Source organism: Legionella drozanskii LLAP-1 (assembly GCF_001467585.1).
GTDB lineage: Bacteria > Pseudomonadota > Gammaproteobacteria > Legionellales > Legionellaceae > Tatlockia > Tatlockia drozanskii.
Genome location: NZ_LNXY01000028.1, coordinates 22,655 through 80,325, shown reverse-complemented (window position 1 = coordinate 80,325; position 57,671 = coordinate 22,655). Strand labels below are relative to the sequence as shown.

The following is a 57,671-nucleotide window of genomic DNA, read 5'->3' as shown; positions in this document are numbered from 1 at the left end:
TAATGTCCAATTTAGGAAACAATTCAGCAGTAGCAACTCCTATTTCAGCGCAAGCTGAATGGAGTGTAGCCTCCGCAGCACGAATATCAGGACGCTGGCGAATAAGGAGAGACGGTACACTTACCGGCAGAATGACAGGTAATTTTAATTTATCGAGATCAATTTTTGGTAGAGGTTCATCGGGAAACGAACCAGCGAGCACCGATAAGGCGTGTTCATTTTGCGCCAAGCTTTTTTCCAAAGGAGGCAAAGTCGCTTTTGTCTGCTCTAATAATGTTTGTTGCGTCAACACATTGGCTTTTGAAATACCACCTAACTCAAATTGTTTATTCAGAATGTTGAGTAAGGTTTGTTGTTCTCGAATTAACTCACGAGTTACCTTAATCTGTTCTTGGAAAGAGCCGACATTAATCGCGGTAGTGACTATATTTGAGGTGAGTGTGAGATAGGCCGCTATCACTGCGAACTGTTGATTATCAACGGTCGCTCGTAATGACTCAATTTTTCGTCTAGAACCACCAAAAACATCCACGTTGTAGGATAAATTCAAAGTGGTACTGAAGAGATTAAAAGTAAAGGCCTTAGCACCACCTACATTACCGATATTCGTTGTAGAATAACGTTGTCTTTGCGCAAAACTTTGAGAATCCACTGCTGGCCAAAGTGTATTACCAATTTCAACATTCAAATTTTCTTTTGCCTGGCGTAAAGCAGCCATCGCAGACGATAAATTAGGACTGTTTGCTAAGCCTTTACGGATTAGCGAATTAATCGCCGGAGAACGGAATAATTCCCACCACAACTCAGGTAGATCCTTACCGCTAATAAATTGTTGTGATTGCCCACCAAGTGATGGAGCACTAGCCGTTTTTTTGGGGAGTGGTTTTTCTGTATAACGTTTAACCCTAAATCCGCTAGGCGTACGAAAATTAGGCCCAACCATACAAGCAGATAAAAACAATGACAGTAAAATAACCCCAATGATGGTTCTTGTTATGGGCCTAGACACTAAGTACATTCCTTTGCAGGCTACTACCAATTACTACTAATCTATCATGATCTTAGATAAGTTGTTAACAAAACTTGGGTTAAATGAATCTTTGTCTATATCAACCGAGAAGACCACATCAAGGTGAATTGGGCTCCATTGATAATTGATAAGAATTTAAATCTGTCTCCCCATAAAAAAGATCAGAGATTGCATAACCAATTACCGCTGCGAATTGTCTATTGACATACAGCAAAGGAATGCTATCCCGTTGCCAGGGAGGAATATGCCATTCTTGAAATAATTTCTTCAAATGCTTAGTTTGCCCATGCCAATGAAATAACTCGCCTCCCTGGCGAAATCGAATTTCAATTTGCGCTGAGTCAGGCAGTACTAAACCTTTATTCGTTTTTTTTACTTGAAGCCTAATTAAACCATTTATTATTAAAGTTTGAGGAAAAGAAATCCAACGCTGCGACTGAAAAAAAACCGGTGGTTCATTGTTTGATAGATAAAGAACCTGCCGATAACGTCTAACACAACCTTCTTTCCACACCACTTGCGGCTTGGCATCCTCTTTTGCTTCTATTACTTCACTAATGACTCGATTGAAAATCAAGGTATTTGGTAATTTAATTTTATTAACCTTCAACCAAACGCGTAATACATTGCTAAGTCGAGCATGGCTTAAACTCTTTAACTGGCTAAGCGGTAGCATCATTGAACATTGATTCAATACAGGACAATCTATTTTTGCTAAATCATCTAAATTAGCTTGTGCTTGTTGGCAATGGTGGGTAGTACGTACTAAATTATTTATCACTGCCGGCCAACGTTGCTCTAATAGAGGTAAAACCTGATGACGAAGATAATTTCTGGAAAAATCCGTATTGAGATTAGATTCATCATCAATCCATTTTAATTGCTGATCGAGAGCATAATCTTCCAAGATTTTGCGAGAATACTGCAAAAAAGGCCTGAGCAAATCTCCCTGAGCAAATGTTTTTATAGCTTGCATCGCAGCCAAACCATCTATACCAGCACCGCGACAAAGTTGTAAAAGCAAAGTCTCGGCTTGATCATCTAAATGATGACCTAGAAGCAAGCAATCTTCTCTAGTTAACAAATTGGCAAAAGCCTGATATCTCGCCTTTCTTGCTTGATCTTCAATATTTGCATGACGTTCAAATTCGACTTGTTGGGTGATAAATGGAATTTTATATTCCTTGCAGAATTGTTGACATTGTTGTTGCCAGGCAACGGCATTAGGACTAATACCATGATGAATATGTACCGCAGTTAGTTGATTATGCAAAGAAGGATGAATTGCCAAACTATGAAGCAAAACGGTGGAATCAAGTCCACCGCTAAAGCCAACAAATATTTTTTTATAGAGAGTTAGTTTCCTTAACCAATCAGCATCTAGCAATGATTTAGTCACAAGCGCCCATAGCCATAAATTTGTCGTATCGTTGTTTTAATAACTCATCGGTAGAAAGATTTTTTAACACACGTAATTCGCTGATTAAAATTTCTTTCAGACGAAAAGTCATATCAGCAACGTTTCGATGAGCTCCACCTAAGGGTTCTTCCACGACATCATCAACTAGACCCAACTCAAGAATTTTGTGAGCGGTAATTCCCATGGCGCGTGCAGCTTCACTTGCTTTTGCTGCATCCTTCCAAAGTATAGATGCGCATCCTTCTGGCGAAATAACCGCATAAATTCCATATTGCAGCATCAATACCCTATCCCCTACCCCAATGGCTAAAGCACCGCCTGAGCCAGCTTCACCAGTGATGGTACAAATTACAGGTGTTCTTAGCTTAGCCATTTCTAGCAAATTTCTTGCAATAGCTTCAGATTGGTTACGTTCCTCAGCACCGATACCTGGATAGGCTCCAGCGGTATCAATGAAAGTAAAAATAGGTAACTTAAATTTCTCTGCCATTTTCATTAAACGTAGAGCTTTGCGATATTCTTCGGGACGAGCCATACCAAAGTTACGATAAACCTTTTCTTTGGTTCGCTTGCCTTTCTGATGACCTAAAATCATCACAGGTTCGCCATTCAATCGAGCTAGTCCGCCAATGATTGCAGGCGCACTCGAATAATGCCTATCACCATGTAGTTCTTGAAAATCTGTAAAAATGTTTTCGATATAATCGGTAGTCTGAGGACGTAGAGGATGTCTAGCCATCTGCGCAACTTGCCAAGGTTCTAAATTGGAAAAAATATTGGCAGTCAACTCTTGGCATTTGGTTTCCAAGCGTGTTATTTCTTCGGTCAAATTAACTTCGTTATCACTGCCTACCATTCGCAGTGCTTGAATTTTTTGATTCAACTCCTCAATGGGTTGTTCAAAATCCAAAAATTGTCGGCTCATTCACTTACTCGTTTGGCGAATTAATTTTCATGCGCTATGATACCTGTAACTGCTTTTTGACGCCACCGTTCCGCACCTTCTATGTCAATAAACATTCAATTTACTGCTGCTCATGACTGTCATTTAGAAAAAACTCGCATTGATATTTGGGAGTTTCCTCTGGATAAGCCCTTTCGCCAAGCAAAGTCATTGCTGAATGAGACAGAATTAGCTCGAGCTAATCGCTACCATTTTGAACGTCATCGCCGCCGCTTTACTATAGCGCGGGCGACTTTGCGGCTTATTTTAGGCCGTTATCTTCAACAGGACGGCGGTCAATTGAGCTTTCAATATAATTCACATGGGAAGCCTGGGATTAGGAATTCACAGGGCTTGGAGTTTAATCTCAGCCATTCAGGAGAGCTTGCGTTATTAGCTGTAGGATGCCAGTTCCCTCTTGGTGTTGATTTGGAGTTTTTTTCAGCAAGACCTTATGATGGCATTGCAAAGAATTTATTTTCACAACAGGAGTTAGAGTTTTTTTTAACACTACCCAACCATTTAAAAACTCATGTTTTTTTCCAAATCTGGGCACAAAAAGAAGCGTTTATCAAGGCAAGTGGCTTAGGACTCAGTTATCCCACTAAACTGTTTACTGTGCCAATTTTTTCTACAACTGCGGAACGCATCACGGATACTGTGCATCATTGCGAATGGCTAATGAATTCGTTTATGCCCCAAGTCGCTTGCAGCGCTGCTCTCTGCCATCATCCAGAAGTAAAAAAACTTCGATATGCTCGCTTAGATAATCCTGCTGTACTCTTTTAAACAAACTCGATTGTAACTTTCCATGGCCAGCTATATACTCAAATTGGACATGGATGTTAATAAGGATATTGTATGGCAAAGACAAAGAATGACTTAGCGGTCGAGGCAACTGAATTACGACATAGTTGGGGTTGGTTATTAGCCTTAGGTATTTTATTTGTCATTTTAGGTTGCATTGGTTTAGGAATGGTTGTGGGACTTACTTTAGCGAGCATGCTTTTTTTAGGTGTCTTGCTTATCATTGCAGGCTGCTCGCAGTTTGTTGATGTTTTTAAAGCCAAATACTGGAAGGCTGTAGCTTGGCACGCACTTATTGCAGCCTTATACATCATAGGTGGCTGCATCGTTATTTATGATCCTTTCTTAGCCTCAACCTTAATTACCGCTTTATTAGGTAGTGTGTTAATTATTATTGGGCTAACACGTTTCGTCATGGCTTTAAAACTTAAGGGTTCTCCTGGATGGGTTTGGTTATTGTTCGCAGGACTCACTGCTCTTATCTTAGGTATCCTGATCTTAATAAAATGGCCTATAAGCGGTTTATGGGTTATTGGGCTATTTATTGCGATTGAAATGATTGTCGATGGCTGGACTTACATATTTCTTGCTCTTGGAATCCGCCGCAGCTTATAACGAACTCCTTGCAAAAGCCTATGTTGGGCCTTGGCCCAACATACCTCTCAAATGCGAATAAATTAATGAATTTGTGGGCCAAAACCCAACCTACCATTAAAATTAAAAAATCTGATATACTCCAATCATTTAGACAGATTGCACCCCAAATAGGCAGGTCTGAAACCCTCCGATCAATAGAGTCATGTCTTGGATATCATGATGAAACAATTTAGTAAGATCCAATTAGAGTTACTTCATCAACTTTCTGATGGGAATTGTCACAGCGGTAAAATGCTTGGAGAGCGATTTGGCGTCTCACGTACAGCCATTTGGAAACACATTAGCCAATTAGCTGAACTTGGCCTTTCCATCCAACGAATCCCACAACATGGGTATCAATTGACCAAACCAGTCATTCCTCTTGATGAATCTTTGATTCGTCTGCATTTAAAAGATAGGCATTTTAATAAGAATCCAGACATTCATCTTTTTGCAACGATCGATTCGACCAACCGTTTTTTGAAAGACTTAGCAACTACTTCTTCAATTAGTGTTTGCTGTGCTGAGAAACAAACGCATGGAAAGGGTCGTTTTGGCCGCCAATGGTATTCCCCTTTTGGCGAAAATATTTATTTTTCCAGTCGTTGGGAATTAAATTGTTGCTTATCTCGTTTATCAGGCTTAAGTCTTGTTGTCGGTTTAGCGATCTTGACTAGTTTGCAAGATTTCCAAGTTCAACAGGGCATTCGCCTAAAATGGCCCAATGATGTGCTGTGGAATAACAAAAAATTATGTGGAATTCTCATTGAAGTTATTGCCGAAACCAATAGTTGTGCGCAGGTGATTATCGGTATTGGCATGAATGTAAATACAGCAACTCAAGAACAATCTCTTCCTGATAAACCTTGGTGTTCTCTCTATGAAATCACTGGAAAACATTTTGATCGCAATGTGCTTTTAGCCAATCTTATCCATCAATTAGATCAGTATTTAAATAAATTTTTAGCAACAGGATTTGCTACTTTCGCGACTGATTGGCAAGAGGTCGATTATTTGCAAGGGCAATTTATTAAAGTGTCGCAACCCACTGGTATAATAAGTGGCTATGCTTGTGGTGTGAATGAATTAGGTCAATTGTGCCTTCAGGATAGCGACGGAAAACTACACCATCTTTCTTCGGGTGATACTTCATTGAAAACGGATTAGAATCGGTGGCTTATTGGGGGAAGAGAGTGTCCCGAGCATTGGACCTCCTGTCGACTCGGGACTGGATGACTGCGGATAAAATCCGATTATACTGCTTCTTCTTCTGTATCTGGCGTTTCTTTTTCTTGCTGTATGCGCAAATAAATTTCTTCACGGTGTACTGAAACATCTTTTGGTGCATTAATACCTAAGCGCACCTGATTTCCTTTCACCCCTAAAACAGTGATATTTACATCATCACCGATAATCAATGTTTCGCCGATGCGACGAGTTAAAATCAACATAACACAATCTCCCTTCTACATAACAGCTACCTTTAAAATTCCATAGATATCTTCCATGGCACTCTCGGCAACTACACTTTGTATAAAATAAAATCAAAATATAGCTCTCGATTGTTATTTTACACAACCATTCTTAACGTAATATTAAGTTTAATTGAATTTTGAATTCTTAATGTTTAAAAATGCAAAATCACTCTTTTTTTCCTGCTTTAAACTTCAAAGCGAGGATAGCAAGCGGTAGGTATGCAATCAGCAAACCTAAACCACTATTGATAAAACCAAGCCCAACTGCTATCGCCATAGGCAGCAGCCATAGTAGATTTATGGCTAAGGTCCCCAAGGTTACTGGTAAGTGTTTACCATAATAGCGTGAGGCATGTTGATAGGCGTGACTACGGTGTGCTTCGAAGATAACTTCACCTCGCATTCCACGACCTAATAATGTTACCGTAGCATCGACAATAAAAACACCCAAAAGTATCATCCAACCCCAAAAAAAAGTTGAATTTATTTTCGCAGATTGGATTGACAAAATTCCTAAAATAAGACCTAAAAAACCGCTACCAGCATCTCCCATAAAAATTCTTGCTGGTGGAAAATTCCAGAATAAAAAACCCGCCACTGCAAAAGCCAAGCAAATGGGCAAATACATTGCATTAACATCGCTCTGCAAGTAATACAGAACTATTCCTCCGAAGCAAACTGAGACCGCTTCTATTGCCGCAATACCATCTATTCCGTCCATAAAATTGTATAAATTTAACAACCAGACCAGATAAAAAACAGCAAAAATATTTGCAATTATTCCAGCCGATAAGGTCCATGCTAAAAAAGGAATTGTTGGCATGCCTCCTAGAGCATATAAAGCAAAAAAACTTGCAACAAAATGTCCAAGTAAACGCCATTTTGCGGGGATGTTATTTCGATCATCAACAAAACCAATAATCGCAATTAAAGAACCAGCCCCTAGTAAGGCAACCGATATCGATGGACTAATTAGTTTAAAATACAAGAGCAAAGACACTGCTATTAAAAAACAAACCACAAAGGATAACCCGCCTCCTCTAGGAGTTGCTATAACGTGTGAACTGCGATGATTCGGTATATCCAGCATGTTAGTGGCTAAGGCATAGCGACGTAGCCCCCAGGTCAAGGTGTAAGATAAACCAAAAATTAAGAAGTAATATAACCACACCATCTCTTTTCCGCCGTGCAAGGCCTAAGTTTATTAGAAAATTTTCAATTATACGGCAAACAAAATCCTTGTCATTAAGTCCTTTAGAATTATTGAATCTAGATTAATTATTTGTTGATTTAAAACCACTTTGCTATTTACTTGACAACTTATTTAAAATTTTTATTTCCTTATTTCAATGAAGATTCATAAGTGATATCTTAGGCAAAAAATTTATAATAAATAGCATGAAGCAATTAACAGAACTAAATTCTTGGACAGCACTTGAACAACATTCCGAATCACTACGCTTAACCCCACTTAGTGATTTAAAAAAAAGCTCGGTCAATCGAGATAAACAACTTAAATTACACACCGATGGACTTAGCATCGATTTTACCAATCAGCGCATTAATGAAACAACAATTGAGTTACTGCTTGCCTTAGCCAATGAGCGTAATCTCAAAGAGAAAATTAATGCCCTCCTCCAGGGCGTCAAGGTCAATCAAAGTGAAAACAGACCTGCTCTACATACCGCTCTCCGTGCATCTGGTGAAAAGCCAATCTGGGTAGATGGGCATGATATTATGCCTGAAATCATCGCAACTCGAGAAAAAATGGGGGAAATCGCAGCTCGAGTTAGAAACGGACAATGGTTTGGTTATTCAGGAAAACCTATCATTGATATAGTCAATATTGGTATCGGTGGTTCTGACTTTGGTCCTCGATTTTGTCTTAGTGCACTTAAAGAATATGTAAACCCAGATTTAAATTTTCATTTTGTATCTGATGTGGACCCAAAAGCGTTTGAAAATGCGGTAGCCAAGCTTAAACCTGAAACCACCTTATTTATTATCTCATCTAAATCCTTTACTACCAAAGAAACCTTATACAATGCAGAAAAAGCTCTGGCTTGGATTAATCGCAATCAAGATATAGATAAGCATTTTATCGCAGTCACTGCTAATGTAGAAAAAGCTAAAAACTTTGGTATTCCTAATGTTTTATCTATCTGGAATTGGGTGGGTGGAAGATATTCTTTCTGTTCTGCTATTAATTTAATCACTTGTATTGCGATTGGCTATAATCGCTTTAATGAGCTACTTGCCGGTGCGAACTCTATCGATGAACATTTTTGCTCTAAAGCGTTCCAGGAAAATATTCCTGTGCTCATGGCTCTTATAGGCTTATGGAATATTAATTTCCTTCATAGTTCAAGTCTGCTCATTCTCGTTTATGCTCAGCAATTAGAACAATTAGTACCTTATATCCAGCAGCTTGATATGGAAAGTAATGGGAAATCGATTGATAATCAGGGGCGCTCAGTCAACCATGCCACAGGACCTATTGTCTGGGGAGGCCTGGGGAATCAGGCTCAACATAGTTATTATCAGTTGCTCTGTCAGGGAACTCATCAAGTTGCAGCCGATTTTATTTCAACTAAAGAATATAATGATGAACTGATTAATTCCTTCTGCGATGCCAAAATTCGGGTTTTAAGCGAGGGAATTAGTTCACCCGAGAATCCAAATGGCTATATTCCCGGGGGCATACAAGTTAGTCATATCAGTCTCAAATCATGCTCTCCTTTTAGCTTTGGTGCATTGGTCGCTCTTTATGAACATAAAGTCTACGTCCAAAGCGTACTTTGGGGGATTAATTCTTTTGATCAGCCAGGTGTTGAAAGCGCTAAACGTCAAAAAGCGATCTTTGATAAGCAAGTTAAACAACACGAAACTTTGGCTGTATTGTAAGGCGTTCAACCCAGGTAGCAACTGTCTGTCAAGCCAGTTGCTACCTGGGTTGAACCTGGGAAATCACCACAGTTGATATTCAAACCAAACCTCATTGATCCAATCCACTTTCCTCCATGATCAAGCGCAAGGTCTCCTCTATACTAACTTCTGGTTTCCAGCCAAGCAATTTACGAGTTTTAGAAATATCAATTTGCAAAGATCCACATAAGCGTTGTAAATCATCTTTCCGACCTAAAAGGTATGCTGCTAAACTTAGCATGCTCTGCGGTACGGGTAACAGACGAGCAGGTTGATTCATTACCTGACTCATCTTTTTTAATAAAACCGTGGTTGATATGTCCTCTCCGTCACTGACTAGAAAAATTTGATTAGCAGCGGCAGGATGCTCAATACAGGTGAGAATCAAGCTAAGCAGATTATCAAGCGATACAAAACTGCGTTTGTTGTTTATTGCACCTAAAGGTAAAGGAACTCCCTTTTTTAACCATTGGATTAAACGATGGAAATTCCCTTTTGCACTCGCTCCATAGACCAAAGGAGGTCTGATAATAACAATTTCCATGTTGGTTTCTTTTGCTAAGTCTTGTAACCCTTTTTCTGCTTCATATTTAGAAATCGCATAAGGAGTGCTAGGATTTGGCAAATCATCTGCAGAAAACACTTGGCTACCCGTTGTGATGTTTCCATTTACACCGATTGAACTAATAAATATAAATCGTTTCACTCCTTGTTGAGCTGCTTGATTTGCTAAGTTTAAGGTAGCTTCAGTATTTATTTTTCTAAATTCGCTAAGGGGATCTTTAGCCGTCTCTTTCATGATGTGAGCGCGAGCAGCAGTATGAATAACTACATCGCAACCTTGCAGCATCACGCTCCAATCTGCATTTATGGATAAATCGACGGGTGAAAAAACAGTTAGGCGCGAGTCTCTAAACTGCCCTCCAGAAGATCGTAGGGCTATTCGTAAGGAGACTTCGGCATTCTGCAGAAGTCGCTTAACTAACTGCCCTCCGACAAACCCCGTTGCCCCTGTTAGCAGGACTTCTGCCGGTTTCATAGTATTTACCTCTCTTATCAATGGACTGAGGCTGAAGCCGAAAACTCTATTACCTTCAGTTGATCGGCAGGTTGTCGATGAGTGTTCGCATATAAAAAAGGTTTCTCAACAAAGCGATACGATAAATAAGCTACCAACAGAGTGAACAAGGTGGCAATAACCATACTAAGCCAGAAACTTGAGGTAATTAAATTGATAACTAACTGCTGTATTGGAAAAGCATAAATATAAATCCCGTAAGAGATATCAAATTTTCCATTAATCCACTTTTCTTGAAAGGAAATGCCGACGATTATTGTTAATGCAGCTAGGCTTAAGGTCCCTAAAACTTGCATTTCGGGACGCCTCTGCAAAACGGTTAACAATACTATCGCTGCAATCGCTAAATAGATCCTATTTGCATACCAATAATCTTTAGTCATCGACATGAGCGCCCCGCCTGAAAAGGCAATTCCAAAGAGCGCTAAATAATTAAGAGGAATTGAATAAAACCCGTAATTTTTACCTGTTTTAGTCAAAATCATCGTGATGACGATACAGGACAGTAGCAAGGGTAAAATTGACTTCCAACTGTTTATATAAGAGAGAACAACACCAATAATAATATAACTAGCGAATTCTACCGGCAGGGTCCATAGACTACCATTAATCACGTCTTTGCATAAAAAATCAGAAAAAACACCTGGAATAGGTTTAGCCATAAATGAAGAATACATAATACTGGTCTTCAAGGTGGATAAACTAAATAAGTAATTGCTAGTAGGGCTTGACGTAAAAATGCTGCCGATTAAATAAACCATAATTAAAGAGCAAACCATTAAGCCGGGGAAAATACGTCGACAACGTTTTGCCATAAACACAGCAAAATTACCTGAGTTAGTAAAACTCGCTGGCATAAAATAGCCCGATATCGCAAAAAAAATAACTACAGCAACAAACCCAAAGGTATCCCAATGGAGAAAAGTGGGTTCCGCTAAGTTTGATAAAGCGAAATGATGGCTAAAAAGAACTAAAAGTGCAGCAAAATGCCTAATCAAATCGAATGAATTATTTCTACTTCCCATTAGCTTCTCAAAAAGAGTTTTATACCTCAACTTAAAATGAAACAAAACTGCCGTCATTGCGAGCGGAGGAACATGCAATAAGGTGCTCGCAATGCTAAGTATCTAAAGTTGATAGTTTTATACATTTTGGTTGGTCATTGAATTTTTATTCAACAACACTGAGCTTCCTTCTTTCTTACTTACAACATCTCGGTAAAGTCGTTCATATTCAGCGACCATTTTATCAGCAGTGAAAAGACTCCAGTATCGCTCACCTGCTTTTTGTCCCATAACTTTAGCTTGCTCAGGGTTATCCCAAATATACTGCATTGCAGTACGCAGAGCTTCTGAATCCCCTGGGGGTACGACAAGCCCTGTTTCGCCATCAATATTAATATAACTGGTACCTGTGCCAATTTCTGAAGAAATTAAAGGCTTATTAAACATTGCCCCTTCAAGCAGCGAAACACCAAAAGCCTCTGAGCGCAAATGAGATGGAAATATGACCGACAGACATAATTGCAAGAGGGCAATTTTATCTTCTTCTGCTAAGCGACCTAGAAAATGGATATTAGTTAATCCTAATTCTTCAGTCTGCCTTCTTAACTCTTCTTCAATAGGCCCTGTTCCTACAATTAAAATAGGAAATGAAGTGCCCTTAGCAGCCTCTAATAAAATGTGTAATCCTTTGTAATAACGCATTACCCCAACAAAGAGAAAAAATTTATCGCCATAACGATTTCGCCAATAGCTTTGACGTTCCTCAGAGGGGATAGAATAATTTGATTTATTGAGACCAATTGGAATGACTGTCACTTTATCCTGATATTTCTGCAATACAGGACTTGTAGAAAAATAATTAGGCGAGGTCGCAACAATAGTGCCTACGGCCTTTAAAAAACAATGCATCAAAGGACGATAAAAATAAAATAAAGTTTTTTGTCGAACAATATCAGAATGATAAGTTAAGATTGATGGTTTCTTTGTCCTTGAAAATAGATGCAACAGGTCAGCAAATGGCCAAGGAAAATGATAATGAATTACATCAACTTGCTCAGCAATTTTGCGAAAATCTTTTAATAAAGAAAAAGAAATACTATTCGATGCAATATTAAGACTTTCTTTATAACGAATAATTTTGATACCAAGGTATTCTAACTCTCTTGGTTCAGGATCAGGTGACAGTGATAAAATTGTATGATGGAAATTGGATTGTTGATTACGAACAATTTGAGCAATAACACGCTCTACCCCACCAAAAGCATCACCTAAAAATGTCTTATAAACATGAAGAATTTTCATGAAGTTCCGAATCACTAATAATGGCTAAAATCATTTGAGCAGAGCTATTTAAGCTCAGAGAAAGCACATTATTTGAACAAACTTTACATTCCTCTGATCTAAGCTTAATAACTTGCCAAGCTAAATTACATTTTAGCGAGTTTGTTGTCGTAAAGTAAATATGTGGTTTTTTTATTCGATTTTATCCTCTCATTTTACTTCTTTAGGATAAGTATTAATCCATTTCAATTTCTGCGCTAATCCTTTAAACTCTCACCACGGATTGTACAAAGGCTAGATATGCAGAACGAAATTTTGACATTAACGAGTCTAAGATTTGTTGCGGCCTTCTATCTATTTTTATTTCATATTCAACTTTACATTCCTCTTTTTTCTCATGGCAGTATTGCCCGTTTTTTAAGCGAAGGAGCCTGTGGGATGAGCCTATTTTTTATCTTATCCGGCTTTGTATTAGGGTATCGATTTCATGATGGTGTCTCAAATTATAAAAAATATGCTTTCAATCGCTTCACGCGTATCTATCCCGCCTATTTTTTAGCCGCTTTAGTTACTATCCCCTGGTTAATCAGCTCCTTATCCTTTACTGAATCTAATCAAACCTTTCGTTATCTCTACGTCATTTTTGCTAATTTACTCATGATTCAAGCGTGGATTCCGCAGCTGTTTACAACTTGGAATAACGGTGGAAGTTGGTCACTCTGTGTAGAAATGTTTTTTTATGCTTTATTTCCTTTTTTTATTGCTCATTTAAAAAAATTGAGTACTAAACAGCTTTTTATTGCGCTTATCGTTTTTTACTTGAGCTCTGCCTTGCCGGGATTTTCATTACTCTTATTTAATCCCATCCCTAGTAATATCATGTTCTATTCTCTTCCAATATTTAGGGTTTCGGAGTTTTTAATTGGCGTCATTTGTGGCCTTCTTTTTGCGCGAGAGGTTCGCGTGGCTCATTCTAGTATCTGTGCAATTCTTTCTATGCTTCAACTTTATTATTATTTAGCCCGGGGACCCGCCTATGGTCACATCGCAATCGCTCAAAATTTTGCAACTGTCCCCTTAATTACCATTCTAATTTTTAGCCTCGCTTCACTCACCTCTGGCCGCTTATACGCGTTCATGACTCATCGAAGTTTTATCTATCTTGGGCGAATTAGCTATTCATTTTATTCATTTCAAGCCTTGATATTAATGACCGTCGTTAGCAATCATAATGAAATCGTTAGCAGGTTTCCTTTATTGACCAACAATGTTATTTTAGCTACCCTTGCATTTTTTATATTAATTGCCATTTCCACAATTTCACATCAGTTTGTTGAAATCAGATTTAGAAATTATTTGAATAAAAAATATAAAAAAGCTCGATATGTAATTTCGTCGTTACCTCAGGCTAACTTATAATGAAACCCTACACAAAAGATATTTTACGTACAGTGGCCGTCAAATTAGCGTTGCTTTTTTTATTATGGTATTTCTGTGTAAAAGATATGCATCCTAATTTATCTAGTAGCACTGAATGGTTGTTTGGCAAAACCGAACAGCAAGTATTAACACCCTAAAAAAGAGGCCGTTCCATGACTTTTTCAGCTGAACTTGTTGATTTATCAAGATTACAATTTGCTCTAACTGCCTTATATCATTTTTTGTTTGTCCCACTGACGCTTGGGCTTTCTCTCATGTTAGCGATTATGGAAACAGTCTATGTAATGACTGGTCGAGATATCTGGCGTCAGATGGTCAAATATTGGGGTCTACTGTTTGGAATTAATTTTGTTTTAGGAGTGGCAACGGGTCTTACCATGGAATTTCAGTTCGGTACGAACTGGGCATACTACTCGCATTATGTGGGAGATGTTTTTGGTGCGCCCTTAGCTATTGAAGGAATGATGGCCTTTTTCCTCGAGGCTACTTTTGTTGGTTTATTTTTCTTTGGATGGGATAAATTATCAAAATTGCAGCACTTGATTTGTACTTGGTTATTGGCCCTGGGGACTAACCTTTCTGCACTTTGGATTTTAATTGCGAATGGTTGGATGCAAAATCCCGTCGGCGCTTATTTTGACTATCAAACCATGAGAATGGAAGTCAGTAGTTTTTATGATTTACTCTTCAATCCTGTTGCGCAGGCCAAGTTCGTTCATACCATCAGCGCAGGTTATGTTACTGGCGCGATGTTCGTACTCTCTGTTAGCGCTTATTTTCTCTTAAGAAAAAGGAATATTCCTTTCGCCAAACGCTCCATGACGGTTGCGGTCTCTTTTGGACTTGCCTCCGCTTTATCCGTAGTCGTGTTAGGTGATGAAAGTGGTTATGTTGCTAACGAAAACCAAAAAATGAAAATTGCCGCTATCGAAGGAATGTGGCATACCGAAAAGGCCCCAGCAAGCTTAACGCTCATTGGTATACCTGATGAACAATCACAATCTAATAAATACGCGATCAATCTTCCTTTTCTTTTAGGAATTATTGCAACGCGTTCATTTAACACCCCGGTCGAAGGGATTATGCCGTTAATCGAGAAAGGAAAAGAGCGAATTAAAGATGGAATGATCGCTTACGGCGCTTTAAAAACCCTGCAAACCGAACCTAACAATCCAATCTCCAAAGCCTTATTTGAGGGTCATGTTCAGAATTTGGGTTATGCCTTGTTACTTAAAAAGTACACCGAGAATGTGAACGACGCGACTGAGGAACAAATTGATAAAGCCGCCAAGGACCTAAAACCGAAAGTTTTACCCATCTTCTTTTCCTTTAGAATTATGGTCGTCTGCGGGATGTATTTTATTCTTCTCTTTGGAGTTGGTTTTTATCTTTCGGTCAGGCATCGTTTAGAAAAAACCACTTGGTATCACCGAATCGCTTTTTATTCTTTACCTCTTCCTTGGTTAGCCGCTGAGCTTGGTTGGATAGTTGCTGAGTATGGCCGCCAGCCCTGGGTTGTTGAAGGTGTATTACCCACTTTTATGGGAGTCTCTTCGTTGACTTCAGGTCAGGTTTTAACTTCTATTGCTGGATTTGTTCTATTTTATAGCGTACTTGCGATAGTCGAATTGTTTTTAATGGTCAAATATATTCGCCTTGGCCCAGACAACATGAGCCATTAACAGGAGGGTCGCCCAATGCCTTTAGATTATGAAACACTTAGAATGATATGGTGGTTATTGATCGGTATACTTTTAATAGGCTTTGCCGTCATGGATGGGTTTGATTTAGGCGTCGCCATGGGATTGCCCTGGTTGGCTAAAACCGATACTGAAAAACGCATCATGATCAATAGCATAGGGCCAACTTGGGAAGGAAATCAGGTATGGTTAATTTTAGGTGCTGGAGCTATTTTTGCAGCCTGGCCTACTTTATATGCTTTATCTTTCTCAGGATTTTATTTTGCGATGTTATTGGTACTTCTGGCATTGATATTAAGGCCAGTGGGTTTTAAATATCGCTCTAAAATCGATAATCCTGTGTGGCGACAAATCTGGGATTATGCCTTATTTATTGGAGGTTTTGTTCCTTCTTTAATTTTTGGTGTCGCAGTTGGTAATGTCTTGCAAGGCATTCCATTTTATTTTGATGAAAGCTTAAGAATATTTTACACGGGAACCTTTTTAGACCTACTCAATCCTTTTGCTATCGGATGTGGATTATTATCCGTGTTGATGTTAGCTATGCACGGTGCTTTTTTCCTGCAAGTAAAAACCGAAGGAGCCTTACAAATCAGAGCCGGAAAACAAGCGCGGATCTGTGCTCTTTTAGTTATATTGCTATTTATTACTTTAGGATTTTGGACTTATTTCCAAATCAATGGCTATACAGTGCAATCTGTTCTAGCTCATGATGGACCTTCAAACCCGACTTATAAAGAGGTTACTTCGCAAGCCGGGGCGTGGTTTAATAATTATAAAACCTATCCTGTTACGATGCTTGTTCCTCTATTAGCTTTGTTTTCAGCCTTTTTCGCGTTTATTTTTGCAAGAAAAACTATCTTTTCATTTGTTTTGAGCGGCATCTCTGTGGGTAGTATTATCGCGACTGTGGGAGTCTCTATGTTTCCTTTTATACTTCCTTCGTCTTCTGATCCAAGATTTAGCTTACTTGTTTGGGATAGCTCCTCGAGTCAGCTCACCTTATTTATCATGCTGGTCGCCGCTGCCATTTTTTTACCTATTATTTTTGCCTATACCGCTTGGGTTTATCGCGTATTACGCGGCAAAGTGACCGAAAACTCTATTAAAGAAAACGCTGATACAGCATATTAGGAGAAACAATTCTATGTGGTATTTTTCCTGGATTTTAGGCACAGGCTTGGCCTGTATTTTTGCGATTGTAAATGCAGTTTGGCTTGAGCTTCGAGAAAAACCTGAAGGTCTTGTGAACTTGAGTACAGAAAACGCCTCGGAGAGCTAGCGTTATTTATCTTGCTGTCAGTGCGAAGGCCATAGCGACGAAGCAATCTAGGAGTTCGGAGTCAATAAACGAATTAACGAACTTGAGTTTATCTTTTGCTTCGCCCCCTGGATAGTTCATTTTGTTCGCAATGACGCAGGCTTGAGTAAACAACCACGCTCTATTATCCATCTTTTTGCGCCAGTGTGAGATCAATCGTATAATTTGCTAGTATACCATTCAAATTGGCTCTATATTTGCCCAACCCACCAGTAACACTAAGTAATAAGCATATCAACAAAAAGAAAATTTGTTCTTGTAAGCGACGACGACATTGAAAGGCATGAAAGGACAAACGAAATAAATCGATGCGATTTAACTTAGACCAGCTGTCAATAAAACTGCTTTGACTGACGCCAACCAGTTCTGCAATCAAAAGAGCTTGCGTGAACCACCAGCCATTTTTGATTTTTTTAAACCGGTTTAGATAAGCCTTTATCCCTAAATTCACACCAACTTGATTATACGCGTGCTGCCGATAAAGCATGGAAGATTTTTCATCAATATACCATTTGAATCCATTTGCTCGAGCAAAAGCATAGCAAAACCAGTCATGTAAACTGACTTCTTGTAACAAATTCCAAACTTCAATCATCCGCGCTTTCAAAGCATGCATCAGGTTAGCAGTCATCACGTAGGTACAACCAGGCCCTGCAGCTTCAAAAATATAATCCCATTGTTTTTGAGGCTGGGCTTTATTAATGGTAAAACGTTTGCCATCGGCCCAAAATGCAGTGACATTACTGGAATACGCATCGCAGCCAGAAGAGTTTAAACTATGAATTGCTTGAGACAGTTTATCTAAGTTCCAACGATCGTCTTGATCAGCAAAAGCTACAAAATCAAATGCGGAAAAATCAACATCGCGAATGAGACGAAAAAAATTTCGTGCTGCTCCACCAAATTTCTCACCATAAGGTAAGACTCTAATCCTTTGATCGCGCGCAGCTAATTCACGAAGCCAAGGCTCACTGCCATCGGTCGACAAATCGACACTCACAAATAAGATGGGATTCACATTCTCCTGATTAAGAATGCTTTCAATCTGCTCTTCAAGATAATGCATACCATTATATACAGCCAAAAGTACTGCACATTTAGGCGCATTTACGTTAGTTAAAACCAAAACAAATCGCTCCTAGCTTAGGTCTGTTGACAACTCAGTTTATCAAAATTCGAGCTATTACAATTATTTTCCATCGCTGAAATTCGTAGCAGTTCTGCAAAAAACCATAAAAAAAACATCATCATTAAAAAGATAAGATTTAATAAAATATAGAATTGCGGTGCAAATCCCATAAATAAGGCATTGTAGGATATTTTAATAAAAATGAGAAAAGTATAGATGTTGGGGCATTTTTTAAATAGGTAGAAAGCTACGATAAAACATAGCAACATAAATACAAAAGCCCAGGCGACAAGCGTCAATCCACCATAAAGTAAAAATGGATAAAACTCAGTTCCTACAGTATACCGAGCCACGAGCGTCGGCGCGTAGAGATAACTTTCAAAGTTTTCGCGGCCGAAAGGAGAAAATTGGCTAATCAAGAAATCTTGATTAATAAAATTTTCAGCAGCAATCGTTGCAAAATTAAAAATTGGGGTGGTGATATATAAAATAATTTGCTGCAACAGCGCTGGCAAGCTGACAAATACCGTCGTGAGGGGATAAGCGTTTTCTTGTAGCATCGTTCCCGAAGAAGACACTATAAATGCTGAGCCACTTCTAAAATAACCAATGATGGAAAAAATAAATAGACAGGCTAGTGGAATCAAGCAAAATAAAAATTTAGCTGTTACTTTTGCACTGGTTGTATTGCTTGAGCCATAAATCAGTACCACAGAAAGAAATAAAGCATAGCAGGAGAGAAAGAAACGATTTCTATCAATGATAAGAATGGGGAACAAAATTGCATAGCTGATAAAAAGAATTTTTAGCTTAGAGGACTGAAGAAAAATAAAAGCGATAGGAATAAAAATCCAACATAAAGTGGTGATGTGTCGGACATAGCGCCCTACCCCATTAAAATCCGCATAGGTTGAAGGATTAAGTAATTTAAAGCCATTGACATAGATATCAATCGGCCCACAAATAAAAATAAGCAGACATAAAGAAAGCGTCACCAAACGATATCGAGGATGGGCGACTAGGTATTCATAATAATCATTCATCCTCATGTTCAGCGGAATAAGAACCATACTCAATAAAACAGGCACTGTGATAATAGAATAAAGAATGAATAGACCAAAATAATAGGTTTCAGGGATATAGAAAAAAATAAATAAAAGTACAAGCGCAAAATAGGCTGGTAGTAAGAAATAAAACGCAATGGAATTAATTAATTTTTTCAAGACCTTCGCTCGGGTTTTAATTTAAAAAATGCACTCATGCATAGACTAAAAAAACAGCTTACATATTGTTTCTGTAAAAAATTAATTTTAGCTCTAGTTTTGTATCTCACTGTGGTTAAATAGTTTGCTAAAATCTGTCTATCGATATAACGATCAATAATCAGCTGAAACGTTTTTATATTTTCGATTCTTCGCTTAAGATTTTTGGTTTTAGAGACATTTGTTGAATGCAGTCGATACAAACTCACAATTTCAGGAACATAGACAACAGCGTCAGGGATTTCTAGTAAGGATAAAAATAGATCATAATCCTCGATGCGACAAGATTCATCATAGCGCATTGTTTGATGATGACTCTTTTTTAGCAGATGCGTGGGCCCAGCCACACACCAATGTTGGATAATTTCCCTAGCTAAAGACTTCGGATCCGCCAATCGTTTAATATTGCCACCATGATAACTAATAGAGCTTGGGTGCAGGACAGCTCCAGACTCATTGATAACTTTGGCATCCGCCAAAACGCAACGTAAATTGGGTCTATCTTTAAATTGCTCATAAAGTAATTGAGTGCTGCCGCAGACAACCATATCGTCAGAAGCGCAAACTCTTAAATATTCACCTCTGGAACTATCAATCATCCGATTAAGTACCGCTCCAATTCCCTTATTTTCTTGAGTAGAATAAAAGATATCGAATCTATTATGGTTTGCTTCAGCCCAAGCTTGGATCACTGTCATGGAATCATCGATTGAGCCATCATCGACGATAATCACTTCTGCGGGGACGGTGAGTTGCTCAATATCTAAACGAAGACTCTCTAGAAGAAAGGGCAAATATTGTTCGTGATTATAGCTCGGAATTAAATAACTTATGATTGGGTGCATAAGACTAAATCACTCTCAAGATTTCTAAAAATAAGAAGATACATCGCTATCCAATAAACAAAATAACTGGCGGCATAAGCCCAAGTCGCTGCTTGAAGCCCCCAGTTATCCGTCATTAAGACTACTGCGATATAAAAGCCGATGGAAAATAGGATTTCACTTAAGATAAAATATTTTGTCATTGCTTTACTCAACATCATATAAGATAAAATCCAAGATCCAATTTTAAGGATATCGCCGATAACCTGGCCCAAAAATAACTCTCTGACAGGCGAAAATTCGGAACTGAATAGTGAGCCAATAATAAAATCTCGCAACAAATACATGAGTAGTGCAGCCACAATAGCGACAGGTAAGATGATTTTATAACCCTGAATTATTTCTTTTTTTAAGTCAAAAGAATTTTGTAGTTCTGAAAGTCGAGGCAAATAATAGACGCTAAGCGTTGTTGTCACCAATAAAAGATAGGCAGAACTAAATCGCCAGATCGCTTCCCAATAACCTGCTGCATCCCAGCCTAGCGTTTCTCCCAAATGATTACGGATAAAAATATGACAAAGGGGAATTGATACTGCAGTAGTCAGGGACATTAGCGTATATTTTGCCAAATTTTTAGCAATTTTTTTATCGAATTTGCCTAGTAAATAAGAGAATTTAAACCACTTAACCCTGCAACAAAGCAATAAACTGACAAAAAAAGTAAGTGACTGAAATAGGGCTAGGGCCACTAAGGCACCATAGAGTCCATAACGTACTGCCAATAGGCTAGTAATAAGTAAAGCAAAAATACTGCCTGCTATATTTATTACAACATAGCGCTCAATTTCTTTTTTTCCATTTAGAATGGCGAGAAGAAGCGCATTAAACACCAAAAATATTAAGGATGCGGCAAACCAAAGAAAAACCCCGGAATAAGCTACATCATGCAAAAAACAAGAGGCTAAGGGCTTAGAAAATAAAATAATGATCAAAGAAGTGAGTAAAGCCCCGAAACAAGCAATCGTTCCTGCAGTACGCCAAACTGCATGTTGCTTCTCTTCGTCATCATAATATTCAGCGGTATATTTAGTGACTCCGGTATTAATTGCTCCACTAGCAAAGGTGGTTATCATGGTTATTGCATTTTGAAATTGTCCCAAGGCTGCATAACCTGCTGGGCCTACATAGATAGCGAGCAGTTTATTAATGCCAAGCAAAGTCAGTATTTTCACGATTACTGCTATGGCATTGATTAAACTCGTTCTTATTAAGGTCATACCCTAACTCATCTTATTCGGCTCAAAAGCATTACAAGCCTCGATGACTTTTTCAACTTCGCTTAAAGAAATCGTCGGACTCATCGGTAAACTTAACACCTCTTGATGAATAGTTTCAGTTAAAGGGTAAGAGTGTTGATTATAATTCTCATAGGCCAGTTGCTTATGTGGAGGGATAGGATAATGAATAAGCGTTTCGACACCGTGTTGAGTGAGATGTTGCTGAAGCTCTGCTCGATTGCTAGTACTAACCACGAATAAATGCCACACATGCTGCTCTTCTTTAACTAGCTTAGGCAGATTAATGGTTTGATTTTTTATGTTCGCAAGGTACATCCGAGCCACTTGGCGTCGATGAGCCGTCTGAGCATCCAAGTATTTTAGTTTAACACTAAGCATTGCTGCTTGTATTTCATCCAAGCGGCTATTTACTCCCTGATACAGATTTTTATATTTTTCATGTGAACCATAATTACGTAAAGCACGTACTACTTCGGCTAATTGAGGATCATTCGTCGTAATTGCACCTGCATCACCCAAGGCGCCCAAGTTTTTACCCGGATAAAAACTAAAACCCGAAGCATCTCCCCAGTTTCCAGCCTTGCGTCCGTCAATACTCGCCCCATGCGCTTGAGCAGAATCTTCTAATACGAGTAATTGATGACGCTTAGCAATATCTAATAAAGCCGGCATCTCTGCCAATTGTCCGTAAAGATGGACCGGTAAAATTGCTCGCGTTTTACTAGTAATAGCTTTTTCAACTTCCTCCGGATTTAAATTAAAACTGTGAGCCTGCGGCTCGACAAAAACAGGGATTAAGCGATTTTCAGTAATCGCCAAGATACTAGCAATATAAGTGTTAGCCGGGACAATTACCTCATCGCCTTCTTTTAGCCGTTTAAGCTCTTTCCAAGCGCGCAAGGTTAGGGTCAAGGCATCTAAGCCATTGCCTACGCCAATACAATATTCGGTATTGCAATAATTTGCGAAAGCTTTTTCAAATTCAGCCAGCGCTGTTCCTCCAATATACCAGCCAGAGTCGATCACTTTTGTACAGGCTGCGACTAATTCATCACGCATTGCTTGATTTATATTTTTTAAACTAAGAAAAGAAATCATTTATTCACCATTTTTTTAAAGTCTTGATAAGAACGAATATAATCTGTCTCATTGTATTCCTCACTAGCAAATACAATTAAAACGCAATCGGCACTGAAGTCGTGCATTTCTCGCCAAACCATATTGCCAATTGGCAACCCTTTTGTAGGCGAGTTTAACCAAAAATCCTTTCTGATTTTACCGTCATCAAGAACTATGCGACAGCTTCCAGCAACACAAACAACAAGTTGCCGCAGGGTTTTATGAGCATGAAATCCGCGACTTACTCCCGATTTTGTACCAAAAATGTAGTAAGCACGCTTTAAATTAAACTGAATATTAGAGCCTTGTTGCACAGCAATTAGGCTTCCTCGCGTATCACCTATGACCTTAATATCAATTAAACTGCTAACCTTCTCGGGTTTCGCATAGGGCATTTTAATAATCTTATCCATCAGCGGAGCAATGCTATCTTTTTCATTTAATAGAGGCTCCTCGCTGAATTGCCAATCAATTCCTAGGCTTGGATCGTCCCAGCGAAGACCTGCTTCGGATTCTTTATTATAAAAATCGGTAGTCTTATAAAGAAAATGAGTATTGTCTTCGAGAGCGACAAAACCATGGGCAAATCCCGCAGGGATCCAAACCATTTTTTTATTTTCCGCACTCAAATGATGGCCTATCCAACGTCCAAAGGTGGGTGAACCTTCTCGAATATCAACGACGACATCATAAGCAGCGCCGTGAACGACTCGAACGAGTTTCCCCTGAGCATAAGGCGGTAACTGATAATGAAGCCCGCGCAAAACACCTTTTCGAGATAGAGAATGGTTATCCTGTACAAAGCTAGGAGGAATTTCGAGATCCAAATTTTTTAATTCACAATGAAACTGATCTTCATTAAACCCTTCAAAAAACCAACCTCGTTCGTCAGCAAAAACCCTCGGCTCAATAATAACAATATCAGGGATATCCGTTTGCGTTAATTTCATACCTAAACTCCCATCCATTGCTTAAGAAATATGGGGCAAATTTTCATTAAATATTTCCTAAAATTCCTTTAAGCATTCTAACCACACCCGACTCCCAATGAGGCAGATTCAGAGAAAAATTGCTCGCTAATTTTGCTGTTGCTAATCTTGAATTTAATGGCCGCTTTGCTGCTGTCTTATAATCACTGCTCTGAATGGGATTAATCGCTTTGACTAAAAACCTTTGTCCAAGCGTCTGTGCAGTATTGACGATAAAATTTGCATAATCATACCAGGAAATTTCCCCATAAGGAGCCAAATGATATAAACCACCTACTGCAGCTTTCATGAAAGCCGTACGCAAGCTGTGCGCGGTGATGTCGGCAAGTAAATCCGCCCCAGTGGGTGCACCAATTTGATCATCCACTATATTTAGAAATTCCCGCTCTTGTGCTAAGCGCATAATAGTTTTAACAAAATGATTACCGTGATAACCATAAACCCAACTTGTACGAAAAATTAGATGCTTACAACCCGATTCCTCAATTGCTTTTTCTCCCTCTAATTTACTTTGTCCATAATGATTTAATGGTTTGGCAAGATCACTTTCTCCCCAAGGCTCGGAGCCGCTTCCATCAAACACATAATCACTTGAGTAATGCACCAGCCAAGCACCTAAAACAGCCACTTCTTGCGCTAAAACTTGGGGAGCCTGGGAATTGATTAGATTTGCTAGCTGCGTCTCTGTTTCAGCTTTATCCACTGCTGTGTAAGCTGCTGCGTTAACCACCACATCAGGTGCCACCCTGCGAATAGTCTGGGCAATTCCAGCTAAATTAGTCAAATCACCGCAAAGCGCCTCAGTACCATGGCGATCCAGCGCAATTAATTCACCAAGCGGGGATAAGGCGCGCTGTAACTCCCATCCTAACTGACCATTTTTTCCAAAGAGAAGAATTTTCATCGAGCTAAACTATGCTCTTACTTAAAAATAAGAGTTAATGATTTTCGAGTTAGTACCCATATAACTCCCGAAATTAATCCTGCAAACAAGGATAAAATTAAAATTAATTTTTTATGAGGCGCGATCGGTAAATCAGAAACGATAACCTCTCCGTCCTGTTTAAACAGGACCACTATACTCGGATTAATTATAATTTTCTTATACAAATCAAGCATGGATTGGGTTTCGCGCAATTTAAGCTCCGCAGGTGCAAATGCATCTGAAGAACCTCTATTTTCGATATTATTAAGCTCTGCCTGCAAAGCAGCACTACCGCGTAAATACATCAAACTTGGATCATTAACCGTTGAGGCATCCGTTATTATTTTTGAAACAGCGTTTCCTTTTACTCCAACAGCTTGCGCAACTTTAATTGCCTCTTTCAATTGCTGAACTCGATCAAGACGATGTATATCTGCCGCTTCTCTAATTGCATCGATTTTTTCCCGCAACTCGCGCATCACATTTTTATGTTGGCTATCGATATCCGTTAAGATGTCTTCGAGCGCTTTTTGCTTAGCTAAAGCGATATATTTTGCCAGCCATTTTGCATCTTGTTGGGGAGATACGCCCCGAATGGTGACCATATAATTTGAAGGAGGAGGAGTGAAGGCATTTGGCAACGATTTAATTTCTTTAATCATTAATGATTTGGAGAAATTCGCATAAAGTTGACCTTGTGATAGCGCTGTTTTATTTTCCATCGAAGGCAAAATAATTGTGTTAAAAAAAAGTCTTTTCGTCGATTCGGCTTGGAGTTCTTTAGTAAAATTGTCATAGACATCTTTTATTTCATAGGGACTCAACAGCGATTTTTTTAGCAATAAACGCCCCTGATTGAGGGCGGCAATGTCTCCTTGAGAAGGTGGCGAAATGATTGTTGCTGCCTCATACACGGGGCTGCTGAGCAAAATATAGGTAAACCCTAAAAATAAACCTAAAATGGCTGTCAGAGTTATTAATAATTTTTGCTTCCATATCGCTTGTAGAAAATCTATCAAGGTCATTTCATTATTAATAGGTTCTTCCTTTAATTGCTGCCCTTCCACTCTAAATTCTCCTCATTTTAGGGTTAATCAAGCTAGGCCAAACGGCTGGATAATATCATTATTTTGCACAAAACAATAACTGTAGAAACTTAGCCAAACGAATCCCCGTGGCCCAATATTAAAAGAAAATTCGCATAATTGGGCCAATTGGAGATATACTGTCCTGATGTTCATAAATCGGAAGGCTACATGTCCTTAAAGGCCATGTATAACGAAATTGCGGGACATTATGCTACTGCAGATCGATTTGGCTCAATTAGTAAAAGTCATCTCGCTGCAATAGAACAGATTAGAAAACATCATCTAGGTTTAAGACCCAATTACAAAGTACTAGATTTTGGTGTAGGTGACGGTGCTTTTTTAGAAAAGCTCAAGCCTTACATGCCCGAAGCCAATTTTACTGGAATTGATATTTCGCAAGAAATGTTAACCCATGCACGTAAGTTAATCTCGCTAACAACCATTGAAGCGAGTGCCACAGAAGCCAGTCACTATCTTCCTCATCATAGTCAAGATTTAGTGCTTGCCCATTTTATCAATGCTTATATCCCTATTCATACCTTGTTTCATGAGGCTAATCTTCTTACGCGCGCAAATGGTCATTTTTCTCTCATCAGCACGACTTATGAATCATTCCCTGTCGCCCAACAACATTTAGCCAAATTTATTTCTGAAGGCACTATTTTAAGTAGCGTAGTAGGACATTATTACAAAGCGATGGTAAAAAATACCACTGTTGCTTCTGGCCAAGATGAATTAATGAATATCTTTGCACAGCACAAATTTAAAGTGGTTGAACACCAGCGTTTACATATTCCAGTCACAATACAAAATATCGATGAACTTGCTGAATTTGGCATTGATGGCACCTGGTTTTTAAATAGTATCTCCATGCGGATGCTGCCAAAGAATTTTTTAATACAGCGCTTAAAACGCCTTTTTGGTCAGATTTTTACTTTCCCTTACCATGATACTCATATTATTGACGTCGTCTTGGCTAAAAAATAAGATTCCAGGGAATGACGCCCATGTCTTTGCAAGGAGCTCACATGGTGGTTTATCAAACGATTAAAAATTACCTCCCCCGCTGGGATCTTCGGCAGTTGCAAACCAATAATATTGTCATGATTACCTTCTGGAGTCAGTTTTCAGTTTATTCGCTGAATACCATATTGATTCTTTTTTTAACACGCCCGCTCCTCATGCATGGCTTAGGCTATGATCAAAAAACCGCTTATGCCTTTATCGGCGTCAGTCAAGCGACAGCCTATCTCATGCCCGTTGTTGGCGGATTTATGGCAGACAAAATATTAGGTATCCGACGCGCAATTTTTCTGGGTAGTCTTTTAGTTGCTTTAGCTTATTTATTGGTGATGTTAAGCGGATATACCCTCGAATCTTATGGGGATAAATTATTTATTGCCGCTTATGCATTATTACCGGCAACAAATTCTCTGTTAATGGGTACTACCTCATCAATGGTTTCGCACATCTATTCCGATGATGCAGTTAAAGCAAAATCTGCGATGACCTTCTATTACATGGCTATTAATATTGGCGGTCTGTTAGCAGCCATTATTTCCCCAGCCTTGCTCGATAGTCGTTATGGTCCTTTATCAGTACTAACACTTGCCTTTGCTGGCAAATCGATAGCTGCTCTTAATTTTGCCAAACGCTATTCACTTTACGATAATGTAGTCTGGGGAAAAGATAAATTTCGACTAGGCGTTAAAAATCAAGCACGGCTTATCTTCTATATTTTAGGAATTTATTGCTTTACCCTTTTCGCCTACTCATACGTTTACCTTGCAGGTATAATCGTTGGCGTTGGTTGCTTGCTGGGAATTTTTTGGTTTTTTCTTACTACCCTAAAACTTTCAGGCGCAGCTCGGTCAAAACAATTAGTCGCTTTATTTCTAATTATCGAAGCGGTTATCTTTTTTATTATTTATAACCAAATGAATACTACTTTAGTGTTATTTGCAAAAAATAACTCTAACTTGCAACTTCTTGGCCTAAGCCTCTCACCCGCTCAGTACCAACTCCTAAATCCTCTGCTAATTATTGCTATTGGTACACAATTACCTCGTTTTTATCGTTTATTTCCTCGGTTTACTATTCCCTACCAATTTGCTTCGGGGACTTTATTAGCCGGCGGTGCACTGCTCTTAATGGCCTTTGCTACCACTCAAGCAAATAATGGTTATGTCAACGGTAATTATATAGGTCTTACTTATGTATTAATTACACTTGCCGAGTTATGGGTTTCTGCGATTGGCTTAAGTATGATTGGTCTTTATTGCGCTAGTGAAGGTATCGCCTTTGCGATGGGCGTATGGTATTTAGCGGCTTCGCTATCTAATGCTATCTCTGGCCGATTAGCAGGCTATGTGGCTCTTCCAAATGACTTACATTCAGCCATAGAAAGTTTGGCAATCTATCAACATTACTATTTTATTATGGGGGTTTGTACTTTGGGGCTAGGGCTTATGATGCTTGCATTCGCTTTTTGGCTACAGCTTAGGTTGGGTAAAAAAGGGATTAGTTTATTATAAATGTCGTTAGGCGAAGGTTAGGCTTTGATAGACATTTTCCCTCTCCCGCGCAAGGAATCTGAACAATTAGATCATCTTCTTCGCGGGAGAGGGAATCATCTGAGGCTATGGACCACGATCCAACCTCCATTCGACCTATGCAACAGCGCCGTCAAGCCGCGATCCTCGCAGGCTCAACCGGACGTATTTAAGCGCGACCGTACACGTCTTCAAAACGGACGATATCGTCTTCACCCATGTATTCACCACTTTGTACTTCGATCATAACCAGATTGGTAAGTCCAGGGTTTTCTAAGCGATGTTTATGCCCTGCAGGGACATAAGTCGATTCATTGGTATTCACAAAAAGCTCTTTGTCGCCATTGATCACTTTAGCCATTCCACTCACGACGATCCAATGTTCATTGCGATGGTAGTGCATCTGCAGGCTAAGGGTCGCTCCAGGCCTTACCTCAATTCGCTTAATTTTAAAACGTGCGCCCTCTTCTAGTACTGTATAGGTTCCCCAGGGTCGATGGACAGTGCGGTGTACTTTATGAGCATCATGTCCTTGTTTTTTCAATTGGGTGTAGATGGTCTTAATATCCTGAGCACGTGTTTTATCGGCAACTAAAAGAGCGTCAGCAGTATCGATAATGAAGAGATCTTCGATGCCAACAGCAGCAATTAAGCGATCCTTTCCACGAATGTAACAGTTCTTAACTTCATGTAATAAGGTTTCGCCTTCAATGCGATTGCCTTCATTATCGGACTGAATTAACTCACCCAAAGAACTCCAAGATCCGATATCGCTCCAGCCAATCTGACAAGGAACGACTGCAACCTGTTTAGATTTCTCAATAAGCGCATAATCGATAGAATCTTCTGGTACTAAACTAAACGCTTCGGCATTGAGTTCAAGCTGCATAAAATCTTTACCTGTTGCAGTATCTGAAGCATCGAGACAGGCTTTAGTGGCAGCAAGGATATTCGGGCAACAAAGTTCCACTTCCTGCAGTAAGGTTTTAACGCTAAAACAAAACATGCCTGAATTCCACAGAAAACGTCCAGATTCAAGATACTCTTGCGCTTTCTCTAAACTGGGTTTTTCTACAAATCGAAGTACTTGATTACCTTCAGCTTCGATATAGCCATATCCTGTCTCAGGACCTGTAGGCTGAATTCCAAAAGTAACTAGTTTACCTTGCTGTGCCAACTTAGTTGCTTCTGCAATAGCCACAGCAAACGCTGTTTGATCAGTGATGAGATGATCAGCAGGTAATACAAGCATGAGTGCTTCTTCATCTTGAAAAGAATGCTTAATTTGCAAAGCGGCCCCGATGATAGCCGCTGCAGTATTGCGACCAAAAGGCTCTAAAATATAAGACAGCGTTAATCCAGTCTGATCCGTTTCACGATACTCGTCCGTGGTTTTAAAAAATAGATCACGATTCGTTACCGTTAAAATCTCTTTCACACCGGGTAAGTGGGCACCACGTAAGAAGGTTTTTTGTAATAAGCTTTGTCCATCTGCTAAATGGATGAACGGCTTAGGATGTAATTCTCGTGAAACGGGCCAGAGTCTTGATCCAGCACCACCACATAAAATTGTTGGTATTAAACGCATTGATTATTTTCCTTTACAAACCTAAATTATCTCGCTTGAAAACCCGATCAGCACGATAACTAGAACGTACTAATGGACCAGATGCTACTTCAAAAAAGCCTTTTTGTAAGCCAATTTCACGTAATTCAACAAAAGTTTCTGGCGTTACATAACGTGCAACAGGGAGGTGATTTTTGGTCGGCTGGAGATATTGTCCCAAAGTCAAAATATCAACATTTTGAGCCCTTAGTTCATCCATAGTTTTAATGATTTCCTCATCGCTTTCACCCAGCCCCAACATTAAACTTGTTTTGGTTAACACATCCGGACGGTAGCGTTTAGCAAACGCTAAAACATTCAATGTTTGCCAATAGCCTGCGCGATTATCACGTACGGGATGAGTCAAGCGTTCAACGGTTTCTACATTTTGGGCAAAAACATCGACACCGCTGTCTAAAAGCGTAGCAACATCTTTCTCTACACCTTGAAAATCGGGCGTTAATGCCTCTACTTTGGTGTTTGGACATCGAGCTTTAATTGCGAGAACCGTATCTGCGTAATGCTTAGCGCCACCATCGGGTAAATCATCGCGATTCACCGAAGTTAGGACCACATAATCCAAGTTCATTAAAGCAACAGTGTTAGCCGTATTTTCCGGTTCTTGAGCATCCAACCAACCGTGAGGATTGCCGGTATCTACCGAACAAAAGCGACAGGCTCGTGTACATACTGCGCCCATAAGCATAATGGTAGCAGTGCCATGCGACCAACATTCGGCAATATTAGGGCATTTGGCTTCCTCGCAAACAGTTGCCAATCGATGCTTGGTCACTTGCTCTTTGACTTTGCTGTATGCGGGCGTTGTCTGATTGACTATGCGCAGCCATTTTGGTTTTGGTAAACGTTCGGAGGGAGATTCGGTTGATTTTACACCGTCTTTAATTGCAATCACACCCTGTGTAGTTTTGTATTTGCGTCCGCTTTCAATCACTACTGGAATATCTATTAATTTACTCATGGTAGCACCGATATTACTTGATGCACTGATAATCCCAAATCAGCCAGGCGAGATCAAGTTAATTCAAAAAAAACCAGCAATTCTTCTAGTGTTGTTGCACTTGGCCCATCCTAGATGTAACAACACCATTAACCTGCGAATTATTTCTTTGATTTATTCTTTAAATAGTCAAAAAGAAGCTGGGCATGTGAGCCGTCGCATAAGGGGGGATCCTTTGTTAGTTTGCAACCACAAAAAAAAACTGTTTCAGTGAGCTCAGCATGGTAGGCCACCGCTTTACTCCCACAATCGCTGCGATCGCAAAGAGGCTGAGTTCTGCTTTTCCCACAACTACACCAATAATAGTTTTTGCCTTCTTCAACATCATAAGCAACTGGAAAAAAATCAGATGGTGAATTTTTATTTTTCATCGCTCTAACCGAGAAGATTTTCTTATCGTTAACCATCCAGTTAACAGCGATAAACCAAGTGCTCCCAATGACAGAATAAAAGAGGAGAGTCCCTCGGGCAAAAGAATAAGAAAAACGCCAATTATGAGTAATAAAAACCATGAGGTATGCGTTAAAAGCAGATCAAATTTTTGTAGTATTTTATGCTCACGGAAATAGATAAATAAAGCTGCAAAAATAGCCAAGGGGATAACGTAAATAAAATGATAGATTATCTCAACAATTTCACCTTGAAACGTTGTCAATCCTTGAGAATCCAGCCATTGTTGATACACTAAACCGAAATTAGGAATGCAATTTTGTTGATAAGCTTGAGTCATAGCAGCCGTTAAAAAAACCAAAACCGGAATTGCAAAATTAGGATGAGCACTGCTCCCTCTCGAATAAATAATTACCAAATAAGCGATTAAACCCAAACCTATTAACAGAGCAAAAATACGCAATGAATTGAGAATTTGATAGAAAAAGATGGTGTGATCTTGTTGAAAATGATGAACAATCATTAAAGCTAATAAAAACAAAATCGTAAAGCCAATCATTTCTTTGAGTTCTTTATGCAACCAGAGAAAAGAAAATAAGGCGAAGAAACAAAAAAGTGAGCAGGGACTAAATGCGTCAGTTAAAGCCATTGTGAGGGTAAAGAGCGCTAGGGATGGCTTGCTAGATATATTGGCATCAAACCAACTCGCATTAGATAACTGCCCTAATAAACTAACCGTTTCAGGCTCCAGACTTCCCTTTTGACTAATTTGGTGATAGCAGTAATTCAGGCCACGTAATAAATTTTGTCCCGCAACTCCCGTGTCATCAAAACCAACCCAGCGTGAATTGCAAAAAAAGACAGCGGGAACAGCATAATCGTCAATATTAAGTTGTTTTAACTCTTGGTGAAAAGTGTCTAAGGCAGCTTTATCTTGGTTTATAATATAACGATGAACATCAAGCCAAGGTTTCTGGGATTCGATACTATGAAAGAAAGCATCCGCTTTTTGGCAATGCGGGCAAGTAGAGGATAAAAATAAATCAACTCGCAGTTTAATTTGATTATTTTCTCCTTTACTAAACCATGAAGATAAATCTTCACTCCAGCCAAGAATAGAAAAGAACAAGAGAAAAACAACCAACGTATTTTTTAACAAAACTTGCATATTTTTGTATCCCTATATCCTGATTTATTTACTATACAGTTTACGATCAATTATAGGAATCACTATTGCTTATGAAGCAATACATAAGATACTACATAGCGATAGCTTTGAAGCTCTCCCTGTTAATAGGTATGGATATAATTTTCAAGCTGCTCGATAACTCGGATTTTATCTTCAAGTAAATGAAAAAGTAAGTCACCAATTGATAGTATAGCAACAAGCTTTCCATTTTCCTCGATTAAAACATGACGTCGCTTCGTTTCAGTAATTGTTTCCATCGCCTTTTCGATGGGATCGAAAAGATTCAACACACTAATATTAGAAAAAGCAACATCTGCTACTGTAGTTTTAAGCGGATCCAAATCACGATATAAACAAGATCTTACAATATCACGCTCGGTTACCATACCAATTAGATTATTTCTTTCAAGCACAACAACAGCACCAATGTTTTCTTTGATCATCAGCTTAATGCATTGAGAAACGGTAGTCTTAGGACTCACGTAAACGATAGGACGTCTAGGCTCCGACAAAGCTGAATAAATTAAGTGGGCCATACTTCCTCCTGGATAACTTTTCTCAAGATGCTAAGTCTCGGATATTTCTGCAAAGACAAGTGGTTTCTGATCATAAAATGAACAGAACCACTGCTTTAAATATAGCACAAATAATAGTAGCTCATGGTCCGGGCTTGTTCTGAAAAAGACTACATTAGACCTATAACCGGCGAACTTGAACTTGAGGGATCCGTCATTTTAACTTCATGGCCTATTTCCTCTAATGCGTTGCTAACTTCCTTAATCTTGTTATTTTTTTGTGCACATTTTAGCGAAAAAAGCCTAAACGGACTTGTACCCGATGGTTGCTGGGCTGAGGCAGAACGAGCGTCTTCGCTAGAGGGACGTCTTTCTGCAGCTATATCATCAGCTTGACTAGCAGCAACTAGGGGGGCTCTTACCGCCACAAGACTGACTTGAGGCGCTCTACCATGGTTAAAGACAGTGCGATCTTCCTCATCATCTCCCATTTCTGGCCCAGCAGATGGATCAATGGGAGGCAATAAAGTAGTTTTCAAATTGGCGGCTAAATTATTTATAGCCTCATCAATTAAAGCACCCTCAGAATCTTTAAGATAATCTTGCAACAATCGATAGTCGTTATTAGCTATCGTACATAAACGTTTTGCTGCCACTGCTTTTACAACATCAATTCCAAGATTAGTATTACTATGAATGTCATACCATTCGAAGCCTAAGGCGTATATTTTTTTAAGATTATCTTTTCTTGCTTGAATCTCTTCTTGAGTTAACCCTACTTCATGTTGAGCAAAATAAGCCTCATTTTCATTACATTTCTGCATTTCTTCAATGTAGATTGATCTAATTTTTTCAGCTCTTGGTCGAAATTCTTCAAGCAACTCCGCTCTTTCTTGGTCAGTCTGAGCCGCATCAAGTCTTTCTTTATCAGCAAAAACACATATCATTCTGTCACTGACTTGAAGTTCAGGAATTTCAAAAGGTCCGCCATACCACCATTGGCGCAATGATAGAGTGAGGCTATTTTTAAAGGTTACATATTTAGTCGCTAAAGCAAGTCCAATAAATAGAGTCGGTATAGCGATAACTATAAATGCTAACTCGGGAAGACCGAAAGGAGTTAATAACATACCAACTAAAACAAGCAAAGCAGCTATGATCAATAGTGGCATTACTGTTCTTACAATTTGCTTTAAAAAACTTTTCTCATATTTAGCAATCTCTTGATATTCTTGAATCAGTGGCTTAAATGGCTTTATTAATAAATTAAATAAAGTATTTTTTGTTTCCACAATTTCGTCTTTATTACGCAATAAGTTATAGGCATCGAGCCCCCAAAAAAATGGGTTATCATTTTGTGAAGCACCGCCCATGTATTGTACAAAATAGTGTGCCTCTCCTACTTTTGCAGCAAACTCAGCTGAACCGTTAGTAACCCAATTATTCCAAAGAGCAGATAAAGGCTCAGTTAGCCCTGCTAAATCTAGATTGGGAGAAGGCCATATTTTGCCATCAATTAATTCGATCTTTTTTCGTATATAACTACTTAACTCAACCTGGTAATCATCAAGCCAATCATGCATCTCTAAGGTTTCGCCGTTATTAAAGGCGTCAAGAATTTTGTTAGCAAGAAAATTAGCTTGAGTCTGGTTAAACTCATCGAGGATATTGTGAGAGTTAATTTGTAACGCATCGATATACTGACCGGCTTTCGCTTGTAGCTGATGAAATAATAACTGAGTTAAGAACTCTTCTTCTATTTTTTCTGTGTTAGGTGCTCGATGCTCTTCTTCTGCTGTCTCAATTTCCGCTTGATAAGCGTTATACAGTTGGTCGGCGGGCAAAGTAGGATTAGCCAAACTAGGATCCCTGAGAAAGGGGAAAAAAACACCTAGTGCTCTAGAACGCTCAAATCCTTTCCCTTCCGCAATTCGGGTTCGTATGAGAGACATGTTCTCATCCGCTGCTAAGTGGTCATGCCATTTTGCAACTATCGAATCTCTATAGCCTTCCACTACATTATAAAACAGCTGATCACCAGAATGAGGAATTAAGGGATTTTGGTAGAATTTAACGTCGTTATTAGCTGAAATATATTTACTTTGCAAAGAGGTTGAGAACTTAGCACTTGCAACCTGAAGTTGCTCCTCAGCAGTTAAAAATTTAATGTCGGGATAAACAGTAGGAAGGACTTTTAAAATGATTTGGTGGATTAGGTCATTATATTCTTCAGAATTAGTAACATCCGGCGTCAACGCCTTGCCCGCTAGTGTTTTTATTGCCTCATCAATTTGCTTTTGATAATAGGCCTTCCATATCCAGCTGTCATCTCTTTGTTTTTCCAGCTCAGCGATAACGCCTTCTGCCTCAGTAATAGCAGCAGAAAAAAGTAGACCAGCGTCGCTTTTCTCAAAGTTCGAACGGATGAGCGCAGGTAATAAATCATAACCAGCGATCAGTTCGGAAGCTAATTGTATAAACTTCATAAATCATCCTCTCATCGGGATTTGTGCGCCATATTAACAATATTTTCTTAAGAAACTATTAAGAATTAGGCACAATTATTAAGAGGATAAGAACAACTTGATTTTGAAGCGCTGTATTAGGCGCAATCTTTAATTATTTTTTTAGGTAGATTTTATATTATTCAAAATATCTGGATGAAGAATTCTTCACCCAGAAAAACCAAGCTCAAACTAAAATCTTATCCTACCACTCTCCATGAGCCATCTGCTTGACGACAAGCTTTTCCATAAATTTGTTGCGACTTACCACCAATAATTGCTTTGGTGATATATTCACGACAGGGTTGTGCGTTAGTGTAATAAGTTCTGGTAGGCTGTACGGTATAACGATTACCGGTATCTGGGTTTGACCACCCGACAGCACGACCTGTTGGCGCAGTTTCAAGCGCCTTCTGCATTTCTAAACGGTCAAGACGGTCCATAGTACGACCGATATTACCACCAAGGTAAGCGCCAATTAACGCACCACCGGCAGCTGCAGCAAATTTCCCTGAACCACCACCAAATTGGCTGCCTAAAAGACCTCCAACGACCCCTCCGGTCACGGTACCTACGTCTTCATTTGTGACTTGAGCACAGCTTGTAAGTAAGACTGAGAGAGAAAGTGATGACACCAAAACTATTTTTCTCATTTTAAATTCACCTGTGTAATGGTTCATAAATCCGGTTGCCATTCTACCATCACGTCTAGATATTATCCATACTTCAGGTATTAGGGCTAGTCCATTCGATATATTCGTCCCTATCCCATCCTTGAAACCATTTATTATTCCACGGTTGAATTAAATTATTCTACTAATACGCGATTAGGTGTGCGGCCCCCTCGGGTCAAAATTTACGGATGTACCTAACCAATCTCTTTGACACAAAAGACACTTTAAAATACAATAAGTTTCTTTTTAATCCACGCACGGACACCGGATTTGTCAATCGTATAAAATGTATGCATCGAGGTAAGATGAAATTCAAATCAGAACAGGGCACACGCGAGTTACAATCATTCTTCAATCCCCGACCCGACGAATGCTCTGTTATATCAATCCCCTGCATTCCGTCCATGATAGATGCAGCTGATATAGATGAACAAGGCATGTTACTTCCACTAATCGAAATCGAACGATTGAAAGCAATCGAGTTAAAGGAAGGATTAAACTGCAAAAAGGATACTCAATGCAAGTACAATATCTTGGTGAAAAATGGAGAGCTATTCGCGATTTATTGTAGACCCAAGCAATCAGATAATAAATTGTCTAGACACAATAATATTAAATATGTACAAGATCTTCAAACAGGAAAATGGATTGTAAAAAAGCTAGAATCCTTTCATGGCGAAGATGAGGTAAAAACCCTGAGTAAATTAGGACTTGTCGTTGAAACAAATACAACTCATACAGAGTTATCCTTTTTTCGAAATTCAAAAACAAGAGGTAAGATGGTCCATGAGTTTATGATTCATCATATTGATGGCATAAATCTCAAGGATTTTTTTACCGGGAAAATACAATATTTTACAAAATTTACCAGAGTTCAACTTGCAATCGATTTAATACAAAAATTAATACATCTTCATCAAAATAATATATCCCACAATGATTCACATTCTGAAAACATCATGTATGTACCTGCTAAATTACAATTCGAAATAATAGATTTTGGCAGCGCAAAAGAGCTCAATATTACTTATTCTAACTTTGATAGATTTAGTATAAACAATCATCTAGTGTGCCTATTAAAGATAGACCAGACTCGCAGACAATTTTGGGCTTTTCTTGCTGAATTACAAAAAAGTGAAACGGCTACTGACGATGCTGAACGATCGATTAATATACTTAATAACGAATTAAAGTTTTTGATAAATGAAAAAAACAAAATCCCAGCTAATGAACGAGAATTAACAATTGGAGTATTTGATATTGGATTGAGTTTACCATTTGAAATGGATCAATTAAAACAATTCCCGCTCGTCATATTGATCGATAGTAGTAATCAACATAGTGCATTATCATTCGCAAAGTGGAAACATGATTTAGCGAAGCAACAGGTGTTTGTTTATGATCAAGCTATAAGTACTACTAACCTTAGATCTTCCCAATATATAACTGAACTTCATAACCTCATGCAAGCTTTCAATCCTGAGTGTAATTTTAATTATATTGATGCTAGGACTGGCATTCAATTTACAAGCAGCCTAGCGCGATTAGCCGCGATCACTACAGATAGTGACATACATCTTGACTCCCAAATAGTTCTTTCTTAGAGGTCTGTTGCGTACGTCCAAACTGTTTTCGTAATTAATTAGTTGCTTGAACACTAGGTTGAGAAAATCAAATAGGCCTAGTTTGTAAATCGCACCACTAGGCCTAAAAAGGATAGAGATCAAGGCTTATCCTGGCGCACTCTCGGAGAAAATTGACAAAGCAATTCGTAAGCGATGGTTCCGGCAGACAAAGCTATCGTTTCCACAGGAATATATTTTCCCCAAAGCTCCACTGGATCACCAATATTGACTTGTGGACAATCGGTTAAATCGACAGTCAACATATCCATAGACACCCTTCCCACGATGGGGACATGATAGCCATTGACCCATACGGGGGTATTTTGAGCAATATGACGAGGATAACCGTCCCCATAACCGGCTGCTACTACGCCAATCACTGAGGGCTTAGTGGTTTGCCAAGTTCCGCCATAACCAATACGGGCTTGCGCTGGATAATAATGGATAGCACTGATTGCTGAAACAAAGCGCATAACCGGGAGTAAACCTAATTCATTTCCCGTTTGATTAGCAAAAGGCGATACACCATAAAGCATAATTCCCGGGCGAACCACATTCGCGTGAGTATCGGGCAAGGCCAAGATAGCCGCAGAATTAGCAATACTTTTGGTCAGTTCAATTGGCGGTAAATGGAGTTCTTTAAACGCTCGCAATTGATTTTGGTTGGCGGGATGATCAGGTTCATCCGCACAAGCTAGATGGGTCATGAGGCCAAGATCATCATCAACCCAGGGGCAATTTTTCACCGCAGTGATAAGCTCGTTTATATCATTAGGAACAAAACCTAAACGATGCATTCCCGTATTGACCTTCACCCAGACTTTTATCTTGTTCGTTAGTGGAGTATTTAATAACCATTGCAATTGATGAGATTGATGAATCACGCATTGAAAGCGATGTTCTGCAACCACATGGAGTTCGTCTGCGCTAAACACACCTTGAAATAATACACAATCGCTACGTATACCAAGAGCACGGATAGCCAGTGCTTCTTCCAAACAAGCGACACCAAAAGCATCAATCTGTCCCTCAAGCACAGGAACTACAGCCGGAATACCACAACCATAGGCATTCGCTTTGACCATAGCAATAATTTTGCTATTCGGAGCACAGTGTTTTACTTTATTTACATTATGTAAGAGTGCATTTTCATCAATTTGCACGCGAGTGGGTCTTGCCACGTCAATCTACCCCTTGATAACCATTGAATGCCAAATCCTCAAAACGGGTATATTTACCAAGAAATGCTACCCTCACTTTTCCTATTGGACCATTACGTTGTTTTGCAACGATGATTTCCGCCACCCCTTTATCCGGGCTGTCGTCATTATAAACTTCGTCACGATAAATAAAACAAATTAAATCCGCGTCTTGCTCGATCGCGCCTGATTCCCGTAGATCCGACATCACAGGTCGTTTATCATGGCGTTGCTCCAAACTACGGTTCAACTGTGATAAGGCAATCACCGGAACTTCTAATTCTTTTGCTAGAGATTTTAAACTACGTGAAATTTCTGAAATTTCTGCAGTACGATTATCGGCTTTCAAGCCTGGCACTTGCATCAGTTGCAAATAGTCCACGACGATAAGTCCTAATTGCCCATGTTCTTTAGCCAAACGACGGCAACGAGCACGCATTTCCGAGGGACTTAAGGCGGGCGTATCATCAATAAACAAAGGCGCTTCCGATAACATGTGAACAGCGGAAGTAACACGAGGCCAATCCTCATCATCCAATTTTCCTGTACGAATTCGATGCTGATCGATTCGACCCAGAGATGACATCATCCTCATGGCTAAAGAATCGGCAGGCATCTCCATAGAAAAAACTAAAACAGGTTTCTTCGCGTGAATGGCTGCATGCTCTGCCATATTCATCACGAGCGTCGTTTTACCCATCGATGGACGACCTGCAACAATAACCAAATCAGAGGATTGCAACCCTGAGGTCATTTCATCCAAATCGGATAAACCAGTTGCCAACCCAGTAATGACGTCTCCATTATGATAAAGCGCGTCAATTCGCTCGACTGCTTTAACTAGGATGGATTTAATACTTTCAGGCCCACCATCTCCACCGGTTTGCTCGGCAATAGCAAAAACTTTAGTTTCTGCAAAATCAAGTAAATCGCTAACCTCCCGCCCCCCTGGGTTATAAGCAGAATCAGCAATTTCACTAGCCACTGCAATTAATTGCCGCTGCACCGATTTTTCGCGCACGATATCTGCATAAGCCGAAACGTTGGCGACACTGGGCGTATTGTTAGCTAATTCAAATAAATAGGTTTCCCCTCCGGCGTCATCAAGTTCATTTTTCGATTTTAAAATATCGAGTAAAGTCACTACATCAAAAGGTTGTCCTTTTTTAACTAAATCAATAATGGCACGATAAAGAATGCGATGCTCCGTACGATAAAAATCCGCTTCGCATAATTTTGTGCTGATTTTATCCCAAACCTGATTGTCCAACATTAATCCACCAATGATGGATTGCTCGGCTTCAGCTGAGTGCGGTGGGCGCTTTAAGGGGTCGATTGTGGTTTTTTTTCGTGTTTGAACTTCGGTCATATTTTTAGCAGAGTCTAGAGTCTTGACTGCTATTGTACCTAAGGGAATCTTTTAAATGTAGAGATTTTTTGTGTCATTTCACCAAGGCTTCGAGACGGCCTAACGGCCTCCTCAGCCCGAACGGGTTTCTTAGGTGGAGCCTTGGGCCAACATTCTACTGGATAGGAATAATGAATTTATTGGGCCATCTAGCTGGTTTTATAATCCCGTTCGGGCTGAGGAGGCCGTTAGGCCGTCTCGAAGCCTCTCCTTAAAATCTCTCTTAGCGCACCCAAATCTGTGTACGTCCGAATGCAGAAAAACCCACATATCCGCGAACATGCAGTTTATTGCCTTCTAAGGTCATTTTCGCGTGATAAACCCTACCGCTTTTGGGGTCGAGAATTTTCCCATCTTCCCAAACGCCATTCCCTTTATCTTTTAATCCCCAGATTATTCTTAATCCTTGGATGGGCTTGTTTTTCAAATTGCCCGAGCATTTTGAGCAAATCCCGGTATCACCGGGTTGAGGAAATACTTTGACTATTGTGCCAGTTAAGGTCTTCCCTGATACCTTAAGATCGACAACCACTCTTTTTTTACCTGTTTTATCATCAATTGATGTCCATGTCCCAGCAGGTGATTGTGCGAAACCAACAGGTATAACGGTCAGCGTTATCAAAAAGGCCAATAAAGCTTTAATTTGTCTCATGAGTCTTTCTCCGTAAATTGCTCACTCGACAGGATAGGTCATGAGAATCTGGATTGCAATTCCTCAATCCTCGGAATAAAAATTCAGTGTTCAATCATTTGATAAAGGCATAAAAAATTGCTCAACGTCATTGGGGGTCAAGCTAATCATGCCACTCGCATTATTCGATAAAATGCCATCAAATAATTGGCGCTTTTTCTTTTGCATTGCAAGAATGGCTTCTTCAACGGTTCCTGCAGTAATCAATTTATAAACAAAAACGGGATTCTCTTGACCTATCCGGTGGCTTCGATCGGTCGCTTGATCTTCAACCGCTGGATTCCACCAAGGATCATAATGGATAACTGTATCTGCCCTCGTTAAATTTAAACCAGTGCCCCCTGCTTTTAGGCTAATTAGAAAAATAGGGGTATTACCTTCTTGGAAGGTATTAACTAAGGCTTGGCGGTTTTGCGTTTGACCTGTTAATTTCAAATAAGCATAGTGACGCTCAATGAGCTGCTTTTCGATCAACTCCAACATTGAAGTAAACTGGGAGAACACTAAGACTCGGCGTCCTTCATCAACCAAGCTTTCAAGCAACTCCATTAATGTATCTAATTTAGCCGAAGTACCGTGGGCAATTTCTGCCTCAGGCATCGATAGTAGTTTCGGATCACAGCAGACTTGTCGTAATTTAAGTAAGGCATCGAGTAAAACAATATGGCTTTTGTTGATGCCTTGTTTAGCAATCGCTTCACGAACTTTTTTCTCCATACTCATCCGAATAGCTTCATATAAATCACGCTGACTACCGGTTAGCTCAATAATACGAGTCATTTCCGTTTTTTCGGGTAACTCGCTAGCCACTTGATTTTTACTTCGCCGTAACATGAATGGCTGAACTCGTTTTGCGAGTAAATGTCTTTTTTCAGTATCATTCAATTTTTCAATGGGAGTCTTAAAAAACTGACGGAATTGTTTTGCATCGCCTAATAAACCCGGCATTAAAAAATGGAATAGTGACCAAAGTTCTCCTAAGTGATTTTCTAAAGGCGTTCCGGATAAACAGAGTCGATGTAGCGCTGGAATTTGCTGAATGATTTGCGTGGTTTTTGTTCTAGCGTTCTTAATCGATTGAGCTTCATCAAGAATGAGATAATAAAAAGGGTAATCGATAAATCGCGGTTTATCACGCTGAATAAGTCCATAGGTGGAAATAATTAGATCATAATTATCAAAATCATCTGCATGGCGTTCCAAACCGTGAAAAATTAATACCTTTAATTCTGGCGTAAATCGTTTGGCCTCTTCAAACCAATTACCCACTAAACTGGTTGGTGCAACAATCAAACTCGCTTTTGTTAAGCGACCCTGTTCCTTTTCAACTTGTAAATGAGCGAGAGTTTGAACCGTCTTACCCAAGCCCATATCATCCGCTAAAATGCCGCCAAAACGACTGATGCGCAAAAACTGTAACCAATTTAAGCCTTGATGTTGATAATCGCGAAGCGTAGCTTTCAAGCCTCGCGGTATTTCAATAGCGGGAAGATTAATCAAACTCATGAGCTGCTGTAATTGTTTGCGCAAGGTGGTATCACCCTGCCAACGGGCGGAAATGCAGGCCATAGCTTGCTCAGTTTCTTGCATCAAAACCAGCTGGTAACGATTTATTTGCAGCGATTTTTCGGATTTAATATGACGCAGGCCATACTGTAATAGAAAGCGAAGTAGCGGTTTAATTCGCCCAAGACTAACCTGCAGAACTTTACCTTCGGATAGAGGCAATTTAACTCGTTCATTCTCAGGTAAGCTATCAAGATTATCTTTACCAAGTCGACCAATCAGCTCAGCTACCAAAGGTACAATGGAGACTTGCTTTCCGTCCACCAAAATTCCTAATTGATAAGAGAAAAAATCATTTCCCTTTTCATCAAGTTCGGAAAACCATTCAAGCTCGTCGGCATCAATTAATTCTTCATAAAAAGGATGAATAAATTCGATGAGCCAGCCTTTATTTTTCAGTAGCGGAATGACCTGATTATATAAACGAGGTAAATCATTTTCGTCTTGATAATGGTTTAAAACCCATTCATCTTGCAAAGTGTAACAGGCCCGCAATTTTTCAGAGAGATTAGGACTGCGAATCTGTAGAATTTCTTTGATTTCATTTGCTTTTTGTTCTTCGAAAGCTAAATCTCTTTGGATTTCAAATAGTTCATTGCCATCAGTACGATAAAGTGTAGAGCAAGCTTCCGTTTTGGCGATAACTATTCCTTCATAATCGAAGGCAAGTTCCACGATCAATAAACGATTATTATCAGTTGACAACTGACTGGTTTCTAATTCGATTGCATCAAAAATTAGCATCGCCTGAGGCGTATTTTTATGCACAATTCGCTGTTCAAAAATTTTAGGCTCGGGTAGTTCAGGATGAGTAGTTGCCAATTGTTTGACGATAAATGGCGCTTGTTCCAATTCGACAGGCGGTGCGTTCAATAAATTTTTTAATTGACTTGCGCTGTAAGGAAGGTCCAAAGGACCGATAATATTTTCTTCTTGATCAAGGTACCAAGGTTTATCCAACACTATCGGCAAAATAATTTCTTTTTCCGAAGTGAGTACTAAATATTGTGTACCATCTTTTTCAAGCTGCCAATTAAATTGTGCTGATAATTCGTCACCAAGCACTAAAGAAGGTTCTGCATCGCTTGTCAAATAAGCGCGATTGGTCGCCAGAATTTTTTCTAGTAAATCGCTATTGCGAAGATATAACCGATCGAACCAACCGCGAGAACCATTTTTAAAAAGCAAAGAGGCGATGATTCCTTCATCCTCTTCCTGGAAAAATTGTTTGCGGCTTTCAGTGATGGTATTAAATACGGATTTTTTACCAATGCCCCCTTTTTTGAGTCGTTTTACAATCGCAAGTCGGACCACGATTCGATGTTCAAAATCACCAAATTCAGGTTCGAGCAGATAAACAACTTCATGGCTGCTATGGGGTTTATTTTCGTCAGACTCTTTTTCACGCAAAGAAGAAAGCCAAGCGTTCAGAGATAGATTGGGTTTATTGGGGACTGGAGCAGGAATTTCATAATTTTCTCTAACCTGCAAAGCAAACAAACTTGCCACAGCATGCTTGCAGTTTAAACTATAAGCGCAACTGCAACGCGCAGGATTTGCAGGCCAAGTTTTAAGATCGATATGGACATCATAAATTTGACTCGAACGCCCCTTAACGCGAGCTTTTAATAAGCCATCGCTAAGACGAATATTTAAAACAAACCCCTTTTGCTGGTACTCTTGTCCACGCATCAACACGGTGGGTAAAAAAACATCAGCCATCCGTGATAATGCTTCTTTTAGCATAGAAAACCTACAACAAATTAACAGTCCAACGGGAGATTATAGCAAATTAAAGGTTAAGAGATATACCTAAGTTTCATCAAAATGCTATTTTTAAGGATCTTAATCGCTAAATTCTGTATTCTAGGCCAGTAGCCGCCCCCCTCTTCCCCCGACCCTCTTCCCTGAAGATTATCCTCCTATCGTTCTAATTTCTGTCGCGGGAGAGGAACAGAATGGATTACTCATTATAAAAATGGCGAAAGTTGACAAGTATAGGTATTATTCTGAACTTATTTTAATGAGATTAGTGTTAACTCTATGCATCCCTTAAAAATACTTATGGCTCAAATTAACCCAACAGTGGGGGCTATAGAAGCCAATACACATAAAATTATTACAATTATTCAGCAACATCAGCAAGAACATGAGGTTATTGTTTTCCCCGAGTTAGCTGTGACAGGCTATCCTCCGGAAGATCTACTTTTTCGTGATGAATTACATCAAAGAGTCAAAGAAGCTTTACTGACTATTCAAGAGAACACTGGCGATTGCCATGTCATTGTGGGTCATCCTCATCTCGTGGGTAAGGATTGCTATAATGCCGCAACTGTTTTTTATCAGGCTTCTCAACGGGCAGTTTATCGGAAACAAGTCTTACCTAATTACGGCGTGTTTGATGAAGCACGCTATTTTATTCCCGGGCCTACGGAAACCTGCATTTTTGAAGTTAAAGGTTATCGTTTAGGACTTTGCATCTGTGAAGATATTTGGGAAAAAGGACCTGTGAACCGCACGATTGCTACAGGCGTGGATGGGATTATTTGCATCAATGCTTCACCGTTTGTTTATAATAAACCAAAATTACGGGAAGATTTAGTGCGTAGCTATGCACAACAGGGCGTGGCTGTTATTTATGTCAATCAGGTTGGTGGTCAAGATGAATTGGTTTTTGATGGCCAGTCTTTGGCCTTTGATCGTAGTGGAACTTTGTGTGCCCGAGCACCAGCCTTTCAAGAGCATCTTCAAACTATCCTCCTTGATGGTCAAAAACTAAGCTCTGAAATTGTTCCAAGCTACGAAGAACCAAAATTAATCTATGAAGCACTCGTCTGTGGTACACGCGATTATATTGAGAAAAACCGTTTTTCTGGTGTGCTCATTGGTTTATCCGGGGGAATTGATTCGGCCCTCACTTTAGCCATTGCAGTTGATGCTTTAGGTTCTTCAAGAGTTGAAGCCGTCATGATGCCTTCACAATATACGGCTGATATCAGCCTTATAGATGCAGAATCACAAATTAAAACCATGGGTGTGAAAAGCACAGTAATTGCCATTGAGCCGATTTTTGATCGTTTTATTGGTAGCTTAGCTCCTTCTTTTCAAGGCTTAGCACCGGACGTCACGGAGGAAAATTTACAAGCACGCATCCGTGGCATGCTGTTGATGGCTTTATCCAACAAGAGCGGTAAACTTGTATTAACCACTTCGAATAAAAGCGAAACTGCTGTGGGGTATGCCACTATTTATGGCGATATGGCAGGTGGTTTTTCAGTATTAAAAGATGTGTTAAAAACCCAAGTTTATGCCTTAGCGAACTACCGTAATCGTTTAACACCAGTCATTCCTGAACGCGTCATTCAACGAGCGCCCTCCGCCGAACTACGTGCCAATCAAACCGATCAAGATAGTCTACCCGAGTATGCGGTTTTAGATGCTATGATAAAAGATTATATGGAAAATGACTTGTCTGCGGCTGATATAATTCGCAAAGGTTATCATCCCGAAACGGTTCAACAAGTAGTCCGTCTCATTCAACGCAACGAATACAAACGTCGCCAAGCAGCACCTGGAATTAAAATCAGTTCTCGCGCTTTTGGACGCGATTGGCGATATCCGATTACCTCTGGATTTTAGCGCCGATGCTTCAGATATTAGAAGGAGAAATAGAAGGCTGTTCCTGTTGAGTTATCATATCGACTACCTCCTCCGCTTTAATGGAGGGATTTTTTTCGAATTGCTGCCTTATTAATAACAAATTATTAGCAATGTCTTCACTACTTGCATCACTCATCAGCAAGCCGTGAACAAATTGGGACGGGAGTTTAAGTCCATCAATTTGTAAAAGAATTTCATCCAGCGGAATCAATTTACTACTTTCGTAATAAGCAACTCGATATTGATCGATGTGTTTAATTAAATGATGAAGATTATCATCATGGATTAATAGCAATCCCTGTCTTAATTCAAGCAATTGGATAAAATGGCTATATTGTTCTTCGAGATAGCTCATTGCTTTGATCCGAAGTTCAGGGTCTTCATCACTTAAATCAGCCAATGCCTCTTGCATCCCCTTAAATTGCGCAGACAGTTCTTGAGGATATAATTCAAAAATAATATCAATTAAGAGCTGAACGTGAAGATTGTTATTTAAGGTTACACCTAGGCTGTAAATATCATCAGCTTTTGAATAATGATAGGGCTCATCATGATGTTCAGCAAGCCACTGTTGCTGCGGCGATTTGTATCCAGCTGTCCCACTATAGGCTAGCGGGTTTTTATCATCCATGCTAAGCGATGAACCAAAGTCGATTAACTGGATTTCACCTGTCTCAAGTAGCATAAAGTTTTGTGGTTTGATATCGCGGTGCAAATAATTTTTTTTATGAAAGTTGGATACTTGCTCAAGAATGCCGCCAATCACGCGAGCATAACCTGTCACAAAAGGACCACATTTTTCTTGAGCATTAGGCCTGTCAATTTGACTCGCCAAATTCTCCAAAAATTCCGTCGCATCTTCCTTGGTTCCACCGCTTAATAGAAGTAAATCATTTCCACGAAGTAGAGGCATCGCATAATAGACAAATTCATTGGTCACTAAAATGGAAGAATCTAAGGCAAGATCATCCATAATGGCCTTATTTTTTTGGGCATTACTCAGCGCTATCTCTTTTATTGAACTCAGAAGAGCAGGTAATTTTTTATCTTTAAAAAAATTGACTAATTCCTGAGGTTCCACATCATAGTCTGCAGCTGGATACTCATCCATATATAATATTTTTAATTCATCTTCATACTGACCAATAAATTGTTCTTCATTAGTCATACAAAGAGAAACCATGTCGCGAATTTCTCTGTTTGCGGGAAAGCATTCTTTAATGGCAACCCATTGAGGTGTTTTGCCTTCAGAAAAATGCGCTGCCGCCATGACTACACCCTCTCCTCCTTCACCCAATACAATGTTAGATAGAACATAATAATCTGTTCCATCGTATAAAACTTTAAATGGTATTTGAAGTGTTGCCTGCAAACAAAATGGAGGTACTTCAGGGTGTTGTTTTACCCTCTCCATGATTTGGTTAACTACAGATTTCTTTAATAGAGATTTATCTTGATCAAATTGCTGTTTTTGTTTCTCAAAAGAGAAAGGTTGATTCGATTTATTACTTTTCTTTTTTGGGGTAAATCTAAAAAAAGAAGTAAACATATGGGACTATCCAAAATAGACTAATTAGTAATATTATAGACATCTTTTTATCCGCTGTTTTTTTCAACTATTTTAGCGTGAATAAATATTTTGTTTTCTATTTCAAATAGTTATTGTCCAAGCGATTATAATTTCTTTGTTTTTATTATTTTGCAGGTGTCATAGTCTGTACTATTAGTTAAAAAAAAAGTATGATATTTAATCCAACATAATGGATTATATGGTTAATTTAGCATGCCAATTGAACAGAATATTTTAGATAGATTAGCAAAAAATGATAGTACTCTGAGCGCCTTGGACTTAAGTAATCATCAAATAAACTCAAAAGACCTTATATTATTAATAAAAGCTCTCCAAACTAACAACCAATTAAAGCAATTAAATTTAGCATCTAACCTAATCGATGATGAAGGAGCTTGCCTATTAGCTCAATATCTACGAGTGAATCACTTAAATCTTAGAAAAAACAATATAACTGATAAAGGAATTCAAGCATTTTTACAAAACTCCTATTTAGATGAAATCAGTATAGAGGGCAATAAATACAGTTATTTGACCATAAAAAAACTTGATGAAAAAGTAAAAACTAATTTTAAAAACAAAGTGAATCAATTGGTGCTCACTATTTGTGTAATTGCTCAAGGTAGAGGGCAATCTGGCAGTCCTTTTTTTAATTTACCACCCGAAATTTTATTTTATATTATTAATAAATTAGACGTTGATTTGTCCAGAGCTTCTTTGCGCAAATTGGCAAAAGCTATTTTTGGTAATAATTACTACGATTCCTCTGGTCATAAAGTATTTAAATGGGAAAATCCAAAAGAAAAGGTATCCAATTATCCCCGATTTTATTTACCTCATTCAGCCGTCTATCAACGAGAAAAAAGGGAAGAAAAAATTCAAAAAATGGACAGGATAGTATAAAGAAAAAACAATTAAAAAAGAAAAAAAGAACTGAGTCAGAGAGAAGAAACTCTTTTTTGAGACTAATAAGAGCACTCTTTTAGACTCAGCTTATAGATAATTAGGAATTATAAACTGTTTGATGAGCAGAAGGCTCCTCAGTAGTTGGGTTCGTAGAGGCGTGATTTTCTGGTTTTAAAACAGGCCGTTCCCCGTAAAGTTTGGTGATATTTGCAAAATCGCTAAGATTTATTCTTCCTGGTTCAGGCATGAATATTTTATGGCCTGCTACGCACTTAGCAATCAGAGAAAATTTAGACAATATTATTTGATTAGCCGGTTTATAATCAATTAGCTGGTTAGATAGTTCTTTTAACTGTATATCGGTTAATGATTGAGGGTCATCCTTCCATTGATTAAATAGTGCATAGACCTGGGGTAATTTATCGCTAGACACCGTTACAGACACAGCATGTTGCAAGGTGTCAATATAAAATAGTTGCCATTCTGAATCTTTCTTTGTCACAACAAAAGTACAAGAAGGAAATTTACGAGCTTCTTTTACATTAAATTCTTCGACAGCAGCACAGAGATTTGTTTCTTTTGGCATAGGCATAGCGGCCATGATCTTGTTCTTTAATTCTATTTGATCGCTTGAGGTCAATTGCGCTGCAGAAAAAGGGGTTTGTTTTTCAGTTAAAAAGCTATGAAAGTTATCCCAATCCTTGCCCCCTTCATCATTGATATTAACAGGTATATTCACCCCCCCTTTTTGTCTTTGATATAAAATCCATTCGCCTGTTTTTGGATCAGGGGTACGCGTAAGGATATAGATTCCAGCAGACAGTTTATAGGGAGGAATTCCTTGCAAATTATCAGTACAGATTAATGTAACTCCTTTTTTTACAAGTATTTCTCTTCCCAAGCTTTTTTGGGCCGTTTGGTTAACCTCATTACGCATTTTGACATGTTGTAGATAAGTTCGCAGCTTAAGCATATCCTCATTGGTGAACGCTGCTTTAGTTTTCAGCCATTTTGAAAAAGATTCATATCGTTCTAAATTAACGGGATGCGCTTTGCTAAAGCTATCATACCAAGTCAATTGGTATTGCTCATCTTGTTGGGTTAGCACATAAGTTAAGCTTAGGTATTCGAGCTCTCTTGAGGTTGGGTTAATGAGCACTTTAGTTCGTGTAAGATGCTCTTCGGCCAATTGGCTGCAACACATTTTGATACTTAATTGCGGGTTAGCAAATTGAGGTTGCAAATATATTTTAAGAACCGGCAAATCTTCCTTTGTCAAATTTTCTTTAGAGGCAAGCCAATTGGCTAACAAATAGTGATGACCTATCGTTAGTGGAACTTGATTACCTTGATTATCATACCAAGTCAGTTGATATTGTTTATCTTTTTTAGTGATAGCATAGCTTGATTTTAAGTCTTCAAGCTCTTCAGCAGAAGGTTCTAGTACAACATTGGTTCTTTCTTCATATTCTTTTTCTAATCGTGAAAATTCTGCTAGTTTAAGTTTGATCTCAACCGGCGAAGTTCTTTCCGAATCTTCATCCTCTTTCGGAGTTTCGACCAATTGAAACGAAGTTAATAAATTTTCTAATCCAGGTGTCATTTCAAGAAAATTGGGATTGCCAGTAAAATCATACCAAGTGAATTGCCAAACCAGTTCATTTTCGTCGATTTTGGTCTTTGTCCTTTTCTGTTTTAATTCCAGTTCTTTAAGGGTTAACTTTCTTGCCGATAAATGAAATACTTGTTTTGCAGGGCTATCGACTGCTTCTTTTTTAGCTAGCTCTGCGTCATCAAATAATTCGATTTCCGCCGCTTGATTGAGATAAGCTCGACAATTTTCTTCAACCTTTCTTCTTTCTTCTTCTTTTTGTCTTAAAAACTCAGCTCTTTCTTCAATGCGAGCAATGATTTCAAGATTGACCAACGGTCTTAGGTTAGGGATGATTACTCCATGAATAAACTCATCAGAAACCGATTGCTCATCATTTTCATAACCCAATATTGCTCTAATTGCAGAAATATATATAGCGGTATTCGCAGAACCGATATGCCAAGTTCCGCCTTCTTCAGAAATAAATAGATAGAAAGCTTGCAGTCTTAAAATCGGATCTGGAAAACTTTTTAAGTCATTAATTGTTTTTTCAAATGAGCGGTGACGAAAAAATCTGGATATCAACCAAAAATAGGAATCCTCATTGCTATATTTCCTATTTGCCATTTCAAATACTTTTATTAAGGCCCTACTGTCTTTATTCAGCTCCTTAAAACTACTCTCAGCTTTTTTTTCAACCGCTTTATTGCTATGAGCTTGCACTTTATCGGGTGAACTGGGTGGTGTAGGCGAACCATAACCCACTAGACTTGATAACCAAGACCAAACGTAAGAGTAAGATTCACCGGGATTTTCTTGTTTATTTACAGTTTCAGGGGCTTTTTCTTGAGTTGAGTTACCGTCTTTGGTGGCTTCTTCAGTAGTCGTAACTTTTTGTTGTTCTGAGCTTTGACTTGCGTCCAGAGCCTCATCTTCTAATGGCACATCGAATGATGCATTTGCAATACAATTAACAAAATCTTTAGCAAAACCTTTTAAATTATCAATAATTCTTTCTTTTTTTTCTTCTATTTTATCAATAGTTTTTTCTTGTTTTGTTAGCATGTCCCTGCTCCGTGAGTCCTAAACTTCATCCATCTTAAACGAATATCTGATTAATTCAAGTAAAAAAAGCATAATAATAAACCAGTCGCGCAAGAGAAGAGACAGGTATAACTGTGGAAAGTGAAATTTTTTAGAAAAGAGCTGAGTTTCAAACACAAAAGCTGCTTGCAAAATAAAAGTAAATCGCTAACATGGAGTTGCAAAATAATAATAACAAGGTATTTCATGAGAATTGCTTTTTTTTCGAGCATGTTGCTTGCATCGAGTCTAGCAACGGCCGCAACTCCTATTGATGGCTTATACAGTAGCTTCTTTGGTGGATACACTTATATCCCCGACAACTTAAGCAAATTCCAAAACGGTGTTAAATTTACTCATGGGGTTTATAACAATGGTTTTAATGCCGGCGGACGTTTGGGTTATCAAGCCAATTATTGGCGTTATGAAGCTGAAATAACCTACATGCGAACCGTAGTGAGTGCATTTCGTTTTGCTCTGCCGTCTTTGCTTCCAACAGTAGGGGAAATACGAGCTCGTGATGTCAATGGACAAACCAACACCGTGACCGGTATAGCCAATCTTTATTATGATTTTCCTGAGATGGTTCCTTGTATTGCCCCTTTCCTAGGGGTCGGCGTCGGGTTTGGTTGGTTTGGGATTCATTTTAGCAACGATGTAGTTCGCAATCGTAACCTTTTGGACAATCCTAATTTTGTCCTTAATCCGACTATTTTTCAAAATCCATTTTATCGAAATCTTCACTATTCGAACTCAAGCAGCGCGTTCGTTTATCAAGGAACAGCGGGTTTTACTTACAATTTTGCCGAAAATTATTCTCTGAATCTCGCTTATCGCTATATAGGCTCGACGCGAATAGGGGCACTAGGTAAAGTCTTACAAGCTAATTTAGCGAGTGTCGGTGTGGTGTATCGCTTTAATGAATACAACTATAAGTAAGGGAGCAAAATGAAACGTTCGAGTAAATTCGCCTTAGCTAGTCTATTGTTTACGAACTCCGTCTTCGCAGTGACTCCATCTGAAGGCTGGTATTGGGGACTAATGGGTGGTGCAAGTTATACAACAAGCACCAGTGTTTTTGCGCCTAGTCCTGTGCCCTTTATCAATATAAACAATCAAATTAATCCAAACCCTAGTCCTGTTGTTGCCAATTCATTAATTAATAACTATAAGGCTGGACTGCCTAATCCTAATGCGAATATTATACAAGCAACATTCTCGAATTTGACTCGTGGAACACTGGATTACAGGGTAGGTGGTAATTTCAGTGGACACCTGGGCTATCGTATTTGTAATTTCCGTGCCGAAGGTGAATTACTATTCAATTATTCCCCCCTGTCGACGGTCAAAGTCGCTGGTGCCTCAATTTCAAGGCATGTGACGCTTACTAATCCAGTACGCCTGAGCGGCCAAACAGTTTTGGGTGCGGGACTTATTAATGGCTATTATGATTTTTACGATGAAGAAATGGACCCCACTTGGGTTCCTTATGTCGGTTTAGGTATAGGTTATTCTTACCTGCGCAACACAATCTCGTTTACCGTCCCTTTTCTTTTCACAGACGCTTTTAGTATTAGTTTCAGAAACAATGAAAGTTCACCCATTGGTCAAGCCATTTTAGGTATCAGTTATTTTACCTCTGATGACCTCTCCATTGGCTTGGATTATCGTTATCTTACAACCAAATCACTTTCAGGCACTAATTCACGTTTGCAAACACATACGATCAACCTGAATTTTAATTATTATTTTTCTGACTAGGGATTGATAAAGGTCACTCTATGACATACCTGATTGCCCCTTCATTACTCTCAGCAGATATGACAAAGCTGGGTGATGAAGTCCTTGCGGTAATGGAAGCTGGTGCAGACATGATTCATTTTGATGTCATGGATAACCATTATGTGCCCAATTTAACCTTTGGCCCGCCCATTTGCCAAGCCTTGCACAAACGCTTTCCTCAGTATGTAATTGATGTCCACTTAATGACCTGCCCAGTTGATGAATTAATTGTGCAATTTGCTAAAGCAGGTGCTAATCGCATCAGTATTCATCCAGAGGCCACCATTCATCTGGATCGCAGCTTGCAATTGATTCGTCAACAAGGATGTAAAGCGGGTCTCGTATTAAATCCCGCAACCTCAATTGATTGTCTTCAATGGTGTATTCATCGATTAGATTTTGTTCTAATCATGACGGTCAATCCAGGTTTTGGGGGTCAAACTTTAATACCCGAAGTCATTGATAAAATCTCGCTCATTAAACAAAAGTATGCCAAGCTGCCTATTTGTGTCGATGGTGGAGTAAGCGCGAGCAATATTGCTCAAATCGCTCGGGCAGGCGCCTCTGAGTTTGTCGCGGGTTCTGCAATATTTTCTAGCGATGATTATGCTAAAACGATTAAAACCATGCGAGCAAATTTGCTCCTAAAGTAGAGCGATGACTTTGTCGATAACAGGCTATGAAAAAAATATTATTAATACTATCGGTTCTAAGCATATCTACGATAACTTATGCAATCTCTGGGCAGGCCTACTTAGATCGCTTTATGGCTTATACGCAATGGAGTCAAAATCTACCTCAACAGCCTGGACCTGAGTTTTTTACTTTCATTGATAGTGAAACCCCACTAGCAACAAAGTTACGTGAAAAATGGTTATATCAATTAGCTCGCCAAAAAGATTGGCCCAGTTTTTCTAAATACTATCGATCTTCAACCGATATAAATTTGCAATGTTTTGCGCAGATTGCGAATTTCAATGAAGGGAGAACAGAAGAAGCCTTCAATGCAACTCGATTATTATGGCTTTCGGGTAACTCGCAACCTCCTACCTGCAATATACTCTTTGATTTAATGGTAAAAAAGGATGATTTTGATGAACATTTAATCACTCTGCGAATCATCCTTGCCTTAGAAAATCGTAATCTTGGTCTAGCACGTTATTTATTAAAACTATACAAACAACCTCGCCATCGCGATGAGCAGTTATTAGTGGCTATTTATCAAAATCCAACCCGTATCGCCCAGCTCGAACCAGGCGAGCTCCATGATCAGTTTTATTTGTTTGGTTTAAAGCGCATGATTTCAACAAAAATGGATCAAGCTATACGCTATTGGCAGGACAACAAAACCAAGCAATTTCTCAATGAAGCTCAACAACAAGCTTTCCTAATTCAACTTGTATTATATAAGGCGATGCGCGGTCATGAAGATGAGCCCTTTTGGTTTGCTAAGATAAAACCTATTTTTTATACCGAGGCCATTCTTGATTGGCAGATTCGCTTTAATCTAAAACATCAACATTGGGATCAGGTTGAGTTTTTGGTGAATCATTCACCCGACAAAGACAAACCTTGCTGGCAATATTGGCTAGCACGAGCTCTCGAAGCAAAAGGGGAGCAAGCTAAAGCAAAAATGCTCTATCAAGCCATTGCCCAAAACAGGCACTACTATGGCTTTCTAGCCAGTATGCGCTTGAATAAAACACCAAGCTTTGAAAATGAAAAACCCGCGAACGATTTGGCTTTACTAAGACCCTATCAACCTTTTACCGATACTATAAAGTCCCTGTATTACACTAGGCAATCATTGCAAGCGTCTAGATTGTTGAATGACTTTATTAGTGAACTTCCTAAAGAAGAAAAAAGTGCTCTAATTTATTGGGTGGCGACTGGACTTCAATGGTACGGTAAATCAGTCTATCTAAGTAGTACCGAGGAATTGAATAATCAATTAATACTTCGTTTCCCCATTATTCATTATGAGACAGTAAAGCAATATGCAAAAAATTATCAGGTTCCACCAGAATTGATCTATGCCATTATTCGTCAGGAAAGTGGATTTCGCGAAGACGTTGTGTCACCTGCCGGAGCCAGAGGTTTAATGCAGGTTATGCCTACCACCGCTTCAGTGGTCGCAAAACGAGAAAAAATTGCTTACAACCATAAAGATCAACTTTTTTCCTCTCAAAAAAATATTAATATTGGCGTCGCTTACTTAAAACAATTAATCACTCGTTATAATCAACATCCCGTTTTAGTTGCTGCTGCTTATAATGCAGGACCAACGCAAGTGAATTATTGGCTTAAAAATCATCCTCCCAAAGAAATGGATATTTGGATAGACACCCTTCCCTGGCATGAAACCCGTAATTACTTGAAAAATATTATTGCCTTTTATGCTGTTTACCAATACCGCTTACAACAAAAACCTGATTTGCATTCGTTTATGGAGCCTTTATAGCGCGCTTGTTCAAACAAGGTTGGGCTAAGGCCTTACCTACTATTATATCAACGTATAATGCATTATAATCGCGCAACCTGTACTTTTAGATTAGAATTATGCCTATCCAACTTGTTGTTCTTGGTGACAGAAAATCGGGTAAAACAACGCTTACCAGGCGGCTGACTCATCCTGAAACTCCGATTAACTTATCCTCACAATCAAATGTTGACTCACAACCGACACCTTCTGTTGAATATGCTTTTTCAGACCAATGGAGCATATGGACTGCTAACAAGCCTCTCAAAAGGAAAGGTTCCGTCTACTATACGACAGCAGAAATTACTCTCTATTGCGTTGATTTGTCCCTACCTTATAACGCGCAGAAAATAGAAGAAGAGATTAGCGAGTTTAGAATACATAATCCTGATGCGCCCATAGTTTTAGTGGGAACAAAAAAAGATCAATGCGAAGAGGATGAGAAGCAGCTTATCTTCTCAATCTATTCAGATTTACAGTCTCGGCTTCAAGATGTAGATATTAAAGGTCTTGCAGGGCATACTAGTTTTGCAGCCCAAGATAATGAGGATTTAGCAGAACTAACAAATCAACTTGTATCACTAGCTATTCAGGTTAAACAAGAGAGGCCTCGAGCCCATCTTCTATTGAAAGCTAGAAATAAATTACCCCCTGAATCACTTCTATATCAAGCGATAGATCGGTTTATTCTAATTACAGAAGAGCTTGATTTATCCGAAGAACAATTTACCCAACTTGGCCAAGAAACCAACGCACTAATCTATGATCTTCAAAATAAGGATTTTACAGCTAAAGGTTTGGCTATCGAAACGTTTAATAAAAACTGCCATTTAATTTTAAATGACCAACCCTCAAAAGTAACCAATGCCATTGAGGGTATTGTGGCAGCAGTTCTTGTCACTCTTTTTGTGTTTGCCATAGGCTTTGCTGTAGGTTGCGCATTAGGTTCGTGGTCAGGACCGTTCGCCTTGCTGACCGGTATTTCGACAGGCACTGCCGCTGCTGTCACTTTACTCACTGTTAGTGGGGGTTGTGGTGCATTAATAGGAGGTTTAACTGCCTTTGGTATCTTTAAAGAACCCTCAGTTGGTTCGCGAGCAATCGATGAGCTGACAACGGCAGCAACAAATAGCCTTGCAGCAGATATTTGAAATATCGACTCTTCAATCGAAAATATCGCGGTGATGAAGCAACATTGCGATACTTTTGAAGGTAGAAATGTCAGCCAAGGCTCAACCCACTATTTTATTAATACAAAATGTATTATAATCGAGCAAGTTACACTTTTAGAGTAGAATTATGCCTATCCAACTTGTTGTTCTTGGTAACAGAAACTCGGGTAAAACAACACTTACTGAGCGGATGACTCGTCCTAAAACTCCCGTTAACTTATCCAAAGTTAACTCAGATCCGGCTCCTGCTGAATTTGCTTCTTCAGCTCAATGGGAGATATGGACTATTAATAAGTTTCACAAAACTCTAGCTTCTGTCTTTTATAGCTCAGCAGATATGATTCTCTATTGCGTTGATTTGTCAGAGTCTTATGACGCGCAGCAAATAGAAAAAGAGATTAGCGAGTTTAGAGAACATAATCATTATGCTCCCATAGTTTTAGTGGGAACAAAAAAAGATCAATGCAAAGAAGATGCGAAGCAGCTTATCTCCTTAATCTATTCAGATCTACAGTCTCGACTTGAGGATGCAAATATTGAAGGTCTTGCAGGGCATACTAGTTTTGCAGCCCAAGATAATGACGATTTAGCAGAACTAACACATCAACTTGAATCACTAGCTATTCAGCCTAAGCAAGAGAAACTTCGAGCCCCATTATTGAAAGCTAGAAATAAATTACCCTCTGAATCGCTTCTACATCAAGCGATAGGTCGGTTTATTCTAATTACAGAAGAGCTTGATATATCCGAAGAACAATTGACCCAACTTGGCCAAGAAACCAACGCACTAATCG

The 57,671-nt window shown here is 39.1% G+C and carries 50 protein-coding genes (1 of these 50 cut by a window edge); 20 read left to right on the top strand and 30 right to left on the bottom strand.

Annotation, left to right across the window (positions count from 1 at the left end):
• The 3 genes from Ldro_RS12945 to Ldro_RS12935 form a co-directional block, all read right to left on the bottom strand.
• On the bottom strand, positions 1-1,009 hold the 5' portion of the coding sequence (locus Ldro_RS12945; RefSeq protein ID WP_420795410.1) for an efflux transporter outer membrane subunit. Its footprint begins 479 nt before the window's first position; 1,009 of the gene's 1,488 nt are visible here — the first part of the coding sequence; the start codon lies at positions 1,007-1,009; the stop codon falls past the left edge of the window.
• Between the two features lie 118 nt (positions 1,010-1,127).
• Positions 1,128-2,429, bottom strand: coding sequence for a tRNA lysidine(34) synthetase TilS (gene tilS / locus Ldro_RS12940; protein ID WP_058496845.1), 1,302 nt, complete (start codon positions 2,427-2,429; stop codon positions 1,128-1,130).
• Positions 2,422-3,375, bottom strand: a complete 954-nt coding sequence (locus tag Ldro_RS12935) for an acetyl-CoA carboxylase carboxyltransferase subunit alpha (RefSeq protein ID WP_058496844.1) — start codon at positions 3,373-3,375, stop codon at positions 2,422-2,424. Before Ldro_RS12935 ends, tilS begins: the two co-directional genes overlap by 8 nt.
• 81 nt (positions 3,376-3,456) lie before the next feature.
• Between Ldro_RS12935 and Ldro_RS12930 the strand changes: the two genes are divergently transcribed.
• The 3 genes from Ldro_RS12930 (at position 3,457) to Ldro_RS12915 (ending at position 6,003) form a co-directional block, all read left to right on the top strand.
• Positions 3,457-4,182, top strand: a complete 726-nt coding sequence (locus Ldro_RS12930; protein WP_058496843.1) for a 4'-phosphopantetheinyl transferase family protein — start codon at positions 3,457-3,459, stop codon at positions 4,180-4,182.
• A 72-nt stretch (positions 4,183-4,254) separates the two neighbouring features.
• Positions 4,255-4,815, top strand: coding sequence for an HdeD family acid-resistance protein (locus tag Ldro_RS12925; protein WP_058496842.1), 561 nt, complete (start codon positions 4,255-4,257; stop codon positions 4,813-4,815).
• Positions 4,816-5,016: 201 nt separating this feature from the next.
• A complete protein-coding gene (locus Ldro_RS12915; protein ID WP_058496840.1) occupies positions 5,017-6,003 on the top strand; it encodes a biotin--[acetyl-CoA-carboxylase] ligase in 987 nt (328 codons plus the stop codon).
• Between the two features lie 86 nt (positions 6,004-6,089).
• On the opposite strand, the gene csrA is transcribed toward Ldro_RS12915, so the two are convergent.
• Together csrA and Ldro_RS12905 are read right to left on the bottom strand one after the other, a co-directional pair.
• Positions 6,090-6,287: a carbon storage regulator CsrA gene (gene csrA / locus Ldro_RS12910; protein WP_044012007.1), complete on the bottom strand. Its 198-nt coding sequence runs from the start codon at positions 6,285-6,287 to the stop codon at positions 6,090-6,092.
• Positions 6,288-6,477: 190 nt separating this feature from the next.
• A complete protein-coding gene (locus Ldro_RS12905) occupies positions 6,478-7,485 on the bottom strand; it encodes an MraY family glycosyltransferase (protein WP_058496839.1) in 1,008 nt (335 codons plus the stop codon).
• A gap of 224 nt (positions 7,486-7,709) precedes the next feature.
• Here Ldro_RS12905 and pgi point away from each other — a divergent pair, with 224 nt between their 5' ends.
• Entirely contained in the window at positions 7,710-9,215 is a 1,506-nt protein-coding gene (gene pgi / locus Ldro_RS12900) for a glucose-6-phosphate isomerase (protein WP_058496838.1), read from the top strand.
• Between the two features lie 91 nt (positions 9,216-9,306).
• Here pgi and Ldro_RS12895 read toward each other — a convergent pair whose 3' ends face one another.
• From Ldro_RS12895 to Ldro_RS12885, 3 genes are all read right to left on the bottom strand, one after another.
• On the bottom strand, positions 9,307-10,275 hold the full coding sequence (locus Ldro_RS12895; protein WP_058496837.1) for a UDP-glucose 4-epimerase family protein: 969 nt from the start codon (positions 10,273-10,275) through the stop codon (positions 9,307-9,309).
• Between the two features lie 17 nt (positions 10,276-10,292).
• Positions 10,293-11,339 (bottom strand): acyltransferase family protein, encoded by a 1,047-nt coding sequence (locus tag Ldro_RS12890; protein ID WP_058496836.1) that lies wholly within the window; start codon positions 11,337-11,339, stop codon positions 10,293-10,295.
• A 117-nt stretch (positions 11,340-11,456) separates the two neighbouring features.
• Positions 11,457-12,620: a glycosyltransferase family 4 protein gene (locus Ldro_RS12885; RefSeq protein WP_058496835.1), complete on the bottom strand. Its 1,164-nt coding sequence runs from the start codon at positions 12,618-12,620 to the stop codon at positions 11,457-11,459.
• A gap of 279 nt (positions 12,621-12,899) precedes the next feature.
• Between Ldro_RS12885 and Ldro_RS12880 the strand changes: the two genes are divergently transcribed.
• From Ldro_RS12880 to cydX, 5 genes are read left to right on the top strand one after another with little or no spacing between them, the layout of a single operon-like run.
• Positions 12,900-14,018: an acyltransferase family protein gene (locus Ldro_RS12880; RefSeq protein ID WP_058496834.1), complete on the top strand. Its 1,119-nt coding sequence runs from the start codon at positions 12,900-12,902 to the stop codon at positions 14,016-14,018.
• Positions 14,018-14,176 (top strand): cytochrome oxidase putative small subunit CydP, encoded by a 159-nt coding sequence (gene cydP, locus Ldro_RS16555; RefSeq protein ID WP_164480610.1) that lies wholly within the window; start codon positions 14,018-14,020, stop codon positions 14,174-14,176. Before Ldro_RS12880 ends, cydP begins: the two co-directional genes overlap by 1 nt.
• Before the next feature lie 15 nt (positions 14,177-14,191).
• Positions 14,192-15,721 carry a cytochrome ubiquinol oxidase subunit I gene (locus Ldro_RS12875; protein ID WP_058496833.1) on the top strand — a complete coding sequence of 510 codons (1,530 nt, stop codon included), beginning with the start codon at positions 14,192-14,194 and terminating at the stop codon, positions 15,719-15,721.
• Positions 15,722-15,736: 15 nt separating this feature from the next.
• Positions 15,737-16,873 (top strand): cytochrome d ubiquinol oxidase subunit II, encoded by a 1,137-nt coding sequence (gene cydB / locus Ldro_RS12870; protein WP_058496832.1) that lies wholly within the window; start codon positions 15,737-15,739, stop codon positions 16,871-16,873.
• 13 nt (positions 16,874-16,886) lie between these two features.
• Positions 16,887-17,021: a cytochrome bd-I oxidase subunit CydX gene (gene cydX / locus Ldro_RS15940; protein ID WP_065235939.1), complete on the top strand. Its 135-nt coding sequence runs from the start codon at positions 16,887-16,889 to the stop codon at positions 17,019-17,021.
• A 6-nt stretch (positions 17,022-17,027) separates the two neighbouring features.
• Here the strand turns inward: cydX and Ldro_RS16370 are convergent, their stop codons facing one another.
• Genes Ldro_RS16370 through Ldro_RS12830 form a run of 9 tightly spaced genes read right to left on the bottom strand, consistent with a single transcriptional unit; the run spans position 17,028 to position 25,673 of the window.
• On the bottom strand, positions 17,028-17,192 hold the full coding sequence (locus Ldro_RS16370) for a hypothetical protein (protein ID WP_157066489.1): 165 nt from the start codon (positions 17,190-17,192) through the stop codon (positions 17,028-17,030).
• A complete protein-coding gene (locus tag Ldro_RS12865) occupies positions 17,185-18,186 on the bottom strand; it encodes a glycosyltransferase (RefSeq protein ID WP_065235938.1) in 1,002 nt (333 codons plus the stop codon). Before Ldro_RS12865 ends, Ldro_RS16370 begins: the two co-directional genes overlap by 8 nt.
• Positions 18,187-18,203: 17 nt before the next feature.
• Positions 18,204-19,412, bottom strand: coding sequence for an oligosaccharide repeat unit polymerase (locus Ldro_RS12860; RefSeq protein ID WP_058496831.1), 1,209 nt, complete (start codon positions 19,410-19,412; stop codon positions 18,204-18,206).
• Positions 19,409-20,296: a glycosyltransferase family 2 protein gene (locus Ldro_RS12855; protein ID WP_058496830.1), complete on the bottom strand. Its 888-nt coding sequence runs from the start codon at positions 20,294-20,296 to the stop codon at positions 19,409-19,411. Before Ldro_RS12855 ends, Ldro_RS12860 begins: the two co-directional genes overlap by 4 nt.
• On the bottom strand, positions 20,281-21,552 hold the full coding sequence (locus Ldro_RS12850; RefSeq protein WP_058496829.1) for an O-antigen translocase: 1,272 nt from the start codon (positions 21,550-21,552) through the stop codon (positions 20,281-20,283). The genes Ldro_RS12855 and Ldro_RS12850 overlap by 16 nt, the downstream gene beginning before the upstream one ends.
• 3 nt (positions 21,553-21,555) lie before the next feature.
• Positions 21,556-22,671, bottom strand: a complete 1,116-nt coding sequence (locus Ldro_RS12845) for a DegT/DnrJ/EryC1/StrS family aminotransferase (protein ID WP_058496828.1) — start codon at positions 22,669-22,671, stop codon at positions 21,556-21,558.
• The gene (gene rfbC, locus Ldro_RS17090) at positions 22,668-23,642 is read right to left on the bottom strand and encodes a dTDP-4-dehydrorhamnose 3,5-epimerase (protein ID WP_058496827.1); all 975 of its coding nucleotides are present in this window, start codon (positions 23,640-23,642) and stop codon (positions 22,668-22,670) included. The genes Ldro_RS12845 and rfbC overlap by 4 nt, the downstream gene beginning before the upstream one ends.
• Positions 23,643-23,688: 46 nt before the next feature.
• On the bottom strand, positions 23,689-24,585 hold the full coding sequence (gene rfbD, locus Ldro_RS12835) for a dTDP-4-dehydrorhamnose reductase (RefSeq protein ID WP_058496826.1): 897 nt from the start codon (positions 24,583-24,585) through the stop codon (positions 23,689-23,691).
• A gap of 17 nt (positions 24,586-24,602) precedes the next feature.
• Positions 24,603-25,673 carry an LPS O-antigen chain length determinant protein WzzB gene (locus Ldro_RS12830; protein WP_058496825.1) on the bottom strand — a complete coding sequence of 357 codons (1,071 nt, stop codon included), beginning with the start codon at positions 25,671-25,673 and terminating at the stop codon, positions 24,603-24,605.
• A 189-nt stretch (positions 25,674-25,862) separates the two neighbouring features.
• Here Ldro_RS12830 and Ldro_RS12825 point away from each other — a divergent pair, with 189 nt between their 5' ends.
• Both Ldro_RS12825 and Ldro_RS12820 read left to right on the top strand, forming a co-directional pair.
• Positions 25,863-26,681, top strand: coding sequence for a class I SAM-dependent methyltransferase (locus Ldro_RS12825; RefSeq protein ID WP_058496824.1), 819 nt, complete (start codon positions 25,863-25,865; stop codon positions 26,679-26,681).
• 20 nt (positions 26,682-26,701) lie between these two features.
• On the top strand, positions 26,702-28,228 hold the full coding sequence (locus Ldro_RS12820) for a peptide MFS transporter (protein ID WP_238584018.1): 1,527 nt from the start codon (positions 26,702-26,704) through the stop codon (positions 28,226-28,228).
• A 187-nt stretch (positions 28,229-28,415) separates the two neighbouring features.
• Here the strand turns inward: Ldro_RS12820 and Ldro_RS12815 are convergent, their stop codons facing one another.
• The 7 genes from Ldro_RS12815 to Ldro_RS12785 form a co-directional block, all read right to left on the bottom strand.
• Complete coding sequence (locus tag Ldro_RS12815; RefSeq protein ID WP_058496823.1) at positions 28,416-29,834, bottom strand: mannose-1-phosphate guanylyltransferase/mannose-6-phosphate isomerase; 1,419 nt, start codon at positions 29,832-29,834, stop codon at positions 28,416-28,418.
• Positions 29,835-29,847: 13 nt separating this feature from the next.
• Positions 29,848-30,831: a lipoyl synthase gene (lipA, locus tag Ldro_RS12810; protein WP_058496822.1), complete on the bottom strand. Its 984-nt coding sequence runs from the start codon at positions 30,829-30,831 to the stop codon at positions 29,848-29,850.
• 140 nt (positions 30,832-30,971) lie between these two features.
• Positions 30,972-31,241: a CDGSH iron-sulfur domain-containing protein gene (locus Ldro_RS12805; protein WP_058496821.1), complete on the bottom strand. Its 270-nt coding sequence runs from the start codon at positions 31,239-31,241 to the stop codon at positions 30,972-30,974.
• Complete coding sequence (locus tag Ldro_RS12800; RefSeq protein WP_058496820.1) at positions 31,238-32,428, bottom strand: thioredoxin domain-containing protein; 1,191 nt, start codon at positions 32,426-32,428, stop codon at positions 31,238-31,240. The genes Ldro_RS12805 and Ldro_RS12800 overlap by 4 nt, the downstream gene beginning before the upstream one ends.
• A gap of 122 nt (positions 32,429-32,550) precedes the next feature.
• Positions 32,551-32,985, bottom strand: coding sequence for a CBS domain-containing protein (locus Ldro_RS12795; protein WP_058496819.1), 435 nt, complete (start codon positions 32,983-32,985; stop codon positions 32,551-32,553).
• Positions 32,986-33,134: 149 nt separating this feature from the next.
• Positions 33,135-35,450 carry a hypothetical protein gene (locus tag Ldro_RS12790; RefSeq protein WP_058496818.1) on the bottom strand — a complete coding sequence of 772 codons (2,316 nt, stop codon included), beginning with the start codon at positions 35,448-35,450 and terminating at the stop codon, positions 33,135-33,137.
• Positions 35,451-35,668: 218 nt separating this feature from the next.
• Positions 35,669-36,121, bottom strand: coding sequence for an RT0821/Lpp0805 family surface protein (locus Ldro_RS12785; protein ID WP_058496950.1), 453 nt, complete (start codon positions 36,119-36,121; stop codon positions 35,669-35,671).
• A 425-nt stretch (positions 36,122-36,546) separates the two neighbouring features.
• Between Ldro_RS12785 and Ldro_RS12780 the strand changes: the two genes are divergently transcribed.
• Complete coding sequence (locus Ldro_RS12780) at positions 36,547-37,746, top strand: protein kinase family protein (RefSeq protein ID WP_162263977.1); 1,200 nt, start codon at positions 36,547-36,549, stop codon at positions 37,744-37,746.
• A gap of 119 nt (positions 37,747-37,865) precedes the next feature.
• Here Ldro_RS12780 and alr read toward each other — a convergent pair whose 3' ends face one another.
• From alr to Ldro_RS12760, 4 genes are all read right to left on the bottom strand, one after another.
• Positions 37,866-38,948: an alanine racemase gene (alr, locus tag Ldro_RS12775; RefSeq protein WP_058496816.1), complete on the bottom strand. Its 1,083-nt coding sequence runs from the start codon at positions 38,946-38,948 to the stop codon at positions 37,866-37,868.
• 1 nt (position 38,949) lies between these two features.
• The gene (gene dnaB / locus Ldro_RS12770) at positions 38,950-40,335 is read right to left on the bottom strand and encodes a replicative DNA helicase (RefSeq protein WP_058496815.1); all 1,386 of its coding nucleotides are present in this window, start codon (positions 40,333-40,335) and stop codon (positions 38,950-38,952) included.
• A 262-nt stretch (positions 40,336-40,597) separates the two neighbouring features.
• Positions 40,598-41,026, bottom strand: a complete 429-nt coding sequence (locus Ldro_RS12765; RefSeq protein WP_058496814.1) for a DUF2147 domain-containing protein — start codon at positions 41,024-41,026, stop codon at positions 40,598-40,600.
• A 90-nt stretch (positions 41,027-41,116) separates the two neighbouring features.
• Positions 41,117-44,377, bottom strand: coding sequence for a DEAD/DEAH box helicase (locus Ldro_RS12760; protein WP_058496813.1), 3,261 nt, complete (start codon positions 44,375-44,377; stop codon positions 41,117-41,119).
• 297 nt (positions 44,378-44,674) lie between these two features.
• On the opposite strand from Ldro_RS12760, the gene Ldro_RS12755 reads away from it, so the two are divergent.
• Entirely contained in the window at positions 44,675-46,270 is a 1,596-nt protein-coding gene (locus Ldro_RS12755; protein WP_058496812.1) for an NAD+ synthase, read from the top strand.
• Between the two features lie 10 nt (positions 46,271-46,280).
• Here the strand turns inward: Ldro_RS12755 and Ldro_RS12750 are convergent, their stop codons facing one another.
• Positions 46,281-47,840: a protein kinase domain-containing protein gene (locus tag Ldro_RS12750; protein ID WP_058496811.1), complete on the bottom strand. Its 1,560-nt coding sequence runs from the start codon at positions 47,838-47,840 to the stop codon at positions 46,281-46,283.
• A 234-nt stretch (positions 47,841-48,074) separates the two neighbouring features.
• Between Ldro_RS12750 and Ldro_RS12745 the strand changes: the two genes are divergently transcribed.
• Positions 48,075-48,764, top strand: a complete 690-nt coding sequence (locus Ldro_RS12745) for a leucine-rich repeat domain-containing protein (RefSeq protein ID WP_058496810.1) — start codon at positions 48,075-48,077, stop codon at positions 48,762-48,764.
• A gap of 100 nt (positions 48,765-48,864) precedes the next feature.
• Here the strand turns inward: Ldro_RS12745 and Ldro_RS12740 are convergent, their stop codons facing one another.
• A complete protein-coding gene (locus tag Ldro_RS12740; RefSeq protein ID WP_058496809.1) occupies positions 48,865-51,426 on the bottom strand; it encodes a hypothetical protein in 2,562 nt (853 codons plus the stop codon).
• Positions 51,427-51,651: 225 nt separating this feature from the next.
• Here Ldro_RS12740 and Ldro_RS12730 point away from each other — a divergent pair, with 225 nt between their 5' ends.
• The 6 genes from Ldro_RS12730 to Ldro_RS12705 form a co-directional block, all read left to right on the top strand.
• On the top strand, positions 51,652-52,383 hold the full coding sequence (locus Ldro_RS12730) for an outer membrane protein (RefSeq protein ID WP_058496807.1): 732 nt from the start codon (positions 51,652-51,654) through the stop codon (positions 52,381-52,383).
• A 9-nt stretch (positions 52,384-52,392) separates the two neighbouring features.
• Entirely contained in the window at positions 52,393-53,205 is an 813-nt protein-coding gene (locus tag Ldro_RS12725) for an outer membrane protein (RefSeq protein WP_058496806.1), read from the top strand.
• 20 nt (positions 53,206-53,225) lie between these two features.
• Positions 53,226-53,879, top strand: coding sequence for a ribulose-phosphate 3-epimerase (gene rpe / locus Ldro_RS12720; protein WP_058496805.1), 654 nt, complete (start codon positions 53,226-53,228; stop codon positions 53,877-53,879).
• 26 nt (positions 53,880-53,905) lie between these two features.
• Positions 53,906-55,687: a lytic transglycosylase domain-containing protein gene (locus tag Ldro_RS12715; protein ID WP_058496804.1), complete on the top strand. Its 1,782-nt coding sequence runs from the start codon at positions 53,906-53,908 to the stop codon at positions 55,685-55,687.
• A 98-nt stretch (positions 55,688-55,785) separates the two neighbouring features.
• A complete protein-coding gene (locus tag Ldro_RS12710; protein ID WP_058496803.1) occupies positions 55,786-56,856 on the top strand; it encodes a Rab family GTPase in 1,071 nt (356 codons plus the stop codon).
• 148 nt (positions 56,857-57,004) lie between these two features.
• Positions 57,005-57,671 (top strand): Rab family GTPase (locus Ldro_RS12705; RefSeq protein WP_157066490.1); only part of this gene is annotated, 667 nt, incomplete at its 3' end.

Excerpts from the sequence above, each read along its gene's own strand:
- Ldro_RS12760 (WP_058496813.1), bottom strand. The coding sequence starts at position 44,377 with ATGCTAAAAGAAGCATTATCACGGATGGCTGATGTTTTTTTACCCACC.
- Ldro_RS12780 (WP_162263977.1), top strand. The coding sequence starts at position 36,547 with ATGATAGATGCAGCTGATATAGATGAACAAGGCATGTTACTTCCACTA.
- pgi (WP_058496838.1), top strand. The coding sequence starts at position 7,710 with ATGAAGCAATTAACAGAACTAAATTCTTGGACAGCACTTGAACAACAT.
- Ldro_RS12825 (WP_058496824.1), top strand. The coding sequence starts at position 25,863 with ATGTCCTTAAAGGCCATGTATAACGAAATTGCGGGACATTATGCTACT.
- Ldro_RS12765 (WP_058496814.1), bottom strand. The coding sequence starts at position 41,026 with ATGAGACAAATTAAAGCTTTATTGGCCTTTTTGATAACGCTGACCGTT.
- rfbC (WP_058496827.1), bottom strand. The coding sequence starts at position 23,642 with ATGAAATTAACGCAAACGGATATCCCTGATATTGTTATTATTGAGCCG.
- Ldro_RS12875 (WP_058496833.1), top strand. The coding sequence starts at position 14,192 with ATGACTTTTTCAGCTGAACTTGTTGATTTATCAAGATTACAATTTGCT.
- Ldro_RS12805 (WP_058496821.1), bottom strand. The coding sequence starts at position 31,241 with ATGAAAAATAAAAATTCACCATCTGATTTTTTTCCAGTTGCTTATGAT.
- cydB (WP_058496832.1), top strand. The coding sequence starts at position 15,737 with ATGCCTTTAGATTATGAAACACTTAGAATGATATGGTGGTTATTGATC.
- rpe (WP_058496805.1), top strand. The coding sequence starts at position 53,226 with ATGACATACCTGATTGCCCCTTCATTACTCTCAGCAGATATGACAAAG.
- Ldro_RS12850 (WP_058496829.1), bottom strand. The coding sequence starts at position 21,552 with ATGACCTTAATAAGAACGAGTTTAATCAATGCCATAGCAGTAATCGTG.
- Ldro_RS16370 (WP_157066489.1), bottom strand. The coding sequence starts at position 17,192 with ATGGATAATAGAGCGTGGTTGTTTACTCAAGCCTGCGTCATTGCGAAC.
- Ldro_RS12800 (WP_058496820.1), bottom strand. The coding sequence starts at position 32,428 with ATGCAAGTTTTGTTAAAAAATACGTTGGTTGTTTTTCTCTTGTTCTTT.
- Ldro_RS12925 (WP_058496842.1), top strand. The coding sequence starts at position 4,255 with ATGGCAAAGACAAAGAATGACTTAGCGGTCGAGGCAACTGAATTACGA.
- cydX (WP_065235939.1), top strand. The coding sequence starts at position 16,887 with ATGTGGTATTTTTCCTGGATTTTAGGCACAGGCTTGGCCTGTATTTTT.
- rfbD (WP_058496826.1), bottom strand. The coding sequence starts at position 24,585 with ATGAAAATTCTTCTCTTTGGAAAAAATGGTCAGTTAGGATGGGAGTTA.
- Ldro_RS12855 (WP_058496830.1), bottom strand. The coding sequence starts at position 20,296 with ATGCACCCAATCATAAGTTATTTAATTCCGAGCTATAATCACGAACAA.
- Ldro_RS12745 (WP_058496810.1), top strand. The coding sequence starts at position 48,075 with ATGCCAATTGAACAGAATATTTTAGATAGATTAGCAAAAAATGATAGT.
- lipA (WP_058496822.1), bottom strand. The coding sequence starts at position 30,831 with ATGAGTAAATTAATAGATATTCCAGTAGTGATTGAAAGCGGACGCAAA.
- Ldro_RS12935 (WP_058496844.1), bottom strand. The coding sequence starts at position 3,375 with ATGAGCCGACAATTTTTGGATTTTGAACAACCCATTGAGGAGTTGAAT.
- Ldro_RS12740 (WP_058496809.1), bottom strand. The coding sequence starts at position 51,426 with ATGCTAACAAAACAAGAAAAAACTATTGATAAAATAGAAGAAAAAAAA.
- Ldro_RS12730 (WP_058496807.1), top strand. The coding sequence starts at position 51,652 with ATGAGAATTGCTTTTTTTTCGAGCATGTTGCTTGCATCGAGTCTAGCA.
- Ldro_RS12905 (WP_058496839.1), bottom strand. The coding sequence starts at position 7,485 with ATGGTGTGGTTATATTACTTCTTAATTTTTGGTTTATCTTACACCTTG.
- Ldro_RS12930 (WP_058496843.1), top strand. The coding sequence starts at position 3,457 with ATGTCAATAAACATTCAATTTACTGCTGCTCATGACTGTCATTTAGAA.
- Ldro_RS12725 (WP_058496806.1), top strand. The coding sequence starts at position 52,393 with ATGAAACGTTCGAGTAAATTCGCCTTAGCTAGTCTATTGTTTACGAAC.
- Ldro_RS12915 (WP_058496840.1), top strand. The coding sequence starts at position 5,017 with ATGAAACAATTTAGTAAGATCCAATTAGAGTTACTTCATCAACTTTCT.
- Ldro_RS12710 (WP_058496803.1), top strand. The coding sequence starts at position 55,786 with ATGCCTATCCAACTTGTTGTTCTTGGTGACAGAAAATCGGGTAAAACA.
- Ldro_RS12755 (WP_058496812.1), top strand. The coding sequence starts at position 44,675 with ATGCATCCCTTAAAAATACTTATGGCTCAAATTAACCCAACAGTGGGG.
- cydP (WP_164480610.1), top strand. The coding sequence starts at position 14,018 with ATGAAACCCTACACAAAAGATATTTTACGTACAGTGGCCGTCAAATTA.
- Ldro_RS12890 (WP_058496836.1), bottom strand. The coding sequence starts at position 11,339 with ATGGGAAGTAGAAATAATTCATTCGATTTGATTAGGCATTTTGCTGCA.
- Ldro_RS12790 (WP_058496818.1), bottom strand. The coding sequence starts at position 35,450 with ATGAAGTTTATACAATTAGCTTCCGAACTGATCGCTGGTTATGATTTA.
- Ldro_RS12885 (WP_058496835.1), bottom strand. The coding sequence starts at position 12,620 with ATGAAAATTCTTCATGTTTATAAGACATTTTTAGGTGATGCTTTTGGT.
- Ldro_RS12845 (WP_058496828.1), bottom strand. The coding sequence starts at position 22,671 with ATGATTTCTTTTCTTAGTTTAAAAAATATAAATCAAGCAATGCGTGAT.
- csrA (WP_044012007.1), bottom strand. The coding sequence starts at position 6,287 with ATGTTGATTTTAACTCGTCGCATCGGCGAAACATTGATTATCGGTGAT.
- dnaB (WP_058496815.1), bottom strand. The coding sequence starts at position 40,335 with ATGACCGAAGTTCAAACACGAAAAAAAACCACAATCGACCCCTTAAAG.
- Ldro_RS12750 (WP_058496811.1), bottom strand. The coding sequence starts at position 47,840 with ATGTTTACTTCTTTTTTTAGATTTACCCCAAAAAAGAAAAGTAATAAA.
- Ldro_RS12815 (WP_058496823.1), bottom strand. The coding sequence starts at position 29,834 with ATGCGTTTAATACCAACAATTTTATGTGGTGGTGCTGGATCAAGACTC.
- Ldro_RS12895 (WP_058496837.1), bottom strand. The coding sequence starts at position 10,275 with ATGAAACCGGCAGAAGTCCTGCTAACAGGGGCAACGGGGTTTGTCGGA.
- Ldro_RS12795 (WP_058496819.1), bottom strand. The coding sequence starts at position 32,985 with ATGGCCCACTTAATTTATTCAGCTTTGTCGGAGCCTAGACGTCCTATC.
- Ldro_RS12820 (WP_238584018.1), top strand. The coding sequence starts at position 26,702 with ATGTCTTTGCAAGGAGCTCACATGGTGGTTTATCAAACGATTAAAAAT.
- Ldro_RS12715 (WP_058496804.1), top strand. The coding sequence starts at position 53,906 with ATGAAAAAAATATTATTAATACTATCGGTTCTAAGCATATCTACGATA.
- Ldro_RS12880 (WP_058496834.1), top strand. The coding sequence starts at position 12,900 with ATGCAGAACGAAATTTTGACATTAACGAGTCTAAGATTTGTTGCGGCC.
- Ldro_RS12785 (WP_058496950.1), bottom strand. The coding sequence starts at position 36,121 with ATGAGAAAAATAGTTTTGGTGTCATCACTTTCTCTCTCAGTCTTACTT.